Annotated in this window: 62 protein-coding genes (1 of these 62 cut by a window edge); 23 read left to right on the plus strand and 39 right to left on the minus strand. The window is 64.7% G+C overall.

Going from position 1 to position 54,256, the window contains the following annotated elements:
• The 6 genes from M2342_RS00005 to M2342_RS00030 all read left to right on the plus strand — a co-directional run.
• On the plus strand, window positions 1-1,111 hold a 1,111-nt coding region (locus tag M2342_RS00005), incomplete at its 5' end, for a carboxylesterase family protein (RefSeq protein ID WP_264577594.1).
• Between the two features lie 15 nt (window positions 1,112-1,126).
• Entirely contained in the window at window positions 1,127-1,615 is a 489-nt protein-coding gene (locus M2342_RS00010; RefSeq protein WP_264577595.1) for a DUF3237 domain-containing protein, read from the plus strand.
• Between the two features lie 38 nt (window positions 1,616-1,653).
• Window positions 1,654-3,189 carry a tannase/feruloyl esterase family alpha/beta hydrolase gene (locus M2342_RS00015; protein ID WP_264577596.1) on the plus strand — a complete coding sequence of 512 codons (1,536 nt, stop codon included), beginning with the start codon at window positions 1,654-1,656 and terminating at the stop codon, window positions 3,187-3,189.
• A 243-nt stretch (window positions 3,190-3,432) separates the two neighbouring features.
• Window positions 3,433-6,036 (plus strand): TonB-dependent receptor, encoded by a 2,604-nt coding sequence (locus tag M2342_RS00020; protein WP_264577597.1) that lies wholly within the window; start codon window positions 3,433-3,435, stop codon window positions 6,034-6,036.
• 88 nt (window positions 6,037-6,124) lie between these two features.
• Window positions 6,125-7,066, plus strand: a complete 942-nt coding sequence (locus M2342_RS00025) for a hypothetical protein (RefSeq protein WP_264577598.1) — start codon at window positions 6,125-6,127, stop codon at window positions 7,064-7,066.
• 138 nt (window positions 7,067-7,204) lie between these two features.
• Window positions 7,205-8,005, plus strand: coding sequence for an IclR family transcriptional regulator (locus M2342_RS00030; protein ID WP_181558382.1), 801 nt, complete (start codon window positions 7,205-7,207; stop codon window positions 8,003-8,005).
• Between the two features lie 178 nt (window positions 8,006-8,183).
• On the opposite strand, the gene rplQ is transcribed toward M2342_RS00030, so the two are convergent.
• From rplQ to rpsM, 5 genes are all read right to left on the minus strand, one after another.
• Window positions 8,184-8,609, minus strand: a complete 426-nt coding sequence (gene rplQ / locus M2342_RS00035; protein WP_264571794.1) for a 50S ribosomal protein L17 — start codon at window positions 8,607-8,609, stop codon at window positions 8,184-8,186.
• 224 nt (window positions 8,610-8,833) lie between these two features.
• On the minus strand, window positions 8,834-9,118 hold the full coding sequence (locus M2342_RS17035; protein WP_319801069.1) for an excalibur calcium-binding domain-containing protein: 285 nt from the start codon (window positions 9,116-9,118) through the stop codon (window positions 8,834-8,836).
• A 262-nt stretch (window positions 9,119-9,380) separates the two neighbouring features.
• Window positions 9,381-10,445, minus strand: coding sequence for a DNA-directed RNA polymerase subunit alpha (locus M2342_RS00045; protein WP_181558380.1), 1,065 nt, complete (start codon window positions 10,443-10,445; stop codon window positions 9,381-9,383).
• A 128-nt stretch (window positions 10,446-10,573) separates the two neighbouring features.
• Window positions 10,574-10,963: a 30S ribosomal protein S11 gene (gene rpsK, locus M2342_RS00050; RefSeq protein WP_014077853.1), complete on the minus strand. Its 390-nt coding sequence runs from the start codon at window positions 10,961-10,963 to the stop codon at window positions 10,574-10,576.
• 493 nt (window positions 10,964-11,456) lie between these two features.
• Window positions 11,457-11,825 carry a 30S ribosomal protein S13 gene (rpsM, locus tag M2342_RS00055; protein ID WP_181558379.1) on the minus strand — a complete coding sequence of 123 codons (369 nt, stop codon included), beginning with the start codon at window positions 11,823-11,825 and terminating at the stop codon, window positions 11,457-11,459.
• A gap of 270 nt (window positions 11,826-12,095) precedes the next feature.
• Here rpsM and M2342_RS00060 point away from each other — a divergent pair, with 270 nt between their 5' ends.
• Window positions 12,096-13,622, plus strand: a complete 1,527-nt coding sequence (locus M2342_RS00060) for a lipopolysaccharide biosynthesis protein (protein WP_264577599.1) — start codon at window positions 12,096-12,098, stop codon at window positions 13,620-13,622.
• Between the two features lie 9 nt (window positions 13,623-13,631).
• On the opposite strand, the gene M2342_RS00065 is transcribed toward M2342_RS00060, so the two are convergent.
• The 4 genes from M2342_RS00065 to rplO form a co-directional block, all read right to left on the minus strand.
• Window positions 13,632-14,825: a glycosyltransferase gene (locus tag M2342_RS00065; RefSeq protein ID WP_264577600.1), complete on the minus strand. Its 1,194-nt coding sequence runs from the start codon at window positions 14,823-14,825 to the stop codon at window positions 13,632-13,634.
• A gap of 58 nt (window positions 14,826-14,883) precedes the next feature.
• Window positions 14,884-15,531 carry an adenylate kinase gene (locus M2342_RS00070; protein ID WP_181558376.1) on the minus strand — a complete coding sequence of 216 codons (648 nt, stop codon included), beginning with the start codon at window positions 15,529-15,531 and terminating at the stop codon, window positions 14,884-14,886.
• A 58-nt stretch (window positions 15,532-15,589) separates the two neighbouring features.
• On the minus strand, window positions 15,590-16,957 hold the full coding sequence (gene secY / locus M2342_RS00075; protein ID WP_181558375.1) for a preprotein translocase subunit SecY: 1,368 nt from the start codon (window positions 16,955-16,957) through the stop codon (window positions 15,590-15,592).
• Between the two features lie 200 nt (window positions 16,958-17,157).
• On the minus strand, window positions 17,158-17,640 hold the full coding sequence (rplO, locus tag M2342_RS00080) for a 50S ribosomal protein L15 (RefSeq protein ID WP_264573848.1): 483 nt from the start codon (window positions 17,638-17,640) through the stop codon (window positions 17,158-17,160).
• A gap of 227 nt (window positions 17,641-17,867) precedes the next feature.
• Here rplO and M2342_RS00085 point away from each other — a divergent pair, with 227 nt between their 5' ends.
• Window positions 17,868-18,983, plus strand: coding sequence for an acyltransferase family protein (locus tag M2342_RS00085; RefSeq protein ID WP_264577601.1), 1,116 nt, complete (start codon window positions 17,868-17,870; stop codon window positions 18,981-18,983).
• A 102-nt stretch (window positions 18,984-19,085) separates the two neighbouring features.
• Here the strand turns inward: M2342_RS00085 and rpmD are convergent, their stop codons facing one another.
• The 24 genes from rpmD to rpsL all read right to left on the minus strand — a co-directional run bounded on the left by rpmD (window position 19,086) and on the right by rpsL (window position 32,989).
• Window positions 19,086-19,265, minus strand: a complete 180-nt coding sequence (rpmD, locus tag M2342_RS00090) for a 50S ribosomal protein L30 (RefSeq protein WP_181561266.1) — start codon at window positions 19,263-19,265, stop codon at window positions 19,086-19,088.
• Window positions 19,266-19,270: 5 nt separating this feature from the next.
• Window positions 19,271-20,014 (minus strand): 30S ribosomal protein S5, encoded by a 744-nt coding sequence (gene rpsE / locus M2342_RS00095; RefSeq protein ID WP_264572349.1) that lies wholly within the window; start codon window positions 20,012-20,014, stop codon window positions 19,271-19,273.
• A gap of 2 nt (window positions 20,015-20,016) precedes the next feature.
• On the minus strand, window positions 20,017-20,370 hold the full coding sequence (gene rplR, locus M2342_RS00100) for a 50S ribosomal protein L18 (RefSeq protein ID WP_181561265.1): 354 nt from the start codon (window positions 20,368-20,370) through the stop codon (window positions 20,017-20,019).
• A 3-nt stretch (window positions 20,371-20,373) separates the two neighbouring features.
• Window positions 20,374-20,907 carry a 50S ribosomal protein L6 gene (gene rplF, locus M2342_RS00105; protein ID WP_264577602.1) on the minus strand — a complete coding sequence of 178 codons (534 nt, stop codon included), beginning with the start codon at window positions 20,905-20,907 and terminating at the stop codon, window positions 20,374-20,376.
• Window positions 20,907-21,302: a 30S ribosomal protein S8 gene (gene rpsH, locus M2342_RS00110; RefSeq protein ID WP_181561263.1), complete on the minus strand. Its 396-nt coding sequence runs from the start codon at window positions 21,300-21,302 to the stop codon at window positions 20,907-20,909. Before rpsH ends, rplF begins: the two co-directional genes overlap by 1 nt.
• Window positions 21,303-21,312: 10 nt before the next feature.
• A complete protein-coding gene (rpsN, locus tag M2342_RS00115) occupies window positions 21,313-21,618 on the minus strand; it encodes a 30S ribosomal protein S14 (RefSeq protein ID WP_181561262.1) in 306 nt (101 codons plus the stop codon).
• 41 nt (window positions 21,619-21,659) lie between these two features.
• Entirely contained in the window at window positions 21,660-22,235 is a 576-nt protein-coding gene (gene rplE / locus M2342_RS00120) for a 50S ribosomal protein L5 (RefSeq protein WP_181561261.1), read from the minus strand.
• A complete protein-coding gene (rplX, locus tag M2342_RS00125) occupies window positions 22,235-22,543 on the minus strand; it encodes a 50S ribosomal protein L24 (protein WP_181561260.1) in 309 nt (102 codons plus the stop codon). Before rplX ends, rplE begins: the two co-directional genes overlap by 1 nt.
• The gene (gene rplN, locus M2342_RS00130) at window positions 22,543-22,911 is read right to left on the minus strand and encodes a 50S ribosomal protein L14 (protein WP_014077869.1); all 369 of its coding nucleotides are present in this window, start codon (window positions 22,909-22,911) and stop codon (window positions 22,543-22,545) included. Before rplN ends, rplX begins: the two co-directional genes overlap by 1 nt.
• 81 nt (window positions 22,912-22,992) lie before the next feature.
• Window positions 22,993-23,271, minus strand: coding sequence for a 30S ribosomal protein S17 (gene rpsQ / locus M2342_RS00135; protein ID WP_181561259.1), 279 nt, complete (start codon window positions 23,269-23,271; stop codon window positions 22,993-22,995).
• Window positions 23,272-23,286: 15 nt separating this feature from the next.
• Window positions 23,287-23,490, minus strand: coding sequence for a 50S ribosomal protein L29 (gene rpmC, locus M2342_RS00140; protein WP_181561258.1), 204 nt, complete (start codon window positions 23,488-23,490; stop codon window positions 23,287-23,289).
• Between the two features lie 5 nt (window positions 23,491-23,495).
• Window positions 23,496-23,927 carry a 50S ribosomal protein L16 gene (gene rplP, locus M2342_RS00145; protein WP_181561257.1) on the minus strand — a complete coding sequence of 144 codons (432 nt, stop codon included), beginning with the start codon at window positions 23,925-23,927 and terminating at the stop codon, window positions 23,496-23,498.
• 24 nt (window positions 23,928-23,951) lie between these two features.
• Window positions 23,952-24,647, minus strand: a complete 696-nt coding sequence (gene rpsC, locus M2342_RS00150; RefSeq protein WP_181561256.1) for a 30S ribosomal protein S3 — start codon at window positions 24,645-24,647, stop codon at window positions 23,952-23,954.
• Between the two features lie 3 nt (window positions 24,648-24,650).
• Window positions 24,651-25,034: a 50S ribosomal protein L22 gene (rplV, locus tag M2342_RS00155; protein ID WP_181561255.1), complete on the minus strand. Its 384-nt coding sequence runs from the start codon at window positions 25,032-25,034 to the stop codon at window positions 24,651-24,653.
• Window positions 25,034-25,312 (minus strand): 30S ribosomal protein S19, encoded by a 279-nt coding sequence (rpsS, locus tag M2342_RS00160; RefSeq protein ID WP_181561254.1) that lies wholly within the window; start codon window positions 25,310-25,312, stop codon window positions 25,034-25,036. Before rpsS ends, rplV begins: the two co-directional genes overlap by 1 nt.
• A gap of 3 nt (window positions 25,313-25,315) precedes the next feature.
• Window positions 25,316-26,152 carry a 50S ribosomal protein L2 gene (gene rplB / locus M2342_RS00165; protein WP_181561253.1) on the minus strand — a complete coding sequence of 279 codons (837 nt, stop codon included), beginning with the start codon at window positions 26,150-26,152 and terminating at the stop codon, window positions 25,316-25,318.
• Window positions 26,153-26,166: 14 nt separating this feature from the next.
• Entirely contained in the window at window positions 26,167-26,481 is a 315-nt protein-coding gene (locus tag M2342_RS00170; RefSeq protein ID WP_181561252.1) for a 50S ribosomal protein L23, read from the minus strand.
• On the minus strand, window positions 26,474-27,100 hold the full coding sequence (gene rplD / locus M2342_RS00175; RefSeq protein WP_264571787.1) for a 50S ribosomal protein L4: 627 nt from the start codon (window positions 27,098-27,100) through the stop codon (window positions 26,474-26,476). Before rplD ends, M2342_RS00170 begins: the two co-directional genes overlap by 8 nt.
• Window positions 27,101-27,103: 3 nt before the next feature.
• Window positions 27,104-27,862, minus strand: a complete 759-nt coding sequence (gene rplC / locus M2342_RS00180; protein ID WP_181561250.1) for a 50S ribosomal protein L3 — start codon at window positions 27,860-27,862, stop codon at window positions 27,104-27,106.
• A 236-nt stretch (window positions 27,863-28,098) separates the two neighbouring features.
• On the minus strand, window positions 28,099-28,410 hold the full coding sequence (rpsJ, locus tag M2342_RS00185; RefSeq protein ID WP_014077880.1) for a 30S ribosomal protein S10: 312 nt from the start codon (window positions 28,408-28,410) through the stop codon (window positions 28,099-28,101).
• Window positions 28,411-28,554: 144 nt separating this feature from the next.
• Window positions 28,555-29,745 carry an elongation factor Tu gene (gene tuf, locus M2342_RS00190; protein WP_181561249.1) on the minus strand — a complete coding sequence of 397 codons (1,191 nt, stop codon included), beginning with the start codon at window positions 29,743-29,745 and terminating at the stop codon, window positions 28,555-28,557.
• Between the two features lie 106 nt (window positions 29,746-29,851).
• Entirely contained in the window at window positions 29,852-31,945 is a 2,094-nt protein-coding gene (gene fusA / locus M2342_RS00195) for an elongation factor G (RefSeq protein WP_264571786.1), read from the minus strand.
• A gap of 183 nt (window positions 31,946-32,128) precedes the next feature.
• Window positions 32,129-32,599 (minus strand): 30S ribosomal protein S7, encoded by a 471-nt coding sequence (rpsG, locus tag M2342_RS00200; protein WP_181561247.1) that lies wholly within the window; start codon window positions 32,597-32,599, stop codon window positions 32,129-32,131.
• A gap of 18 nt (window positions 32,600-32,617) precedes the next feature.
• Window positions 32,618-32,989 (minus strand): 30S ribosomal protein S12, encoded by a 372-nt coding sequence (gene rpsL, locus M2342_RS00205; RefSeq protein WP_181561246.1) that lies wholly within the window; start codon window positions 32,987-32,989, stop codon window positions 32,618-32,620.
• Between the two features lie 386 nt (window positions 32,990-33,375).
• Between rpsL and M2342_RS00210 the strand changes: the two genes are divergently transcribed.
• The 10 genes from M2342_RS00210 to M2342_RS00255 all read left to right on the plus strand — a co-directional run bounded on the left by M2342_RS00210 (window position 33,376) and on the right by M2342_RS00255 (window position 42,658).
• On the plus strand, window positions 33,376-33,900 hold the full coding sequence (locus M2342_RS00210) for a DUF1993 family protein (RefSeq protein WP_264577603.1): 525 nt from the start codon (window positions 33,376-33,378) through the stop codon (window positions 33,898-33,900).
• Between the two features lie 89 nt (window positions 33,901-33,989).
• Entirely contained in the window at window positions 33,990-34,721 is a 732-nt protein-coding gene (locus M2342_RS00215) for a class I SAM-dependent methyltransferase (protein WP_181561244.1), read from the plus strand.
• Between the two features lie 48 nt (window positions 34,722-34,769).
• The gene (gene ubiB, locus M2342_RS00220) at window positions 34,770-36,308 is read left to right on the plus strand and encodes a 2-polyprenylphenol 6-hydroxylase (RefSeq protein ID WP_264577604.1); all 1,539 of its coding nucleotides are present in this window, start codon (window positions 34,770-34,772) and stop codon (window positions 36,306-36,308) included.
• Window positions 36,309-36,365: 57 nt separating this feature from the next.
• The gene (gene coaBC / locus M2342_RS00225; protein ID WP_264577605.1) at window positions 36,366-37,619 is read left to right on the plus strand and encodes a bifunctional phosphopantothenoylcysteine decarboxylase/phosphopantothenate--cysteine ligase CoaBC; all 1,254 of its coding nucleotides are present in this window, start codon (window positions 36,366-36,368) and stop codon (window positions 37,617-37,619) included.
• Entirely contained in the window at window positions 37,600-38,058 is a 459-nt protein-coding gene (gene dut / locus M2342_RS00230; RefSeq protein ID WP_181561241.1) for a dUTP diphosphatase, read from the plus strand. Before coaBC ends, dut begins: the two co-directional genes overlap by 20 nt.
• A gap of 15 nt (window positions 38,059-38,073) precedes the next feature.
• A complete protein-coding gene (locus M2342_RS00235) occupies window positions 38,074-38,832 on the plus strand; it encodes a HesA/MoeB/ThiF family protein (protein ID WP_264577606.1) in 759 nt (252 codons plus the stop codon).
• Window positions 38,829-39,203 carry a DsrE family protein gene (locus M2342_RS00240; RefSeq protein ID WP_264577607.1) on the plus strand — a complete coding sequence of 125 codons (375 nt, stop codon included), beginning with the start codon at window positions 38,829-38,831 and terminating at the stop codon, window positions 39,201-39,203. Before M2342_RS00235 ends, M2342_RS00240 begins: the two co-directional genes overlap by 4 nt.
• 2 nt (window positions 39,204-39,205) lie before the next feature.
• Window positions 39,206-40,456 carry an MgtC/SapB family protein gene (locus tag M2342_RS00245; RefSeq protein WP_264577608.1) on the plus strand — a complete coding sequence of 417 codons (1,251 nt, stop codon included), beginning with the start codon at window positions 39,206-39,208 and terminating at the stop codon, window positions 40,454-40,456.
• Window positions 40,457-40,569: 113 nt separating this feature from the next.
• Window positions 40,570-41,667: a branched-chain amino acid aminotransferase gene (locus M2342_RS00250; RefSeq protein WP_413715030.1), complete on the plus strand. Its 1,098-nt coding sequence runs from the start codon at window positions 40,570-40,572 to the stop codon at window positions 41,665-41,667.
• 94 nt (window positions 41,668-41,761) lie between these two features.
• A complete protein-coding gene (locus tag M2342_RS00255) occupies window positions 41,762-42,658 on the plus strand; it encodes a pirin family protein (RefSeq protein WP_264577610.1) in 897 nt (298 codons plus the stop codon).
• 31 nt (window positions 42,659-42,689) lie between these two features.
• On the opposite strand, the gene M2342_RS00260 is transcribed toward M2342_RS00255, so the two are convergent.
• Window positions 42,690-44,240: a winged helix-turn-helix transcriptional regulator gene (locus tag M2342_RS00260; protein ID WP_264577611.1), complete on the minus strand. Its 1,551-nt coding sequence runs from the start codon at window positions 44,238-44,240 to the stop codon at window positions 42,690-42,692.
• Window positions 44,241-44,457: 217 nt separating this feature from the next.
• On the opposite strand from M2342_RS00260, the gene M2342_RS00265 reads away from it, so the two are divergent.
• From M2342_RS00265 to M2342_RS00280, 4 genes are all read left to right on the plus strand, one after another.
• Window positions 44,458-45,021, plus strand: a complete 564-nt coding sequence (locus tag M2342_RS00265; protein ID WP_264577612.1) for a hypothetical protein — start codon at window positions 44,458-44,460, stop codon at window positions 45,019-45,021.
• A gap of 219 nt (window positions 45,022-45,240) precedes the next feature.
• Window positions 45,241-46,176 (plus strand): SDR family NAD(P)-dependent oxidoreductase, encoded by a 936-nt coding sequence (locus tag M2342_RS00270; protein ID WP_181561233.1) that lies wholly within the window; start codon window positions 45,241-45,243, stop codon window positions 46,174-46,176.
• 33 nt (window positions 46,177-46,209) lie between these two features.
• A complete protein-coding gene (locus M2342_RS00275) occupies window positions 46,210-47,196 on the plus strand; it encodes a zinc-dependent alcohol dehydrogenase family protein (protein ID WP_264577613.1) in 987 nt (328 codons plus the stop codon).
• A 32-nt stretch (window positions 47,197-47,228) separates the two neighbouring features.
• Window positions 47,229-48,224: an alpha/beta hydrolase gene (locus M2342_RS00280; protein WP_264577614.1), complete on the plus strand. Its 996-nt coding sequence runs from the start codon at window positions 47,229-47,231 to the stop codon at window positions 48,222-48,224.
• 75 nt (window positions 48,225-48,299) lie between these two features.
• Here M2342_RS00280 and M2342_RS00285 read toward each other — a convergent pair whose 3' ends face one another.
• The 5 genes from M2342_RS00285 to M2342_RS00305 form a co-directional block, all read right to left on the minus strand.
• Window positions 48,300-49,469: an amidohydrolase family protein gene (locus tag M2342_RS00285; RefSeq protein WP_264577615.1), complete on the minus strand. Its 1,170-nt coding sequence runs from the start codon at window positions 49,467-49,469 to the stop codon at window positions 48,300-48,302.
• Between the two features lie 168 nt (window positions 49,470-49,637).
• Window positions 49,638-50,537, minus strand: a complete 900-nt coding sequence (locus tag M2342_RS00290) for a TauD/TfdA dioxygenase family protein (RefSeq protein ID WP_264577616.1) — start codon at window positions 50,535-50,537, stop codon at window positions 49,638-49,640.
• A gap of 88 nt (window positions 50,538-50,625) precedes the next feature.
• Window positions 50,626-51,846 carry a glycerate kinase gene (locus M2342_RS00295; protein WP_264577617.1) on the minus strand — a complete coding sequence of 407 codons (1,221 nt, stop codon included), beginning with the start codon at window positions 51,844-51,846 and terminating at the stop codon, window positions 50,626-50,628.
• A gap of 6 nt (window positions 51,847-51,852) precedes the next feature.
• Window positions 51,853-52,821 (minus strand): NAD(P)-dependent oxidoreductase, encoded by a 969-nt coding sequence (locus M2342_RS00300; protein WP_181561227.1) that lies wholly within the window; start codon window positions 52,819-52,821, stop codon window positions 51,853-51,855.
• Window positions 52,822-52,910: 89 nt separating this feature from the next.
• Complete coding sequence (locus M2342_RS00305) at window positions 52,911-53,411, minus strand: MarR family winged helix-turn-helix transcriptional regulator (protein ID WP_181561226.1); 501 nt, start codon at window positions 53,409-53,411, stop codon at window positions 52,911-52,913.
• Window positions 53,412-53,641: 230 nt separating this feature from the next.
• Between M2342_RS00305 and M2342_RS00310 the strand changes: the two genes are divergently transcribed.
• On the plus strand, window positions 53,642-54,256 hold the 5' portion of the coding sequence (locus M2342_RS00310; protein WP_264577618.1) for a c-type cytochrome. Its footprint extends 33 nt past the window's final position; only the first 615 of its 648 coding nucleotides appear in the window; it begins with the start codon at window positions 53,642-53,644; its stop codon lies beyond the right edge, outside the window.

Consider the following 54,256-nt stretch of genomic DNA (forward strand, 5'->3'; position numbering starts at 1 on the left):
TCTCAATCTCTCGGAAGCGGGCGATGAGCGTTATGCGCTCTCCGGCAATGCCGGCGCACTCGACATTGCGCTGGCCCTCGCCTGGGTGCGCGAGAATATCGGCCAGTTCGGCGGCGATCCCGGCCGGGTGATGATCTTCGGCCATTCCGGCGGCGGCCGCAAAATCAATGCGATGATGACGATGCCGGCGGCTTCGGGCCTGTTCCACCGCGCCATCTCGCAGAGCGGCCCCGGCATCCGGCTCGACTCGCGCGAGGTCTCGCTCGACCGCGCCGACCGCCTCCTACACAAGCTCGGCATCCGCAAAGGCGGGCTCCGCCGGCTGGCGGACGTGCCGACCCGCACGCTCACCGCCACCGGCATCGAGGTGCGCAACGAGACCGGCCAGTTCCGTCCCTTCGTGGATGGGTTGAGCGTGGTCCAGCACCCGTTCCTGCCGCACGCGCCGCTGCTCAGCGCTGACGTGCCGATGATGCTCGGCACCACGATCGAGGAAACGACGATCTTCCTCGGCCATGTGCCCGCCTACGACACGATGAGCGATGCGCGAGTGCTGGAGGAATCGCTGCGGTTCTTCCCGCCCGGCGAGGCGCCCAAGGCCATCGAGACCTGGCGCGGCATGTTCCCCGATCATAGCAACACCCGGCTGTTCGCACGGCTGACCACCGACCGATCCTATCTGCTCGATGCGACGGTCCAGGCCGAGAGCAAAGCCGCGCTGGGACGGGCGCCGGCCTATCTCTACCTGGTCGACTGGCCGACTGACATTGGCAGTCTGCACGGGGTGTCGCCCCATGGCATTGAGCTGGCCTTCACCTTCGGCAATATCGAGGCACATTCCGGCGTCGGCACGGTGACGCCCGAAGCCGACGCCCTGCGCGCCGCCATGTCCGGCGCATGGACGTCCTTCGCCCGGACCGGCCGGCCGGACAATCCGCACATGCCGGTGTGGCTGCCCTACGAAACCTCGCTGCGGGCCACGATGCGCTTCGGCAAGACCGTTCGGCTCGAATCCGATCCGCTGGCCGCGCAGCGCAGCTACATGGCGCGCTTCGGCTCCGAGCAGCTTGGCGAACGCGAGCCGCGCCCGCCCGGGCCTTGGATTCGCTGATGAGGGGATCGGTTGATGAGTAGAGCGCTAACGCCCGAGCGCCAGGCGCCCGCCCTCGATTTCGCCTTCGAGATCGAGATCGAGCTGACCAAGCGCTATCGCTACGGCCCCACCTTCTGGGGCGCTGAGCGCGGCTTCGTCGGCGTGGAAAGCGGCATCGTGCGCGGCCCGCGCCTCAATGGCATCGTTGTCCCGCACAGCGGCGGTGACTGGCCGACCATCCGCACCGACCACACCGTCAAGTTCGAGGCGCGCTATCTGATCCAGGCGGATGACGGCACGATCATCGAGCTCCAGAACCGCGGCGTGCGGCACGGTAACAAGGATGTGCTGGCCCGGCTCCAGAATTACGAGGCCGTCGACCCGGCGGACTATTATGCCGGCGCCAGCCCGGTGTTCGATGCACCGGAAGGCCCGCATGACTGGCTCTGCCGCACGATGTTCGTCGGCAAGATCGATCGCCGCGCCGACCGCGCGGTGTTCTCCTACTGGGCGGTGCTGTGATCGCGCGGCGATCCCTCACAGCTTTCAAGACCCTCGCTTTGGCGGGCCTGCTCGGCGGCGCCTCTGCTGCGCTCGCCGCCCATGAGACGCCGGCCTTTGCCGATCGCTGCGCAGCGGCCCGCGCCCTCCTGCCCGCCGACGTGACGCTCACCTCACTCGAAACGGTGGCCCCCGCGCCGCACTGGCAGAGCCCCACCTCGCCGACATCGCCGAAAGGCGAAGCAGTGCGTGCCGACTTCTGCCGATTGGCCGGCAGGATCGATGGCGATATCGGCTTCGAACTCTGGCTTCCCCGCGACTGGAATCGGCGCTTCCTCGGCACCGGCGTCGGCGGCGAGGCGGGCTATTATAACTATGCCGACATGGCGCGCGGCGTGGAGCAGGGCTTTGCCGCTGCCTCCAGCGATACCGGGCACCGCCAGGGCGAGCGCTGGATCGACGATGCCCGCAAGTCGGAAACATACGCTCATCTCGCCTATCACCGGCTGACGCAGGTCTCCAAGGCGATCATCGATGGCTTTTACGGCGCGCCGGCCGCGCACGCCTATTTTCTCGGTTGCTCCGGCGGGGGACGGCAGGGCCTGCGCGAGCTACAGCTCTACCCCGGCGATTATGATGGCGCGCTCATCGGCGCGCCGGGTCTGGACGTGCCCCTGCTCGCCGCCCGGCTGCTGCATGTGCATCTGGCCCAGACGCAGAACGACGGCGTCGCGATCAGCGCGGCGGACTGGGATCTGGTCTCGCGGCGCGCCATTGCGCGCTGCGATGCGAATGACGGCGCGGCCGATGGCATCATCGACGATCCGCGCAGCTGCGCTTTCCGCGTCGAGGAGCTCGCCTGCAAGCCGGGCCAATCTAAAGACTGCCTTGCGCCCGCCACGGTCAAAACCATCGCGACCATCGTCGCCCCGCTCACCGACAGCACCGGCAAGACCCATGATTTCGGTCTGCTGCCCGGCGTCACGGCCCGCCCCGGCGGCCTGCCACCGCTGCCTGTCCAGATGTTCGGCAATGCGCGTCACAGTGCAGGCCGGGGCGACGCCGGCTGGGACCCGGCAAGCTTCGATCTCGCCGCCGATCTCGCGGCCGCCCGCAAAAGCTTTGCAACCATGGATGCCCGCAGCGCCGACATGCGGACCTTCGCGGCGCGCGGGGGCAAGCTGATCCTCTATCATGGCTGGGCCGATGCATCCGTGCAGCCACTCTCCACACTCGATCTCTTCGCGCGCATGGGCGCAGAGGCAGAGCAGGACCGCGACGCCTTCGCCCGGCTCTACATGGTCCCGGGCATGCAGCACTGCCGGGGCGGGGCCGGCACCGACCGCTTCGGCGGATCAGAAGACCGCAGCGCGACCGGCAAGCCCGAGAGCGATCTGCTCGCGGCGCTGGTGGCATGGGTGGAGCAGGGCACCGCGCCCGGCGCGATCCTCGCCCGGCATGCGGACGCGGACGGGACCGTGACGACGGTCCGCCCGCTCTGCGCATGGCCCGGACAAGCATCACACTCCAAGGGCGCCCAGACCGGTCCAGCCGCCGATCTGCGCTGCGACAGCCATGCGCGGGGAGGCACGTAACGACACTCGCGACACCCTATGGCTCGTCGCCTGAGCGACTCTACCGCAGGGTGCGCGCCAGACACTGAAGAAGGAGGGGAAGAAGGGGGAGCAAGGCCCGATCCGGTTCACGCAATCGCGCAAACACAAGCACGAAGCCAGACCGCAGCGACCGGGCCAGGCCAGTTTCAGACGACGTAAAATGACAAAATTCTGAGTCCAGACAGCCGATTTTTTCAAAATTCGAGTTGAGGGAGAGAGCCAATGATTTCCGAGTTTCTGAAAGGACGCGCGCGTGGCCATGTCCGCCTCGGTGGCATATCACGCATCACCCTGGCCGCCGCATTGTGCGTGCCCGCCAGCCTGTTCGCCACCGCGGCCGCCGCACAGACGGATGCGGCCCCGCAAGAGGGCGGCAAGACGGAAGACATCATCGTCACCGCCCAGTTCCGCTCGCAGAACGTGCAGTCGACGCCGATCGCCATCACCGCGCTGAGCGCGCAGCAGCTTGAGGCACGCGGCCAGACCAGCATCACCGAGATCGCCACCAAAGCGCCGAACGTGAACCTGCGCGAGAGCAATCCGCAGGGCCCGTCATTGCAGGCCCATATTCGCGGCATCGGCCAGGCCGACTTCAGCCTCGCCTTCGAGCCGGGCGTGGGCGTGTATGTGAACGACGTCTATTATTCGACCCTCACCGGATCGGTGCTCGATCTGCTCGATCTGGAGCGGGTCGAAGTGCTGCGCGGGCCGCAGGGCACACTGGCGGGCATGAACTCCATCGGTGGCGCCATCAAGCTCTACACCAAGAAGCCGGATGGCAATGACGGCGGCTTCGTGGAAGCGACTGTCGGCAGCCTCAATCGCGTGGATGTACGCGCTGCCGCCAACTTCACCATCGTGCCGGATCGTCTGTTCGCCCGCATCTCGGGCGTGTCGCGCAATCAGGACGGTTATGTGAAGGTCTATGACTTCGCATGTACCCATCCGCAACTGGACGCGGTCTACAACATTCCCTCCCAGACCGACGGGCGCGATTGCCAGCTCGGCACCGAAGGCGGGAAATCTTATGTCGCGGCGCGCGGCTCCCTGCGCTGGGTGCCGACCGAAGATCTGGAAATCAACATCAGTGGCGACATTACCCGCGACGATTCGGAGGCCGCACCGCAGACGCTGATCTTCGTCGGCACGGCCAACGCGACCAGCTACACGCCGGGCACGACGGGGCTGAACCTCAGCCGCAACTATCCCATGTATTCCACGGCCCCCACAAACGGCCTCAACCTGTGGAATCCCACGACCGGCACCTCGCCGTTCGTACCCTATTCGCCCTGGGGTGTGGCGGGGGACAGCTTCACCAAGAGCCCCTATGTCAATTACTCCACCTACTGCGATGCGCAGCCCGTGGATGGCTCCGCGCCCTATTGCTTCAAGTCGCAGAGTCGCGTGAATGGCTGGGGCGTCAGCGGCAACATCGATTACAGCTTCTCTGACAATCTCAAGCTGACCTCGATCACCGCCTATCGCAGCTTCACGGCCAACTGGGTGCAGGATTTCGATGCCACACCGCTCAGCAACGCGCTGATCGATTATGAAGCGACCAACTGGCAGTTCAGCCAGGAATTGCGCCTTGCCTCCAGCCTGTTCGACAACAAGGTCGATCTGGTCGTGGGCGGCTTCTACATCAACCGCTTCGGCACCTATCGCGGCACCATCAACCAGGGTCTGTTGATCTTCACCGAATATGACGAAATCCCCGCCACCAACTGGGCGGCCTTTGCCAATGCCTCCTGGCGGATCACCGACAAGCTCGAGCTGAATGGCGGCATCCGTTATTCCGAGGAAGAAAAGACGTTCCGCTTCTTCCGGGGCGGTCGTCCCGGCGTGCAGGCCGGTAACCCGGCGCCTTATTTCCCCTGCACGGTCAATGGCGTGAACTATGGCGTCGTCCACGTTGCGTTCTGCGGACTGAATGGCGCTGAGGGCGATTACAAGGGCAACAATGTCGATTGGCGCGCTGTGCTGCAATATCAGTGGACGCCGGACATCATGACCTACGCAAGCGTCGCCACCGGCTTCAAGGGTGGCGGCATCAATCCCCGTCCTTATACACCGGCGCAGGCGGTTCCGTTCGACCCCGAGAACCTCAAGGCGTATGAAATCGGCTTCAAGTCGCGGTTCTTCGATCGGCGCGCGCAGCTGAACGTCTCGGCATTCGTCAACAAATATTCGGACTTCATCGCGAGTGTCTTCTCCCGCGTGACGACCGCCCCGAATGCCGGCTGCCCGATTTCGCCCAACGACCTGACCTGCTCCTATTTCGTCAATGCAGGCAAGGCCACGCTCAAGGGTCTGGAAGCCGAACTGTCGCTCGAGCCGGTCGACAATCTGCTCATCGATGCATCGGCGGCGCTGTTGGACTTCAAGTACGATCAGCTGTCGGGCTGCTCGCCGGCCCTCACGCCGACGACCTGCACGGCACCGTCGGGCGGTCTGGGCGCCGGCCTGCGGTACGGCATGACGCTGCCCTATGCGCCCAAGCGGCAGATCAGCGTCGGCGCGCAATATAAGTTCGATCTCGGTTCCACCGGTTCGATCACGCCGCGCCTCGACTGGAGCTGGCGTTCGCGGCAGCAGACCCTGACGGTGCAGAACAACGTGCTGTCCTATCTGCCGTCCTACGGTCTGCTCAACGGCCGCATCGCCTGGAACTCGGCGGATGATGACTGGCAGCTTGCCCTGCAGGTGACCAACATCACCAACAAGCTGTACTGGACCGGCATCGGCCCCAACAACAACTCGGGCACCGTGGCGGCCAACCCCGGCATGCCGCGCGAGTGGTCGCTGTCGCTCAAGCGCACCTTCTAATGCACCGGCAGGCGGCGGCGGGATGGCCATCATCCCGCCGCCGCCTCGGCCATTTCTCAAATCCCCCGATGAAGCCGGAGAGGCAGCAATGTTGAACAGCAGCAAAGCCCTGATATCCCTCGCGCTCGGTGCGGCGCTGGCCACGGCGGCGCCCGCGACCACCTCCACCAGCGGCGGAGCCGGCCCCTATCGGGTGACGATGACCGATGAGATCGACGGCCTCGATCATCACACCGTCTATCAGCCGGCCAATCTGGCCGCGCTTGGGGACAAGAAGCTCCCCATCTTCATCTGGGCGAATGGCGGCTGCGCGGACAAGGGCAACGCCTATCGCTACATGCTCGACCACATTGCCGCGCATGGCTATCTCGTCGTGGCGCTGGGCAAGATCGGTCCCAAGGGCGAGGAGAATAATTTCGGGCGCTGGCCGCGCGAATTCGGCATGCCGGCAACGCCGCCGCCGCTCGATGGCCCCACCGGCACGCTGCCGCACGAGATGAAAGCCGCAATCGACTGGGCAGTGGCGCAGAACAGCAAGGAGGGCAGCCCGCTCAAGGGCCGGCTCGATACCAGCAAGATCGGCGTTTCCGGCCATAGCTGCGGCACGCTGCAGGCGCTGGCGATGTCCTCCACCGATCCGCGCGTCACGACCACGCTGATGCTCAATGGCGGTGTGTGGAACATCGGCACCGGCGGCCTGCCCGGCGCGCCCGAGATCACCAAGAAATCGCTCGAGACGATCCACGGCACCATTGCCTATATTCATGGCGAGAAGGATAGCGCCCTGCCCAACGGCACGGACGACTTCTCGCGCATCAACGGCATCCCGGCGATGCTCGCGGTGCGCAAGGATGTCGCCCATTCCGGCACCTTCCTGCTCAAAAATGGCGGGGCTTACGGCACCGTGGCGCTGGCCTGGCTGGATTGGCAGCTCAAGGGCGACCCGCAAGCCGCCCGCTGGTTCGTCGGCGCGGATTGCACGCTCTGCACCGATCCGCGCTGGACGGTCCAACGCAAGAACTTCCCTTAAGGCCGCGCCGCAAATTGGCATTGCGCGCGACCGGGGTCCGGTGATTGCGAATTTACCGCCCACTCCCTAAGAGCCTGCGAAGCTGGGCTGCGCGGAGCGGGCGGGAAGTGGCCGGCGCGGCGAGAAGGATGCGTGGTGATGGCAAAGGCCAGTGAAGCTCCCGAAATGACCGGCGCGATCGAGCGCGCGCTGCGGGCGCTCAAGTCGGTCGCCGAACATGGCGAGTTCACCCCGCGCGATCTCGCCGAAGATGTCGGTATCCCGACCAGCACCGCCTATCGCCTGCTGCAATCGCTGGGCGCGATGAACTTCGTCGAGAAGTCGAGCCATGGCAGCTATCGCGTCGGCCGCGAGCTGGTGCGCCTCTCCTCCATGGTCGCCGCGCAATTCGATTATGGCGCCATCGCAAGGCCGTTCCTCGCCGACCTGTCGGATGCGTTTCAGGAGACCTGTGCCTTCGCGCTCTATTTGCCGAACGAGCATAGCTGCTCGATCATCGAGACGATCAACGCACTCCACCCGCTCCAATATGTCGTGGAGACCTACAAGACCCGCGCGCTCGTCTGGGGCGCGCTCGGCCGCGCCATGCTGCCCTGGCTGGACGAGGCCGATGTGCGCATCGCTATCGAACGGCAGGGGCCACCGCTGGAGGCGGGCACGCCGCCAATGACCTACGAGCTGCTGCAGACCGAGAATGAGCGCGTGCGCAAGCAGGGCTGCTTCGTGGCGACCAGCCCCAGCGCGCTTGGCACCAATGGCACGGCGGCGCCGGTATTCAATGCGCGCGGCCAGATCTTCGGCAGCCTTGGCGTCGCCATTCCCGCCGTGCGTTACGATGCCGAGATGCAGCCCAGCCTCAGCGCGGCCGTGATCAAGGCCGCGCGCGGCATGAGCGCGGCGCTCGGCCATGGCGGAAGCCGACAGCGCAAAAGCCTCTGACAGATAGGGACATGGCGGAGACGCCTCGCCATGGGGCGGGGCTGGGCCCCGCGCGATCAGGGCATCACAGGGCTCGCCGTCACCCCGGCTCCATGCCAGCAGACAGCAAAAAGCCCCGCCGGCCGTGCCAGCGGGGCCTTTTAAATACTTTGTCCGGTCAGGCCGGGCTGTGGAGGCCTCAGGCGGCTTCCAGCTCGTCCTCATCGGCGGTCTGCACCGGGCCGCTGTCCTGGCCCTTGGCGCTCTCGTCGCGGTCGACCAGCTCGATGATCGCCATCTGCACGGCGTCCGACGCGCGGATGTCCGCCTTAATGATGCGGGTATAGCCGCCGGCGCGATCCTTGTAGCGCTCGGCCAGCACGTCGAACAGCTTGGTGAGCTGCGTGTCGTCGAGCAGGCGGGCATGCGCCAGACGACGGTTGGAGAGGCCACCGCGCTTCGCGAGCGTGATCAGCTTCTCGACATAGGGGCGCAGTTCCTTGGCCTTGGGCAGCGTGGTCTTGATCTGCTCGTGCTTGATGAGCGCGGCCGCCATGTTGCGGAACATCGCTGTGCGGTGAGCGGAAGTACGCTGCAGCTTGCGGCCGCCATATCTGTGACGCATGAGTCCAGTCCTTCGTTCGTTATGGGGCCGTGCAAGGCACCCCGTACCAGGCGATGCATAACGGGCACCGCCAAAACCCGGCCTCCTGCAAGAAGGACTTGAAGCGCCGCCCTAAAGCGGGTTGGGGGGGAAGAGTCAAGGGAAAGCGTGGACGAAGGCGTGGAGAGCCGAAGGTTTGACCGTCCTGGTGTGGGCGTTCCGGCTCATTACGGCGCGCGAGAGGATCAACGTCCGTGATAAGGCTCGCATGCCACTCCGTCACCGTCCCGATCCAACTCCGGGCGATACCCCGGCTGCCCTCTGCGGATTGGCGCGGCCCCCGCGGCCCCCGCATCGTCGCAGCGCCGGTAATAGACAGAAAAGCTCTGAGTTTCATGGGATCGCTTGGCAGTTGGGGGCATGACCGCCCGAGGTGCGTCGGCAAGCTGACCGGGTGCCGTCGCCAGCATTGTTCCTCCGAACGCGCCTGAAGCCAACAGGCCTGTTAAGATCAGAAACTGTTTGTCCATAAGTTGCCCCCGCCCTCACGCGCAATGGAAGCCCTGCGAGGACTAGTTAAGGTTGGAGCAATAAGTGGAACTGATTAACAAATGATCGCGTTGACCAGATCTGCTTGGCCCTACGCGACTTACATGAACCTTGGCTCAGAAGGTCGCAGCAGCACGATCATCTGCTGAATGCCCCAAATAGAAAAAGCCCCCACCTTGCGGCAGGGGCTTTTCTCATCATCCAAGCTGAACCGGGTCAAAGGTACACTTTGACCCGATGCTTTTAGCCCAGCAATTCCTGCTCCAGCTTCTTGGCGATCTCTTCGATGTTCTCCGGCGGCCAGCCCGGGATATCCATCCCGAGGCGCAGGCCCATGCTGGAGAGCACTTCCTTGATCTCGTTGAGGCTCTTGCGGCCGAAGTTCGGCGTGCGGAGCATCTCGGCCTCGGTCTTCTGGACGAGGTCGCCGATGTAGATGATGTTATCGTTCTTGAGACAGTTGGCGCTGCGCACGCTGAGCTCCAGCTCGTCCACCTTCTTGAGCAGATAGCGGTTGATCTGGTTGGCGTCGCCCTCGCCTTCGTCGGCGGCGGCACCGGCGCCTGCACCCGTGCTCGGGCCGGCGGTCGGCAGCGCATCCTCGAAGTGAACGAAGAGCTGCAGCTGATCCTGCAGGATGCGCGCGGCATAGGCCACGGCATCCTCGGGGCTGACGGTGCCGTCCGTCTCGACCGTCAGGTTGAGCCGGTCATAGTCCAGCTCCTGGCCGATACGGGCGTTCTCGACCTTGTACGCCACCTGGCGCACGGGCGAGTAGAGCGCATCCACCGGGATGAGGCCGATCGGCGCATCGGCCGGGCGGTTGTTCACGGCAGGCACATAGCCCTTTCCGGTGTCGACGGTCAGCTCCATGTTGAAGCTGGCACCTTCGTCCAGATGGCAGATCACCAGATCGCTGTTCATCACCGCCATGTCGCCGGTCACCACGATGTCACCGGCGGTGACGGTCGTCGGGCCGGTAGCGCTGAGCTGAAGACGGCGGGGGCCTTCACCCTCCATCTTGAGCGCGATCTGCTTCACGTTGAGCACGATGTCGGTCACGTCTTCGCGCACACCGGCGAGGCTCGAGAATTCGTGAAGCACGTTCTCGATCTTTATCGCGGTGACGGCGGCGCCCTGTAACGAGGAGAGCAACACGCGGCGAAGCGCGTTGCCCAGCGTCAGGCCAAAGCCGCGCTCAAGCGGCTCGGCGACGAAGGTCGCGCGGCGTTTCGGGTCGCCCCCGGCCTTGATCTCGAGGCCATTGGGCTTCTTCAATTCCTGCCAGTTCCGGATGTTGACAGTCATGTATTTCCCCTGGGAGTTGGGCGGAGGACGGTGGAGTGCAGCTGCGATCCGGCCCCGGCCTTAGAAGGAATGGTCGGGCAGGGATGGGGTTTCCGCAAAGAAACCCCCGCCCTGCTCGTCGGGCCGAATCAGACGCGGCGGCGCTTGCTCGGCCGCACGCCATTGTGCGGGATCGGCGTGACGTCACGGATGGACGTGATGGTAAAACCGACGGCCTGCAGCGCGCGCAGAGCCGATTCGCGGCCCGAACCGGGGCCTTTGACTTCCACCTCGAGGGTACGCACGCCATGCTCGGCAGCCTTGCGGCCGGCGTCTTCGGCGCAGACCTGTGCGGCATAAGGCGTCGACTTGCGGCTGCCCTTGAAGCCCATCATGCCGGCGCTGGACCAGCTGATCGCATTGCCCTGCGCATCTGTGATGGTGATCATGGTATTGTTGAAGCTGGCGTTCACATGCGCGACGCCTGCCGAGATATTCTTGCGCTCGCGCCTGCGAAGCCGCTGGGGTTCCCGTGCCATCTGACTAACTTTCCTACTCGAAACTGGTTGAACCGGTGCCTGCGCCTGTTTCGCAATTCCTGCGTCGCACACACCCTGCCATGCCTGTCCGCGCCGGGAGCATTGTCCCTTTGCCGGCCCCCCATGTCGATCACCCATCCCGCTTCGGGTGCCGAATGATCGGCAGACCCGTGGGAAGAGGCGATCCCATGCGGGACCAGGACCTGAGCGCTAGCACGCTGCCGGGGCGGAGAGCGAGGAACCGGATGGTCCGGTGGTCTCGCCGTGCCCCTGCACGCCCCTGCCCTTGCGGGCCTTGCCGGGTCTGGCGCGCCTCCATTGGGGCGGGCCTGCTACGGCGGGGGACGTCTGGTCCGGACTGTTCTGGCGGGTGCGGATGCGATCTTTCAGCACATGCGCCCGGCGGAACAGAAGAAGCCGGATCGCTCCGGCGCCGGGCGGCTCGCGATGGCATGGCCGCAGCCATGCCAGCATCGCGCCATCCGGCCTTGCGTTACTTCTTCTTGCCGGCGATCGGCTTGGCCTTGCCCTTGCGGGTGCGCGCATTGGTGTGCGTGCGCTGGCCACGGACCGGCAGGCCCTTGCGATGACGCAGGCCGCGATAGCAGGCCAGATCCATCAGGCGCTTGATGTTCATCGCGGTTTCGCGACGCAGATCGCCCTCGACCGTCAGGTCGGCGTCAATCGTTTCACGGATCTGCAGCACTTCCGCGTCGGTCAGGTCCTGAACCCGGCGGCTGTGATCGATGCCGAGCTTGTCGGCGATGCCCACGGCGGTCCGCGGACCGATGCCATGGATGTAGGTCAGCGCGATGATCACGCGCTTGTTGGTCGGGATGTTGACCCCCGCAATACGTGCCATATATCCTCCTGCTCCACAGGATGCTCTGGCGGGCATCCTATCTCGTAGCGTTGAACCCGGACGCGCAAAGCACGGCGAGCGCTCGCTCGCGCTGCCGTTGACCTTGTCGCATTGGGAACGGCGGTCGTTACTGCAACGCTCGTACCCTGTCAACGGCAGGCCGGAACGGACCGCCTCTTTAACAGTATCAAAACCCCTGCCGGGTTCTTATGAGCCTTCCAGCCCCCCCCCCCGCCCCTTTCGCCCGTTTCCGAATCAGAGCCCCTTTTCATGCCCCAAAGCGCTCCCACATCCTCGGTGACCACGCGACTCGTGAAGGGGGCGGGGTGGGTGATGACGGCACAGGTCATCATCAACTTAGTCTCCTTCGCCTCGTCGATCGTGCTGGCGCGCCTGCTGATGCCGGAAGACTTCGGCCTGGTCGCCATTGCACTGGGGGTCAGCGCGGTGGTCACGGCCTTGACCTCCATGCCGCTGTCCGAGGCGCTCATCCAGATCAACGATATCGAGGACGATCACTTCCACAGCGCGTTCACGCTGGGCTTCATCCGCGCGATGATGCTGACGCTGCTGCTGGCCGGGGCGGCCTGGCCGGTGGCGGCCCTGTATGAGGACAGCCGCCTCGCGCCGATCATGCTCCTGCTTGCAGTCCAGGCATTTATCGGCGGTTTCTACAGCGCCCGCTGGCCGATGATCCAGAAGCAGCTCTCTTTTGCGCCGGACGCGATCGCTGGCGTCGTGACACGCGTAGCGACGATGCTCGCCTCGGTTGTGATTGCCTATCTCTATCGAAGCTATTGGGCGATCGTGGCGCCGCTCGTGCTGATGCAGTTGCTGAGTGTAGTCATCACGCATCTTTACGCGCCCTATCTGCCGCGCCTCAGGCTCTCGAAGGTGCGCGAGATCTGGTCCTTCTCGATCTGGATGACCTTCAGTTCCGTGCTGACGACCGTCAACGCGCGCATAGACAGTCTTGTGCTGGGCGGTGTTCTGGGGCAGCGCGAGGTGGGCTTCTATAGCTACGCCGATGAGAAGGCGCGGATGCCCACGCGCGAACTCTCAACGCCGCTCATCCGACTGCTGTTTCCCGGCCTCACCGCGGTACGGCACGATCCCGCCAGGCTCGCCGCGGCCTATCAGCGCACGCTGACCGTCATTTTCGCCGTCTGCGTGCCGGCTGGCGCCGGCTTCGGCCTGGTTGCCGACATGTTCGTTCATGTGTTGCTCGGCCCGAAATGGATCGAGATTATCCCAATCATGCAGGTGCTGGCCTTTACCTTCGCATTCGAGAATCTGGTCACCGCCACCGCGCCGCTTGCGATGGCCATGGGCGCGACCCGCGCGCTGTTCGTGCGCGATCTCATGACCTTTGCATTCCGCGTGCCGCTTATCATCACCGGGCTTCTGCTGTTCGGCATAACGGGGCTGCTCGGCGCGCGCGTGCTGTCCACCCTTGCCTCTGTCCTGCTCAACATGCTGCTCGCCAAGCAGATCGTGCATGTCAGCATCCGCCGCCAGTTTCTCGGCTGCGCGCGCACCTTTGTCGCCGTGGGCGGCATGTGCGCGGGAGTGATCGCCTTCAAGATGGCCCTGCCCGCCCATGTCGCGCACAGCGTGTTCGGTTTGCTGGCGACGATTGCGGTCGGCGGGGTGGCTTATATCGCCTGCCATCTGGGCGTGTGGATCCTGCGCGGACGGCCTGCAGGACCGGAAACCGATCTGATCGTCATCTTCAACGGCGTCCTGCGCAAGCTAGGACGGTTCAAAAAGCCCCAGCCCGGACTATCCGAGCAATAAGATGAAGGCTTAGCCGGCCGAGGCGGTCCCTGCCGTCAATCGCTGCAGCAGCATTTCGAGCTTGGGGCCATTAAGATGGCTCTTGATCGCCGCGAAGGCGCGCTCGGCAATGGCCCGGCATTCGTCGGGCCGCTTGAGCAAGTCCGCGACGACATCCTCCAGATCCGACAGATCCCACCGCACCGGTACATAGGTTTCCCCGGCCCGGTAGATGTCGCAGAAGGTTTCCAGATGACTCATGTCGGGCTTCACCAGCACGGCGCCGGTCAGCACCGCCTCCAGATCGCGCCAGCAGATCTCGCCAAAACCGAACGGGCTGAAGCACAGCTGCGACTGGTCCATCTCGCTCATGAACGCAGCCCGATCGACCCGGCCCTGCCACGCCACCTGATGGCGCGCAGCGAGGGCTCGCACGGCCTGCTCGGCCTCGCGGCGCATGATCACATACCAATGGGTGCGCTCACCCGCGTCGACCCGCCCCTCGGCGTGTAACTGCGCAGGTGCAAGCGCGAAGCGCGCATGAACGTCGATGGGGCGGGGACCGCTGGGGATCGCCTGACGCTGTTCGAACGCCTTGAGCAGCACCGGCGCGGTCGCAAAAGCCGGCGCCAGCACGAGGCGATCGACGATGTCCGGTCGACAGCGCCAGTTTGGCTCGTCCACAATCAGCCCGGCCTTGTCGCTGTAATAAGCCGCGAGATTGGTATGCGCCGCTTGGGGGACACGATAATGATCGCGGTCCAGCATCAGCGATTTCTTGGCATAGAGATCGACATAATCCGCGACCCGGTCGGCAAAGCGGACATCGGTCGGCGCGAACCAGTCGAGATAGGTGATGGGCGCGTGCGGATTGGCGGACCTGACCCGCTCCAATACGCGCTCAAGCTCGCCATCCGGCAACACATAAAAGGATTGGATCAGGATGGCGGACGCGTCCTTGATCAGATGCTCCGCATTTTCCGCCGGATAGGGCACGGCGCGGAACGCATAGCCCTGTCGGTCAAAGCGATCCGCGTCATGATAGAAAGGGTAGATTTGCGGCCAGGCGATCTGGTCATCGGCATAGATGAACAGAATCCGCGTCTGGGCCTGGCGAGGGAAGCGGCGCGCGAGATGGGACCGGATGACAGGCTTGACCGGATCGTAGCGGCGCCTTCCGTCATCCAGAAGGCTTATCGCCCGCGCTTCGATCCCCATCACCATTATCGCTCCGTCCTATTTGCGCCCAGCGCACCAGCCTCGTTCGCGAACGAGGGGAGGATCAGCGATCGAGAATGGTCACAATCGCGTTCGACACCTCATCGATATCCGCCATGCCATCAACCCGGCTGACGATGTTGCGTTCCTCATAAATTGGGAGGATCGGCGCCGTTTTCGCGCGATACTCGGCCATGCGGGTGCGCACCGTTTCCTCATTGTCATCGGGCCGCCGCTTGAACTCGGTGCTCCCGCACCGATCGCAAACGCCCTCGACCTTTGGTGTCTTATACCGATCATGATAGCCTTCACCGCAGCTTGCGCAAGTGAAGCGGCCGGTGATCCGGTCGACCAGTGCATCCTCGTCGACCGCCAGTTCAATGACATGATCGAGTTGACGGTTGCGCGCGCCCAGCAGTACGTCCAGGCTCTCAGCCTGCGCCGCCGTGCGCGGATAGCCATCGAAGATCACGCCGACATCCGGTGCGAGTTGGTCCAGCGCTTCGCCGATGATGCCCGAGACGATCTCGTCCGAGACGAGCTCGCCGGCATCCATCACCGCCTTCGCTTTGAGACCTACCGGGGTGCCGGCCTTCACCGCCGCCCGCAGCATGTCGCCGGTCGAGAGCTGAACCATGCCACGCGCAGCGACCAGACGCTGCGCCTGAGTGCCCTTGCCGGCGCCGGGCGGTCCCAGCAGGATGATGTTCATGTCACTCCCCCAAAATTCACAAGAAGGATAAGCCTGCGGCCGGGTTACCCCGGCCGGCTCAGCGCATCCGGCCCTTCAGACGCGCCTTCTTGATGAGGTCGCGATACTGGTGGGCGATGAGATGGCTCTGGATCTGCGTGACGGTATCCACGGTCACGTTGACGACAATGAGCAGGCTCGTGCCACCGAGATAGAACGGAATCCCGGCACGGGCGATGGCGAACTCGGGGATCAGGCAGACCAGGGCCAGATAGATGGCACCGATCACCGTGATCCGCGTCAGCACGTAATCGAGATAGTTCTCGGTGTTCTTGCCGGGACGGATGCCCGGAATGAAACCGCCGTTGCGCTTGAGATTCTCCGCAGTCTCTTCCGGGTTGAAGACCACCGCGGTGTAGAAGAAGCAGAAGAAGATGATGCCTGCGCCGTAGAGCGCCATGTAGAGCGGCGTGCCGTGCGACAGATACTGGTTGATCGACAGCACGAAGTCGCCCCACGCGCCGGTCGATGCATTGGCACCCGCACCGGAGAACTGCGTGATGGTGAGCGGCAGCAGCAGCAGCGACGAGGCGAAGATCGGCGGGATCACACCGGCGGTGTTGATCTTCAGCGGCAGGTGGCTGCGGTCCGCCTGCATCACGCCCTGCTTGGTCTGGCGCTTGGGATACTGGATCAGCACGCGGCGCTGGGCACGCTCGACGAAGCAGATGCCCGCGATGAGGCCGAGGCCGACGATGATGATGCCAAGGATGACCAGACCCGAGATCGAGCCGGTACGGCCCGATTCGAAGAGGTTGGTGAGCGTCACCGGCAACTGTGCGACGATGCCGGCCATGATGATCAGCGAGATGCCGTTGCCGATGCCGCGGCTGGTGATCTGCTCACCCAGCCACAGCAGGAACATCGTGCCGCCGATCAGCGAGATGACCGCGCTGATGCGGAACAACATGCCGGGATCGACCACGGCCTGCAGCCCGGATTGCGCGCCATAGGCCTCAAGCCCGACGGCAATGAAATAGCCCTGGATCGCCGTGAGGCCGACCGTGCCATAGCGGGTATACTGATTGAGCTTCTTGCGCCCGGCTTCGCCTTCCTTCTTGATCGCGGCCAGCTTGGGCGAGAGCGACGAGCCGAGCTGCACGACGATGGAGGCAGTAATATAGGGCATGATGCCGAGCGCGATGAGGCTCATGCGCTGCAGGCTGCCGCCGGAGAAGGTATTGAAGATGTCGAGAATGCCGCCCTGCGTCTGTTGATAGAGCTGGGCCAGCACGGTCGGATCGACACCGGGGAGCGGGACGAACGAGAAAAAGCGGAAGACGATGAGCGCGCCCACCGTGAACCAGATCCGCTTCTTGAGCTCTGTAGCCTGGCCGAAGTTAGCGAGGCTCAGATTGGCTGCCATTTGGTCGGCGCGTGATGCCATGATCGCTTGCAATCCCGAAAAATGATGCTCGCCCAGGATTTGGGGACGAACAGCCTTATCCCTTAGACGTCTGACCGGCGCCTGTCGAATAGCGGTGCCTGACCATATGAAGGCATATGCAAGCGACCCCACCCGCCCATATCGGCGGGAGGGGTCGGCTATGCAAGCTCACAGTCAGGCCTGTCTCCCGATCAAGGAGATTATGCGGCCTCGGCCGGTGCAGCCTTGGCGAGAATCTCGACCTTGCCGCCAGCCTTCTCGACCGCCTCGATGGCAGCGCTGGAGGCGCCGGCCACCGCGAAGTTCGCCTTGGTGGTCAGCTCGCCCTTGGCGAGCAGACGCACGCCATGCTTGCCGCCGCGCGAAATGCCGGCCGCCCGCAGCGCCGCCTGGTCGATGGTCGCGGCCGCATCAAGCTTGCCGGCGTCGATCGCCTTCTGGACCATGCCGAGGTTCACGACCGCATAGTCCTTGCGGAAGATGTTGTTGAAGCCGCGCTTCGGCAGACGCATGTGGAGCGGCATCTGGCCGCCCTCGAAACCGTTAATGGCGACGCCCGAACGTGCCTTGGCACCCTTCTGGCCGCGACCGGCAGTCTTGCCCTTGCCCGAGCCGATACCACGGCCGACGCGCATCCGGCCCTTGCGGGAACCGGCATTATCCTTGAGTTCATTCAGCTTCATAAGTGCACTCGCTTTCGCTGTTGTCGCGCTGGTGGAAAGTGCGGCCCATAGCCGCCGCACTTTGCTTTGTCACCCCATAGAATCTGTCTCGGCCGATCTCCGTCCTTCGCGTCCTGCACACGGCTCGGCGCTATCGGCGTGACAAGCCTCATGGTTAAGCGGCACCCCGGCATTCACAAATTTTGCAAGTGCGAAGGCTCGGAAAGTCATTCGCTTTAGGGCTTTACATGGTTAACGTTGGTGATCAGTCGCGCCCGAGCGCGCCCGGCTCCATTGACGAGTTGCGCATTATCGCGACCGTTTTGCTCGTCGGCTTTCATGTCGTGGGGCAGACCGACAGCGGGCTGCGAATCGAGGACGGGCACCCCGCGCGGTTCATCGTCGATCTGGGCGCCAGCTTCCGGATGCCGGCCTTCGCCTTTGTCGCCGGCTTCATCTACTGCCTGCGTCCGCCCACCCGAGGCCATATGCGCGACTTTCTGCGCGGCAAGGCGCGGCGCATCGCGCTCCCTGGCCTGATCGCCGCCGTCCTGTTTGGAACGGTCGCCTACATGCAAGGCTCGCGGTTCGGCATCCCCCCCGCAGCCCTGTGGGGGCTGGCCATCTTCCCCTATGCGCACTTCTGGTTCCTGCAGGCAATTCTCGCGCTGTTCATCGTCATCGGCTTGATCGACATCGCGCTCGATCATCGCGGGCAGTGGCCAATGTTCGCCGGCGCCTTGCTACTTGCCTTATGGCCCCCGCCCATCCCGACGCTTTTCGCACTGCCGCAAGCGATCCTGTTGGCGCCCTTCTTCATCTTCGGCATGTGCGTCTATCGAAGCTGGGCATGGATCGCGCAGCATGGGCGGCTGATCGTCCCGCTGGCCGCCGTGGCTGCATTGCTCGCCTTCAGTGGCGCCTTCTATGATTATCTGATGCTCGGCGTCTCTCCGAACACGAGCATTGCCTCGTCGCTACTACTGGGCATGTCAGTCAGCCTGCTCATTCTGCTCCGCTGGCCCCACCACCCCTATGCGCGCAAGGTTGGGCAGTTCAGTTTTACCATCTACCTCTATCATGTGTTCGCGACCGCCGGTGCGCGGATGGCACTCCACACAGTCGGTATCGACGCGCTCGCGATTCACCTGCCGGTCGGCATTCTCGCGGGGCTGCTCGGCCCTGTCGCACTGCATCTCATTCTGCTCAAGACGCCCGTCGTCGGCCCGCTGGCCCTGGGCATCCGGACCAAGGCGCCCGCGCCCCGCAGCGCGCCGGCCCAGCATGTCAAAGCACGTGCACCTGCATCCGCTCTAGCTCTTCCGGCAACATCATCCCGCCCGGCCGTCCCGCGCGGCCATTGAGCCGCCTTCCCGAGTACGCGTTCGGCATTACCTACAAACGAAAACGGAGCGCGTAACCCTCAAGGCTACGCGCTCCGTTTTCAATGTCGGTCGTAAAAGGCTTCAGCCTTCGACGATCTGCACCATGTGCGGCAGCTTGCGGATCGCGCCGCGCACTTCCGGCGTGTCCTCGAGCTCGACGACACGGTTCATCTTGCCCAGGCCGAGGCCGATCAGGATCTTCTCCTGAGAGGCCGGACGGCGGATCGGGGAACCGATCTGCTTCAGCTTGATCTTCGCCATGTCAGTTACTCCGCAATCGCTTCGGCGTCAGCCGCAGCGACCTCGGCAGAGGCGCCACCGCGACGAAGCAGGTCAGCGACCTTCTTGCCGCGACGCTGAGCGACCGACTTGGGGCTGGTCTGCTCGGTGAGAGCCGCGAACGTCGCCCGGATCATGTTGTACGGGTTCGACGTGCCGACCGACTTGGTCACCACGTCGGCCACGCCAAGGCTCTCGAACACGGCGCGCATCGGACCGCCGGCGATGATGCCGGTGCCTGCCGGCGCGGTACGAACGGTCACCTTGCCGGCGCCGAAGTGCCCGCGACCATCATGGTGCAGCGTGCGGCCTTCCTTGAGCGGAACGCGAACCATTGCCTTCTTGGCAGCGGCGGTCGCCTTGCTGATCGCCTCGGGAACCTCACGAGCCTTGCCATGGCCGAAGCCCGCACGGCCCTTGCCGTCACCGACGACCACGAGCGCCGCGAAGCCGAAGCGCTTGCCGCCCTTCACGGTCTTCGAGACGCGGTTGATATGGACGAGCTTCTCGACGAATTCCTCGCCATTGTCGTCCTCACCGCCACGACCGCGACGGTCGTCACGACGGCCACGGCCGCCACGATCACGATCGCCACCGCTGCGGCCGCCACGGCCACGGCGCTGTTGCTGCTGCGGCTCGGCGGCCACACCCGTCACGTCCTGCGGCGTGGTCTCGGGCGCGAGAACAGCCTCGGGCTGATTGCCCTCACCGGTGGTGTTTTCGTCTGCCATCATCAGAACTCCAGTCCGCCTTCACGAGCGGCATCGGCCAGCGCTTTCACGCGACCATGAAAGAGGAAGCCACCACGATCGAACACGACCTTGGTAACGCCGGCCTTGGCAGCAGCCTCGGCCACGCGCTTGCCGACATCGGCTGCAGCCGATGAGGTGGCGCCGGTCTTGCCGCGCACATCCTTGTCCAGGGTCGACGCTGCGGCCAGGGTCTTGCCCTGCGTGTCGTCGATGACCTGCGCATAGATATGCCGGCCGGAACGGTGCACGGACAGACGGGGCTTGCCACCCGCCCGCGCCTTGATCGCGGTACGCACGCGCCGGGCGCGACGATCGAAGAGAGAGAGTTTCGCCATGGCTTACTTCTTCTTGCCTTCTTTGCGGAAGATAAACTCGCCGCGATACTTGATACCCTTGCCCTTATAGGGCTCCGGCTTGCGCCAGCGACGGATTTCCGCCGCGACCTGGCCGACCTGCTGCTTGTCGATCCCGCTGATTTCCACCGTGGTGTTATCGGGGGTCTTGATCTCGATGCCGGCCGGAACCGGGAAATCGACATCATGGCTGTAGCCGAGCTGCAGCTTCAGGTTCTTGCCCTGGGCCGTGGCACGATAGCCGACGCCGGTGATCTCGAGCACCTTGGTGTAACCCTCGGTCACGCCCGTGACGAGGTTCTGCACCAGCGTGCGCTGCATGCCCCAGAATGCCCGAGCCGCCTTGGTCGCGTTGGCCGGCTTGATCGAAATCGCACCGTCTTCCAGCTCATAGCTGATCTCGTCGCGCATCTGGAGCGCCAGCGTGCCCTTGGGGCCCTTCACGGAAAGCTGACCGTTCGCGATGGTGGCCGTCACCCCGCTGGGGATCGTGACCGGCTTTTTGCCGATGCGGCTCATCAGAACACCTCCGCCAGCACTTCGCCGCCGACATTCTGTGCGCGCGCTTCGGCATCCGAGAGCACGCCACGGGGCGTCGAGACGATGGTGATACCGAGGCCGTTGCGCACCACCGGAAGCTCCTTGGAGCCCGAATAGACGCGACGGCCAGGCTTGGAAACGCGCGCGACGTGCTTGATCGCCGGCTCGCCTTCAAAATATTTCAGCTCGATGCGCAGGCCATCATGGCCAGCCACCTGCTCTTCGGAATAGCCGCGGATGTAACCCTCGCGCTGAAGCACGTCGAGCACACGTGCACGCAGCTTGGACGCGGGCGAAACCACGCTGTCCTTGCGTGCCCGCTGGCCGTTGCGGATGCGGGTGAGCAGGTCACCCAGGGGATCGGTCAGTGCCATCTCTTAATCCTTACCAGCTCGACTTGGTGACGCCGGGGATCAGGCCCTTGTTGGCCAGATCGCGCAGCTGAACACGGCAAAGCCGGAACTTGCGATAGTAAGCGCGGGGACGACCGGTCAGCTCGCAACGGTTGCGCACCCGGGTCGGGTTGCCGTTGCGGGGGATCTCGGCCAGCTTGAGACGTGCGATCAGACGCTCGCTGTCATCAAGCGACGTGTCATTCGCCACTGCCTTGAGACGGGCATATTTGCCGGCGTACTTCTTCACCAGCTTCTTGCGCCGTTCGTTCTTGTTGATCGAACTCAGTTTCGCCATGGACTTAAGCTCTCTTCCTTAGAAATTGGATCCGGCCACGCTCACGCAGCCTCTTTTTCCGCCTCGGCGGGGAACGGGAAACCGAAAAGACGCAGCAGTTCGCGCGCTTCTTCGTCCGTGCGGGCCGTGGTGGTCACGATGATGTCCATGCCACGCACCTTGTCGACGCGGTCATAGCTGATCTCGGGGAAGATGATCTGCTCCTTGATGCCGAAGGCATAGTTGCCACGGCCGTCGAAGCTCTTCGGGTTGAGACCACGGAAGTCGCGGATGCGGGGCATCGCGATCGTCACCAGACGATCGAGAAACTCGTACATGCGCTCGCGACGCAGGGTCACCTTCGCACCGATGGGCATGCCTTCACGCAGCTTGAACTGCGCGATCGACTTCTTCGCCTTGGTGATGACCGGCTTCTGGCCGGCAATCAGTTCCATTTCCTCGGCGGCCTGGGTGACCTTCTTCTTGTCCTGGGTCGCCTCGCCCACGCCCATGTTGAGCGTGATCTTCTCGATCCGGGGGATTTCCATGTGGTTCTTGTAACCGAACTTCTCGCTCAGCGCCTTGACGATGGTCTCGTCATACAGCTTGCGCGAGCGCGGGATGTACTTGTCAGCCATCAGATGACCTCCCCGGTCTTGACCGCGACGCGGACCTTCTTGCCGTCACGGTCCTCGAAGCGGACGCGCGTGGCCTTGCCGTCGACAGCCAGTGCAACATTGGAAATGTGCAGCGGCGCCGGCTTGCGATCGATGCCGCCCTGCGGATTTGCCTGGTCGGGCTTGCGGTGGCGGGCGTGAACGTTGATGCCGTCGACCAGCACCTTGTCATCCTTGGGCATCACCTGGAGGACGGAACCGGTGCGGCCCTTGTCCTTGCCGGCGAGCACGACGACCGTGTCACCCTTCTTGATACGTGCAGCGCTCATCACAGCACCTCGGGAGCAAGCGAAATGATCTTCATGAAGTTCTTTGCGCGCAGCTCGCGGACCACGGGGCCAAAGATACGCGTGCCAATCGGCTCCGCATTCTTGTTGACCAGCACGGCCGCATTGCCGTCGAAGCGAATGACGCTGCCGTCGGGACGACGAACGTCCTTGGCGGTGCGCACGATCACAGCGCGGTGAACGTCACCCTTCTTCACGCGGCCACGGGGGGCGGCGTCCTTCACGGAGACGACGATGATGTCGCCAACGCTGGCAAAACGACGCTTCGAGCCGCCGAGCACCTTGATGCACTGGACGCGCTTGGCGCCGCTGTTGTCAGCGACATCAAGATTGGATTGCATCTGGATCATCGATCCGGTTCCTTCTCAATTGGCCTGCCGGGACACAGCCTGTGTCTGGCCCGGTGGTTCCGTTAAATCCTTGAGACCTGCTCAGGCTGCTGCGTCTGCAGCGACCTGCTCGGGAGACTTGTGGGTGTCGACCCGCGCGATGACCTTCCAGGTCTTCAGCTTCGAGATCGGCGCCGTCTCCTCGATACGGACAGTCTCACCCTCGTGATACTCGTTGGCATCATCGTGGGCGTGATACTTCTTCGAGCGACGGATGATCTTGCCGTAGAGCGGGTGCTTCACCTTGCGCTCCACCTTGACGACGACCGTCTTGTCACCCTTGTCGGAAACCACCGTTCCCGTCAGCACGCGCTTGGGCATGGGCCTGTTTCCTTCTTACTTCGCGGACGAGCGCGAACGCTCGGCCTGGAGGGTTTTGATCCGCGCGATGTCACGACGCACTTCGCGCACGCGGCTCGGCTTCTCAAGCTGGTTGGTCGCAGCCTGAAAGCGCAGGTTGAACTGCTCGCGCTTCAGCTCGCCCAGATCGGTCGAAAGCTGATCGTCGCTCTTCGCCTTGAGGTCAGAAATCTTGGTCATGACCATCATGCTCCCAGATGCGAGGTGTCGCCGAGACGCGCCACCACCTTCGTCTTGATCGGCAGCTTCATCGCTGCGCGGCTGAATGCTTCCGCAGCCAGCGGACCGGGCACGCCGTCCAGCTCGAACAGGATGCGGCCGGGCTTTACGCGCGCCGCCCAATATTCGATCGAACCCTTGCCCTTACCCTGACGGACTTCGGCAGGCTTCTTGGACACCGGCACGTCCGGGAAGACGCGAATCCAGAGACGGCCCTGACGACGGATGTGACGCGTGATCGCGCGGCGAGCCGCTTCGATCTGGCGCGCAGTGACCCGCTCCGGTTCCAGAGCCTTGAGGCCGTAGGATCCGAAATTGAGGTCCGTTCCACCCTTGGCATCGCCCTTGATGCGACCCTTGAAGGTCTTGCGGAACTTGGTTTTCTTCGGCTGTAGCATGATGCTTTACCTTGCTCTCAATTCTCAGCGAGCCGGACGCACACCGGAGGTCTGAGCCTCCAGCATGAGACGGTCGGTCGCCATCGGATCGTGGCCGAGGATCTCGCCCTTGAAGATCCAGACCTTGATGCCGCAAACGCCATAGGCCGTGTGGGCCTCGGCTTCTGCATAATCGACGTTCGCACGCAGCGTGTGCAGCGGAACGCGACCTTCGCGATACCACTCGACACGGGCGATCTCCGCGCCGCCCAGACGGCCGCCGCAGGTGATCTTGATGCCCTCGGCGCCGAGACGCAGCGCGCTCTGCACGGCGCGCTTCATGGCGCGACGGAAAGCGATGCGACGCTCGAGCTGATCGGCAACGCCCTGGGCGACGAGCTTGGAGTCGATTTCCGGCTTGCGGATCTCGACGATGTTCAGGCTCACGTCGCTGGACGTCATCGCGCTCAGCTTCTTGCGCAGCTTCTCGATGTCCGCGCCCTTCTTGCCGATGATGACACCGGGACGGGCTGCATAGATCGACACGCGGCACAGCTTGGCCGGACGCTCGATGACCACCTTGGAGATCGCGGCCTGGGGCAGCGTCTTCATGACATACTTGCGGATCTTGAGATCCTCAAGCAGCAGGCGACCATAGTCCTGACCTTCCGCGAACCAGCGGCTGTCCCAGGTGCGGTTGATCTGCAGGCGCAGACCGATGGGATTGCTCTTGTGACCCATGGATCAGGCCTCCTCTTCCGCAGCTTCACGCACGACGATGCGCACGCGGCTGAAGGGCTTCAGGATGCGGGTGGACTTGCCGCGACCACGCGCATGGAAGCGCTTCATGGTGAACGACTTGCCGACACTCGCCTCGGCGACGACGAGCGCGTCGACGTCGAGATTGTGGTTGTTCTCCGCATTGGCGACCGCGCTGGCGAGCACCTTGCGAACATCGACCGCCATCGCGCGCTTGGAGAAGGCGAGCACGTTCATCGCGTCCTCGACCTTGCGGCCACGGATGAGCGCGGCGACCAGGTTCAGCTTCTGGGCCGAACCGCGGATCTGCGTGCCGACGGCCAGCGCCTCATTGTCCGAGACGCGGCGGGGAGCTTTTGCCTTGCCCATCAGCGCTTGCCCTTCTTGTCAGCGGCGTGGCCGGGGAAGTAGCGCGTCGGCGCGAATTCACCCAGCTTGTGACCGACCATGTCTTCGTTCACCGAAACGGGAACGTGCTTGCGACCATTGTAGACGTTGAACGTCAGGCCAACGAACTGCGGCAGGATGGTGGAGCGGCGCGACCAGGTCTTGATCGGACCGCCACGGCCGTTGTTCTCCTGCGCGGTTTCTGCCTTCTTGAGCAGATGCAGGTCCACGAAGGGACCCTTCCAGACGGAGCGAGCCATCGCTTACCTCTTCTTCTTGGCGTGACGCGACCGGATGATCATCTTGTCGGTCGACTTGTTGTGACGGGTACGAGCACCCTTGGTCGGCTTGCCCCACGGGGTAACCGGATGACGGCCGCCCGAGGTCCGGCCTTCACCACCGCCGTGCGGGTGGTCGACCGGGTTCTTGGCGACGCCGCGGGTGAGCGGGCGACGGCCGAGCCAGCGGCTGCGGCCGGCCTTGGCGAGGTTCTGGTTCTGGTTGTCGGGGTTCGACACCGCACCGATGGTCGCCATGCAGTCCGAGCGGATGTAGCGCTGCTCACCCGAGCCGAGACGGACGATGACCATGCCGCGATCGCGACCGACGAGCTGGGCATAGGTGCCCGCGCTGCGTGCGATCTGAGCGCCCTTGCCCGGCTTCATCTCGATGTTGTGGATGATCGTGCCGACCGGCATCTGACCCAGTTCCATCGCGTTGCCCGGCTTCACGTCGGTCTTCTTGCCTGCGATCACCTTGTCGCCGACAGCCAGACGCTGCGGGGCGATGATGTAGGCCTGCTCGCCGTCGGCATAGCTGACCAGCGCAATGAACGCCGTGCGGTTCGGGTCATATTCCAGACGCTCCACCGTGCCTTCGACGTCCCACTTGCGACGCTTGAAGTCGATGATGCGATAGCGCTGCTTGTGACCGCCGGCGATACCGCGCGAGGTCACATGGCCCTTGTTGTTGCGGCCACCGGTCTTGCGCTTGCCTTCGGTCAGCGCCTTGACGGGCTTGCCCTTGTGGAGGCCGGACCGGTCGACGAGGATCAGGCCGCGCTGGGCCGGGCTCGTCGGGTTATAATGCTTGAGTGCCATTGTTCAGTCCGCCCTCAAATGCCCGTGGTGATGTCGATTGACTGGCCTTCGGCCAGGGTCACGACAGCCTTCTTCACGTCCGAGCGCGTGTAGGGCTTGCCCTTCCAGCGCTTGGTCTTGCCCTTCTGGACGATCGTGTTGACCGACTTGACGCTGACATTGAACAGCGCCTCGACAGCGGCCTTGATCTCGGGCTTCGAAGCGTCACGCGCGACCTTGAACACAACCGCGTTGTGCTCGGAGACCAGCGTCGCCTTTTCGGTGATGTGCGGGGCGACAATCACGTCGTAATGACGCGTGGCCACCGCTGCTGCCTGCTTCTTAGCCATTGAAGCGCGCCTCCAGCTGCTCGACCGCGGCACGGGTCAGCACCAGGCTGTCCGCACGCAGGATATCGTAGACATTGGCACCGATGGCGGGGAGCACATTGACACCGACGAGATTGGACGAGGCCTTGGCGAAGGAGAGGTTGGTCGCCTCGCCGTCGATGAACAGCACCTTGCCGAGGTTGAGCTTGGCGAGCTGACCCGCCAGTTCCTTGGTCTTGCCGTCCTTGACGTCCAGATTGTCCAGAACCGTGAGCGAGCCGCCCTTGGCCTTGGCCGAAAGCGCCATCTTCAGGCCCAGTGCACGCACCTTCTTGTTGAGCGAGTGCCCGAAGGTACGGGCGCGCTGACCGTGCGCCTTACCACCACCGATGAAGATCGGGGCGCGGCGATCGCCGTGACGAGCCGTACCGCCGCCCTTCTGGCGACCGAACTTCTTGCCCGTGCGGGCAACGTCAGAGCGCTCGCGCGTCGCCGATGCCGGGGCACGGCGCTTTTCAAGCTGCCAGGTGACGACACGGTGCAGAATGTCCGCGCGCGGCTCGAGGCCGAACACATCGTCATTCAGCTCGACATCGCCGGAGGCCTTGCCGCCGTCCAGAGTGAGAACCTTGATCTTCATGACTTAGCCCTCCTGGCCTTCAGTGGCCTCGGGCGCCGCGACGTCCTGCGCAGGCGTATCGGCCGGAGCCTCGGCGTTATTGTTCGCAGCCGACTTGATGCTGGCCGGGTACGGCACATCAGCCGGACGATCGACCTTTACGGCGTCCTTGACGAGAAGCCAGGCACCCTTCGAGCCGGGCACGCTGCCCTTCACGAACAGCAGGCCGCGCTCCACGTCCGTGCGGACGATCTCAAGGTTCTGCTGGGTGCGCTGACGGTCGCCCATGTGGCCGGCCATCTTCTTGTTCTTGAACACGCGGCCCGGATCCTGACGGTTACCCGTCGAACCATGGGCACGGTGGCTGATCGACACGCCGTGCGTGGCGCGCATACCGCCGAAGCCCCAGCGCTTCATGGCGCCGGCAAAGCCCTTGCCCTGCGTCTGGCCCGTCACGTCGACGAGCTGACCAGCGATGAAGTGATCGGCAGCGATTTCCGCGCCGACATCGAGCAGGGCGTCTTCGGCCACGCGGAACTCGACGACCTGCGCCTTGGGTTCCACCTGAGCCTTGGCGAAGTGCTCGCGCTGCGGCTTGGCGACATTCTTCGCCTTCGCAACGCCGGCACCCAGCTGCACGGCTACATAGCCGTCCTTATCCATTTCGCGACGGGCAATGACCTGGTTGCCTTCGAGCGCCAGAACGGTGACGGGCACATGGCGGCCATCATCCTGGAACAGGCGGGTCATACCCACTTTCTTCGCGATCACGCCGGTACGCATGATCCAATCCTCCAATAGAGGCCCCTGCATGATGCGGGGGCTTATCCAACGAAAAAACCGCCAGGACCCTAAGATCCAGGCAGCCAACCCGATTTTGCGATGCGTTCCCCCGTCCGGGCTGGATGCTTCCGGACCCTCGACAAGCGAGGAGGAAACGACGGAGGACGCTGCCCGGCCGAAGCCGGCGGTATCCAAATGTCCTGCAAGGCGACCCGGAGGCCGCCCCGCTACGGCCATCAGGCCAGTTTGATCTCGACGTTCACGCCGGCAGCCAGATCGAGCTTCATCAGCGCGTCGACGGTCTGCGGGGTCGGCTGCACGATATCAAGCATGCGCTTGTAGGTGCGGACCTCGAACTGTTCACGGCTCTTCTTATCGATGTGCGGCCCACGGTTGACCGTGAACTTCTCGATCCGGGTCGGCAGCGGAATGGGACCGCGAATGAGAGCACCCGTACGACGAGCGGTATCGGCGATGTCGCCGGTCGCCTGATCCAGCACGCGATGATCGAATGCCTTGAGACGAATACGGATATTCTGCGTTTCCATGTCCACTAACCGATGTGAAAGAGCCAAAACAAAACCGCTTCACCCTGATGGCCCCGGTGCCGTTCTGGCACTCACGAGCCCGCGCGAAGCGGCGAAAAAAGCAGGCCGCTCGAATCACCTGATCCGAGCGGCTCGCTGCCTATATTACTTCGAGATCGTCGCGACAACCCCAGAACCGACCGTGCGGCCACCTTCGCGAATAGCGAAGCGGAGACCCGGGTCCATCGCGATCGGCGCGATGAGCTTGACGGCCAGCTTCACGTTGTCGCCAGGCATGACCATCTCGGTGCCCTCGGGGAGGACGACTTCGCCGGTCACGTCCGTCGTGCGGAAGTAGAACTGCGGACGATAGTTGGCGAAGAACGGCGTGTGACGGCCACCTTCGTCCTTCGACAGCACGTACACCTCGGCTTCGAACTCGGTGTGCGGCGTGACCGAACCCGGCTTGGCCAGAACCTGACCACGCTCGACTTCTTCACGACCAACGCCACGGATCAGCGCGCCGATGTTGTCGCCGGCTTCACCCTGGTCGAGCAGCTTGCGGAACATTTCCACGCCGGTGACGGTCGTCTTCTTGGTGGGCTTGAGGCCGATGATCTCGACTTCCTCGCCAACCTTCACAACGCCGGTCTCGACGCGGCCGGTCACCACGGTGCCGCGACCCGAGATCGAGAACACGTCTTCGATCGGCATCAGGAACGGACGGTCAACCGGACGGGCCGGCTGCGGGATGTAGGCGTCGACGGCATCCATGAGCGCCTTGATCGAATCCTTGCCGATCGCGTCGTCACGGCCTTCGAGAGCGGCCAGAGCCGAACCCTTGACGATGGGGATGTCGTCGCCCGGGAAGTCGTAGCTGGAGAGCAGCTCGCGCACTTCCAGCTCGACGAGCTCGAGGAGCTCCTCGTCGTCGACCTGGTCGACCTTGTTCATGTACACGACGAGCGCCGGCACGCCGACCTGACGGGCGAGCAGGATGTGCTCGCGGGTCTGCGGCATCGGGCCGTCAGCAGCGTTCACCACGAGGATCGCGCCGTCCATCTGGGCGGCACCGGTGATCATGTTCTTCACATAGTCAGCGTGGCCCGGGCAGTCGACGTGCGCATAGTGACGGGCGCCAGTCTCATACTCGACGTGTGCGGTCGAGATCGTGATGCCGCGCTCGCGCTCCTCGGGAGCCTTGTCGATGTTGGCATAGTCCGTGAACGTGGCGCCACCGGTTTCGGCCAGCACCTTGGTGATGGCGGCGGTCAGCGTGGTCTTACCATGGTCGACGTGACCGATGGTGCCGATATTGCAGTGCGGCTTGTTCCGCTCGAATTTAGCCTTAGCCATTTCCTACCTCTTTTCGCTCAATAGCTTGGGTTCAACCGCTCGGGGAAGCCTCGCGAAGGCGCCCCCATAACAGCAAATTTACATAAATCCAGATGAAAGTGCCGGCTTAGGCCAGCTTCGCCTTCACCTCGTCCGCGACGTTCTGCGGCACCTCGTCATAGTGCGAGAACTGCATGGAGTAGTTTGCGCGGCCCTGGGTGAACGAGCGGAGCGAGTTCACATAGCCGAACATGTTGGCCAGCGGGACCATCGCCTCGACAACCTGCGCATTACCGCGGCTGTCGGTGCCCTGGATCTGGCCACGACGCGAGTTCATGTCGCCGATGACGTCACCCAGATATTCCTCAGGCGTCACCACCTCGACCTTCATCACCGGCTCGAGCAGCGTGATGCCGGCCTTCTGCGCGACTTCACGCATCGCACCGCGACCGGTGATTTCGAATGCCAGCGCCGACGAGTCGACGTCGTGATAGGCGCCGTCATACAGGTTGATCTCGAAGTCGATGATCGGGAAGCCGATGAGCGAACCCGTGGCCGCCGTCTCGCGCATACCCTTCTCGATCGCCGGGATATATTCCTTGGGAATATTGCCGCCCTTGATCTCGTCCTTGAAGATGATGCCCGCACCGCGCTCGCCCGGCGTGACCTTCACCTTGATGCGGCCGAACTGGCCGGTGCCGCCCGACTGCTTCTTGTGGGTGTAGTCGACGTCGACGGCCTTCTTGAGATACTCGCGATAGGCCACCTGCGGCGCACCGACGTTCGCCTCGACCTTGAACTCGCGCTTCATGCGGTCGACGAGGATTTCGAGGTGAAGCTCGCCCATGCCCTTGATGATGGTCTGGCCCGATTCGTGATCGGTCGAAACGCGGAAGGACGGATCCTCGGCGGCCAGGCGGTTGAGCGCGACGCCCATCTTTTCCTGGTCGGCCTTGGTCTTGGGTTCCACGGACAGCTCGATGACCGGCTCGGGGAATTCCATGCGTTCCAGGATGATTGGCTGACGCTCGGCGCACAGCGTGTCACCGGTCGTCGTTTCCTTCATGCCGGCCAGCGCGACGATATCGCCGGCATAAGCCGTATCGATGTCCTCACGGCTGTTCGCATGCATCAGGAGCATACGGCCGATCTTTTCCTTCTTGTCCTTCACGGAGTTCAGATAGGTGCCCTTGCTCAGCGTGCCGGAATAGACGCGCAGGAAGGTGAGCGAGCCGACGAACGGATCGTTCATGATCTTGAACGCGAGACCCGAGAACGGCGCCTCGTCGCTGGTGGCGCGGCTGTCCGGCTCTTCCGTGTCGGGGTTGATGCCCTGCACGTCCTCGATGTCCAGCGGGCTGGGCAGATAGTCGACGACCGCGTCCAGCAGCGCCTGCACGCCCTTGTTCTTGAAGGCCGAGCCGCACAGCACCGGCACGAAGCTCTGGTTCAGCGTGCCCTTGCGGATCAGCTTCTTGAGCGTCGCGACGTCGGGCTCGTTACCCTCGAGATAGGCTTCCATCGCGGCATCGTCCTGCTCGACGGCCAGCTCAACCAGCTTCTCGCGATATTCGGCAGCCTTGTCGGCGAGGTCGGCCGGAATTTCTTCATAGAAGAATTCGGCACCCAGATTCTCATCCTTCCAGATGATCGCGCGGTTGTTCACGAGGTCGACGAGACCCTTGAAGTCCGATTCCGCACCGATGGGCAGATACAGGACGGCCGGGGTCGCGCCCAGGCGATCGATGATCGTCTGCACGCAATAATAGAAATTGGCACCCGTGCGGTCGAGCTTGTTGATGAAGCACATCCGGGGCACGCCGTACTTGTCGGCCTGACGCCACACCGTCTCCGACTGCGGCTCCACGCCGGCGACGCCGTCGAACGCGGCAACCGCGCCGTCGAGCACGCGCAGCGAGCGCTCCACCTCAATGGTGAAGTCCACGTGGCCGGGGGTGTCGATGATGTTCAGGCGATGCTCGGGGCCCTTGCCCTCATCGGCCTTCCACAGGCAGGTCGTCGCAGCCGACGTGATCGTGATGCCGCGCTCCTGCTCCTGCTCCATCCAGTCCATCGTGGCGGCGCCGTCGTGCACTTCGCCGATCTTGTAGGACTTGCCGGTGTAATAGAGGATGCGCTCGGTCGTCGTCGTCTTGCCGGCGTCGATGTGCGCCATAATGCCGAAATTGCGGTAACGCTCGAGCGGGTGGCTGCGGGCCATGATCTTTACTCCATTGCCCGCGTGCGGCGGGGCTGCGGTCTGAAAGGTTCCTCTCCGTTCGGGTTGGCTCGGCGGGGACCCGTTTCTCCCCTCACGGAAGAACAGCCCTTCGACAGGCCCGAGCGAACGGTGGTGCAGGAAGCCGGGACAGTCCCGTGACTGCCCCGGCTTCCAATATAGTGCTTACCAGCGGTAATGCGAGAAGGCGCGGTTGGCTTCGGCCATCCGGTGCGTGTCTTCACGCTTCTTCACAGCATTGCCACGGTTGTTCGCGGCGTCCAGAAGCTCGCCGGAGAGGCGGGCCGCCATCGTGGTCTCGCTGCGGCTGCGCGCCGCATTGATGAGCCAGCGAATGGCCAGCGCCTGGGCGCGCTCGGGACGGACTTCCACCGGCACCTGATAGGTCGCACCACCAACGCGGCGGCTGCGGACCTCGATGCCCGGCTTCACATTGTTGAGGGCGTCATGAAAGACCGAGATCGGATCCTTCTTGGCGCGGGTTTCAACGGTGGCCAGTGCGCCATAAACAATCTGCTCAGCGACGGCCTTCTTGCCGTCATACATGACGCTGTTCATGAACTTGGACAGAACCTGATCGCCATACTGGGGATCGGGCAGGATGACGCGCTTTTCGGGGCGACGACGACGTGACATATCTCTGTTCTCCCCTGCTTACTTCGGACGCTTCGCGCCGTACTTGGAACGGCTCTGCTTGCGGTCCTTGACGCCCTGGGTATCCAGAACGCCGCGAAGAACGTGATAGCGCACACCGGGAAGGTCGCGCACACGGCCGCCACGGATCAGCACGACGCTGTGTTCCTGGAGGTTGTGGCCTTCGCCCGGGATGTAGCTGATGACCTCACGGCTGTTGGTGAGGCGCACCTTGCAGACCTTGCGGAGAGCCGAGTTCGGCTTCTTCGGGGTCACGGTGTAGACACGGGTGCAGACGCCGCGCTTCTGCGGGTTCTGCTCCATCGCAGGGACCTTGCTCTTGGCCTTCTGCGGCTCGCGGCCCTTGCGGACCAGCTGGTTGATCGTTGGCATGAAGCCCTTCACCTTTTTTCAGTTACTCTGCCATCTGCATGTCCTGGGTCGGCCGATGGCCAGCCGGGGCTGACCTCCAAACGACAAGAGACCCGGCGGTCGGTAAAGACCCCCTGGCCCCGCAAGAGCATAGGCAATGTTCAAGCTCTGTATGACCCAGCGGACGAGCGACCGAATCCTAGTGAAAGCACAGGTTGCGGGCCGCGAGGCAGGCGGGCCTATACAGAGAGGCCGGCAACCGGTCAAGCACGGCTCACCCCAAGGGGCACGCGTGGCGGCGAGGCGTTTTGAAATGCCGCCTTGCCTCTTTCGGCCTGCGCGCGCACATCCCAATCACCCGGCCCAATCACCCCGGCCCAATACCCTGGCAGCAAAGGCGAGAGCTGATGACCCTGACCATGCACGCGATCACCGTTCCCCTCCTCGTCAACAGCTTGACCAACATGGAGAGGTGGCTCGCGCGCCCGGATGTGCGGGCTGCCGAGGCCGATCTGCTGGCCGCCCGGCTGATCGAGGACATGCGCCCGCTCACGGCGCAATATCAGATGGCGTCGGACAGCGCCAAGAACGGCATCGCCCGCCTCGCCGGCATTGAGCCGCCGGCCATGCCGGATACCGAGGCGAGCCTCGATGCCCTGCAGGAGCGGTGCGCAAAGACCATCGCCTTCGTCCAGAGCGTCACGCCCGCACAACTGGACGGCAGCGAGGACCGCGAGATCGTGCTGCGCTTCCCGAACGGTCAGGGATACCGGTTCCACGGGCGGGATTATGTCACCGGCTTCATGCTGCCCAATTTCCTGTTCCATGCGACCATGGCCTATGCGCTGCTGCGGGCACGTGGGATCGCGATCGGCAAGCCGGATTTCCTGGCCCATCTCGGCGCGCCGGTCGCGCTCGCCGACCCGGCATGAGCTGACGGCGGCCCATCCCGCGCGGCATCGGCCGCTCCGGCATGGTTCGCCCTTTGCGCGACCGGCAGAGTCGGCTAGAGCCCGGCCCCATGAGCGAGACAGTGTCCTTTGGCTATCGTGAGGTAGCCCCCGAGGAAAAGACGAAGCTGGTCGGCGACGTCTTCTCCAATGTCGCCCGCAACTACGACATCATGAACGATGCGATGTCCGGCGGTATGCATCGGCTGTGGAAGGACCAGTTCGTCCGCCGCGTGAAGCCGCGCAAGGACGAGGCGATTCTCGACATGGCCGGCGGCACCGGCGACATCGCCTTCCGCATGGCCAAGCATGGCGCGCGTGTGACGGTGAGCGACATCAACGAGGATATGCTCGCCGTGGGCATGACGCGGGCGCAGAAGCGCGGCATCGAGGGCCTGGTCTGGCAGCCGCAAAATGCCGAGCAGCTGGTCTTCGGGGATCGCAGCTTCGATGCCTACACCATCGCGTTCGGCATCCGTAATGTGACCGATATCCCGGCGGCGCTGCGCGAGGCGCATCGCGTGCTCAAATATGGCGGCCGCTTCTTCTGCCTGGAATTTTCCAGCACCACCTGGCCCGGTTTCGGCGATGTGTATGACGCCTATTCGCACAAGCTGGTGCCCAAGCTGGGAAAGATGATCGCAGGGGATGCGGAGAGCTATCGCTATCTCATCGAGTCGATCCGCCGCTTCCCGGACATGCCCAAGTTCAAGGGCATGATCGAAGAGGCGGGCTTCGTGCAAGCGAAGGCCGAGCCGATCATGGGCGGCCTCGTCGCCATTCATTCTGGATGGAAGATATGATTCGCGAGCGCAGCAGCGCCATGGTGCGTTTCGCAAGGCGATAAGGTCATGACAGCCCACATCACCCATCTCTGGCGCCTGCTCTCATGGGGGCGGACCCTCGCCCGGCATGGCGCGCTGCGCGGTATCGAGCGGGATGGCAATACGCCCGCGCCGGTCCGCCGCCTCGCACGGCTGGCACGGCTCGGCGCGCGCGTGCCCAAGGAGCCGCGCTATGCGGAGGCGTTTCAAGCCATTGGCCCGGCTGCGATCAAGCTCGGCCAGTCGCTGGCGACGCGCCCCGATCTGGTCGGTGAGGATGCTGCCCGCGATCTGCTGTCGCTGCAGGACGCGCTCCCGCCCATGCCCTTCTCCGCGATTCGCGCCGAGATCGAAGCCAGCTTCGGGCGACCGCTCGACTCGATCTACGCCAGCGTCGATGAGCACGCCGTGGGCGCGGCGTCCATCGCGCAGGTGCATCGTGCCGTGACGACGGACGGCCGCGCGGTCGCCATCAAGGTGCTGCGCCCGGGCATTCGCGAGCGATTCAACCGCGACATCGACACTTATGAATGGGCAGCGGCGCATCTGGAGCAACTGGGCGGCGAGGCCTCGCGCCTCCGACCGCGTCTGGTCGTCGCCAATCTCAAGCGCTGGACAGCGCGCGAGCTGGATCTGCGGCGCGAGGCAGCCTCTGCCTCCGAACTGGCCGAGGCCATGTCCGCCGTGCCGCGCTATCGCATCCCGCAAATCGACTGGGATCGCACCAACGGCCGGGTGATGACCCTCGAATGGATCGACGGCATCAAGATCAGCGACCGAGCGGCGCTGGTCGCAGCCGGGCACGATCTGAGCGATCTCGCCGCGCGACTGGTCAACACCTTCCTGCGCCAGGCCATCGCCGACGGATTCTTCCATGCCGACATGCACCAGGGCAATCTGTTCGTGCAGGCCGATGGCACCATCGTCGCCATCGACTTCGGCATCATGGGGCGGATCGACCGGCGCGCGAGGCTGTGGCTGGCCGAGATCCTCTATGGCCTCATCACCGGCAACTATCGCCGCGTGGCGGAAATCCATTTCGAAGCGCAATATGTGCCGGCCCACCACAATGTCGCCGAGTTCGCCACCGCCCTGCGTGCCGTCGGCGAACCGATGCGCGGCAAGCCGGTCAGCGAGTTGTCTGTCGGCCAGATGCTGGACGGCCTGTTCGCCATCACCCGCGATTTCGACATGCAGACGCAGCCCCATCTGCTGCTGCTGCAAAAGACGATGGTGATGGTCGAGGGCGTGGCGACCATGCTCGATCCGACGATCAACATGTGGGACGTCTCCGGCCCCTATGTGAAGAGTTGGCTGCGCGACGAACTCGGCCCCGAAGCCAAGATCGCCGATTCGATCCACGAGACGATGGACACGATCCGCCGCCTGCCCGGCCTCATCCGGCGACTGGAGGAAGCCTATCCCGAGCCGGGTGGCGCCCCGCCCCCGCCGCCCCTGCCGGCGGTGAAGCTGGTGCAGGTGAAGGTCGGCTGGTTCTGGCGATATGCGGGCGTGGCGATTCTGGCGGCAGCAGCCGGCGCGGGTGCCATGGCGCTCCTTGCCTGACGTCTCGCCCCTGCCGAGCCGCTAGCCGGACCGGCGCCCAGCCGCTATGGAACCATCATGACCCAGCGGATCCTCCTCATCGTCTCCGGCGGGATCGCCGCCTACAAGGCGCTGGAACTGGTGCGCCTGCTCAAGGGCAAGGGCCTCGCCGTGCGCGCCGTGCTGACCGACGCCGCCACCAAATTCGTGACGCCGCTCTCCTTCGGCGTGCTCACCGAGGATCATGTCTATGGTGACATGTTCGACCTCAAGGAGGAGCGCGAGATCGGCCATATCCAGCTCAGCCGCGAGGCCGACCTGATCGTCGTCGCACCGGCGACCGCCAACATCCTTGCCAAGATGGCATCGGGCATCGCCGACGATCTTGCCACGACCGTGCTGCTCGCCACCGACAAGCCGGTGCTCGCCGTACCCGCAATGAATGTGCGGATGTGGCACCACAAGGCCACCCAGCGGAACCTCGACACGCTGCGGGCCGATGGCATCCATGTGATGGAGCCTGACGTCGGTGCCATGGCCTGCAACGAGTGGGGCAAGGGCCGCCTGCCCGACCCGGCCGCCATCGTGCAGCAAATCGAGCGGCTGCTGGCAGAGGCGCCGTCACCGGCCGCGCTGCTGACCGACACCAGCAGAACGATCCATGCGCCCGATCTCAGCCACGCCAATCTGCTTGGCCGCCATGTGCTGGTGACCGCCGGGCCGACACACGAACCGATCGACCCCGTGCGCTACATCGCCAACCGGTCGTCCGGGCAGCAGGGCTTTGCGATTGCCGCCGCCGCAGCGCAAGCCGGTGCGCGCGTCACGCTCGTCGCCGGGCCGGTCAGCCTGCCCACGCCGCGTGCCGTCACCCGGGTGGACGTGCAGACCGCGCGGGAGATGCAGGCCGCCGTGGAGGGAGCCTTGCCAGCCGATACTGCCATATTGGTCGCAGCAGTGGCCGATTGGCGCGCCGCCGACGAGGCCGGCCAGAAGATCAAGAAGGATGGCTCGGGCGCGCCTGCCCCGCTCGCGCTGGCCGAGAATCCGGATATCCTCGCGTCACTGGCGCGCCACGCCCAGCGCCCCGCCCTGCTCGTCGGCTTCGCGGCCGAAACGGAAACCGTCGTCGACCACGCCATCGCCAAGCGCCAGCGCAAGGGAGCGGACTGGATCGTCGCCAATGACGTGTCCGGCGATGTCATGGGCGGATCGCGCAACAGCGTCCATCTGGTCACGGCGCAGGGCGTCGAAGACTGGCCGGACATGCCCAAAGCCCTTGTCGCCACGCGGCTGATTGAAAGGATTTCCGATGAACTGGCCGCTCGTTGACATTGCGGTGAAGCGCCTGCCCCATGGCGAAGACCTGCCATTGCCCAGCTATGCCACCGCCGGCGCAGCCGGCATGGACGTGGTCTCCGCCGAGGATGTAACGCTGCCGAGCATGGCCCGCCATGCGGTGGCCACAGGTCTCGCGCTTGCCATTCCCGAGGGGTTCGAGGTGCAGGTGCGCCCCCGGTCGGGGCTGGCGCTCAAGCATGGCATCACGCTGCCCAACACCCCCGGCACGATCGACAGCGATTATCGCGGCGAATTAAAGGTGATCCTGGTCAACCTTGGCGAGGATGATTTCGAGATCAAGCGCGGCGACAGGATCGCCCAGTTGATCGTGGCGCCGGTGCAGATCGCGCGCATGGTCGAGGTCGCGACGCTCGATGATACGGCGCGCGGTGCGGGCGGTTTCGGCTCCACCGGCGTCCGCACGGTCTGACGCACAGCCGCACTGATGGACTTCACCGACGATCAGCTTGAGCGATATGCCCGCCACATCGTGCTGCGCGAGATCGGCGGCGCAGGGCAGGCAAGGCTGGCCGGCGCGCATGTTGCGATCATCGGCGCGGGGGGCATCGGGTGCCCGGCCATCGCCTATCTGGCTGCGGCCGGCATCGGCACCCTGCGGATCATCGATCATGATACGGTGAGCCTCTCCAACCTGCAGCGGCAAATCCTGTTCGCCAGCGACGACATCGGTCGTCCGAAGGCGGAAGCCGCGCGGGATGCAGTGCGCCAGCTCAACCCGGATTGTCATGCCATTCCGATCAACACCGCGCTGGATGCCGACAATGCCGCGACGCTGCTGCGCGATGCCGACATCATCCTGGATGGCTGCGACAATTTCGAAACGCGCCTCGCCGTCTCGGACGCCGCGACCCGGCTGCGCATTCCGCTGGTGAGCGCCGCTGTCGGCCAGTTCGAGGGGCAGATCGGTGTCTGGCGGGGATGGGAGGACGGCCAGCCCTGCTATCGTTGCCTGGTCGGCGACACCCGCACCGACCCCGCCCGCACCTGCGCCGAGGAAGGCATTGTTGGGGCGCTGACCGGCATCATCGGATCGATGGCAGCGCTGGAGGCCATCCGCGCCCTCGTGCCCTTCGGTGAAGCGACGACCGGCAAGCTCATTGTCTTCGATCTGCTCGCCCGTCGTCTGCGGACCATGGCCATTCCGCCGGACCCGGCCTGCAAGGCCGCGCTGGCCTGCGGATGAGCGCGCGGCCGCCTCTCGCTCTCGTCGTGGTCAGCGCCGATCCTTCCCGATTGCGCGCGGCCCTGTCGCTCGCGCGGGCAGAGGTCGCTCTGGGAAGTGCGGCCCGCATCTTCCTGCAAGGCGAGGCGGCTGCCCTGTTGCGCACCCCGATCGGCGCCCCGCAGGACGCCGCCTGGGCTGCAGCCGGGGAGCCGACGCTCGCGCAATTGCTGGACGATGCGCTGGATGAAGGCGTGGCGATCAGCCTCTGCCAGAGCGGCCTCGCCATGGCGGGCATGGCGGCGGACGGCCTCGATTCCCGTATCGAGATCACTGGCCCCATTGCCTTTCTCGCGGCGGCTGGGCCGGACATCCGCCTGCTGACGCTCTGACCATGAGCCTCGCTCTGTCTCCATCGCTGCTCGGGCTTCTCGCTGCTCTCGCCGCCGGCCTTCTGATCGGCCTCGAACGAGGCTGGACTCAGCGCGACAAGCAGGCCGGGCAACGGGTGGCGGGGTTCCGCACCTTCGGCCTGATTGGCTTTGCCGGGGGCCTGTCTGCGCTCCTGCCGGAGATGATCGTCGCGATCATGGCGCTTGGCGTGGTCGGCGCGCTGCTCATTGGTTTCGGTCAGGCGATTCGCGACGACCAGCTTTCCGCCACCACGATTGTCGCGGCGCTCCTGACCTTCGCCATTGGCTATACAGCGCTGGCGCTCTCACCCGCCATCGCTCTGGCGGCGGCGGGTGCGGCATTCGTGCTGCTGAGCGCCCGTCACTCGATGCACGCCCTGCTGCGCGGGCTGACGGAAGCCGAGATCGAGGGTGTCGCCCGCTTCGCGCTGGTCGCGCTCGTCGTCCTGCCGCTGCTGCCCGATGCCACTTATGGTCCCTATAATGCCTGGAATCCCCGCCAGATCTGGATGGTGGTGGTGCTGGTCGCCGGTCTCTCCTTCGCCGGCTATGTCGTCGCGCGCCGGTTCGGCAGCAGCCGGGGCGTATTGATGATGGCACTGACCGGCTCCATCGTCTCGTCCACGGCGGTGACGGCCTGGTACGCCCGCCGCCTGAGCACCGAGCCGGAATTACGCGGCGTGCTGACCGCCGGCATCGCCATCGCCACCATCGTCATGTTCGTGCGCGTGCAGGTGTTGACTGCCATCCTCGTGCCCCGCGCCCTGCCCACGCTCACGCTGGTGCTGGCGCCGGCGCTGGTCGTCTCGGCGATCATGGCCCTGATCGCCTGGCGCCGCGACGATTCGCCGGATGGGGCACCGGTGAAGCTCGGCAATCCCTTTGATTTTGGCCCGGCGCTGATGCTGGCGGGCTTCGTTGCCGTCTTCTCGCTGGTGGCGCGATGGGCGCTGGATGTCTGGGGCGACGAAGGCATCGCCGTCGTCATAGGCCTCACCGGCTTCATGGATGTGGACGCGGCGGTGCTCACCCTTGCCGGCCTGCCCGCACAAACGCTCGACAACGCCACGGCGGGCTTCATCCTCGCCGCCCCGGTCTTCGCCAATACCGCCGTCAAAGGCGTGATGGCGCTCATGCTGGCCGGGGGACGCAATGGCATCGTCGCATGCGCCCCGCTCTTTGCGTCCCTGCTCGCCTCGCTGGCGGGCGCTGCCCTGTTCTGGCTGGGCTGAGCGCGGCGCACCTGCAACGGCGCGGCAACCGATGCCGCCAGCGGACGCGCGGGGGCATGACAGCCTGCGTTTATCCTGATACCGCCTGCGCCACCTGAACCCATCCAGCTTCAATGGACAGATTTCGCATGTTGGACTTCACGACCCAGCCGCTCGCCTCCCCCACCTCGCCCGAGGACAGGGTTGCCGCCATTGCCACGCTCGGTTTCGGCACGCTCTTCACCGATCATATGGTGACGATCCGCTATACCGAGGGACAGGGTTGGCACGATGCCGTACTGGGTCCGCGCCAGCCCATCCCGCTCGATCCGGCAGCCGCCGTGCTCCATTATGCGCAGGAGATTTTCGAGGGGCTCAAGGCCTATCGCCTGCCGGACGGGTCTGTCGCGAGCTTCCGCCCGGAGGCCAACGCCGCCCGTTTCAACCAGAGCGCCACGCGCCTCGCCATGCCGCATCTGCCGGAGGATCTGTTCGTCGAGAGCATCCGCAAGCTGGTCGCGGCGGACATCGACTGGGTGCCGGATGCCGACAAGGGCAGCCTGTACCTGCGCCCCTTCATGTTCGCCAGCGAGGCCTTCCTCGGCGTCCGCCCGGCGCGCGAATATGTCTATTGCGTGATCGCGTCCCCGGTCGGCGGCTATTTCAAGAGCGGCAAGTCGGCCGTGACGCTGTGGGTCAGCCATGATTATGTCCGCGCGGTCCCCGGGGGCACCGGTGCTGCCAAGTGCGGCGGCAATTATGCGGCGAGCCTGCAGCCGCAATCCGTCGGCATCGAGCATGGCTGCGACCAGGTGCTGTTCCTCGACGCGGTCGAGCGCAAATGGATCGAGGAACTGGGCGGCATGAACATCATGTTCGTGTTCAATGACGGCACGATCATCACCCCGCCGCTCAACGGCTCGATCCTGCCCGGCGTCACCCGCGATTCGTTGCGGCTCGTCGCCGAGGATGCCGGCTACACGGTGAAGGAAGAGCCCTACAGTTTCGAGCAGTGGATGACCGATGCCAAGAGCGGCAAGCTGAAGGAAGCGTTTGCCTGCGGAACCGCTGCCGTCATCACGCCCATCGGCGAGGTGCGCTCGACCCAGGGCGATTTCATCATCGGCAATGGCGATGGCGGCGAGGTGGCCCGCGCGCTGCGCGAGGCGCTGGTCGGCGTGCAGCTCGGCCAGAAGCCGGATCAGCATGGCTGGATGACCCGCCTGGCCTAAGCGGGTTGGCCTGGACGGGCCGGCAAACGGCTGGCAACGGAGCGGGTCATTCTGCATAAGGATATGAACCAGTCTATCTGAAGGAACAGACCCGATGACCTTGCGCCCGACCGGCATCGACAGTGTCGACATGATCATCCTGCCGCCCGTGCGCGATCTGGGCGATGGCTTTCAGGTCCGGCGCGCACTGCCATCGGCCCATCGCCGGATGGTCGGCCCCTTCGTGTTCTTCGACCAGTTCGGCCCGACGACCTTCTCGGCCGGCGAGGGCCTGGACGTCCGCCCCCATCCGCACATCGGCCTCGCCACGGTAACCTATGTGCTGGAGGGCGAGATCCTCCACCGCGATTCGCTGGGCAAGGTCCAGCCGATCCGCCCCGGCGCCGTCAACTGGATGACGGCGGGCCGCGGCATCGTCCATTCCGAGCGCAGCGCCGATGATACCCGCGCGGCGGGCGGGCCTTTGTTCGGCCTCCAGACCTGGGTCGCGCTGCCGCAGGCGAAGGAAGAGGTCGATCCGGCCTTCTTCCATCACGCCGCCGATACGATTCCTGAGACGGAGGCGGAGGGCGTGCGCATCCGCGTCGTCGCGGGGAGCAGCGACGGGCTGACCTCGCCGGTGCAGGCCTTCTCGGACATGCTGTACGCCGACGTCACGCTCCAGGACGGCGCGCGCTACCGGCTGGGCACCGACCATATCGAACGCGCAGTCTATGTCATCTCGGGCGGGCTGGCCGTGGAAGGCCAGAGCGGCGGTTTCAACGCCGGCGAACTGGTGATCTTCAAGCCGGATAGCGAGATCGTTCTGCGCGCGAATGGCCCGACCCGCATCATGCTGGTCGGCGGCGAGCCATTGGATGGGCCACGGCACATCTACTGGAACTTCGTTTCCAGCTCCCGCGATCGCATCGAACAGGCCAAGGACGACTGGCGGCAGGGCCGATTCGACACCGTGCCCGGCGAGCGCGAGTTCATTCCGCTGCCCGACTAGGCCTGAACGATTTCAGGCCGGGCGGAGGCCTTCAATCCCGATCCATTTCCTGGATCGCCCGCTCCCGATCGAGCTGGACTTCGGCATTGTGCGTCAGCGCATCGAATGTTGTCATGAAGCTGTCGAGCTGGTCGGCAGGGATGCCCTGAAACAGGAACTCGCTGCGCCGAACCGCTGTCTCCTCGATGATCTGGCTCACTGCGCGTCCCTTCTCGGTCGGACCGAAGAACCCGTGTCGGCGCCCCGGGCGCCCGGTGCGCTCGATCAGGCCGATCTCGATGAGATGATTGACCGTGCGGCCCGCCTGGCTCTGGTCGCGCGCCAATGCCAGCACCAGCTGAGGCCAGCTGATCGGGGGATTGCGGCAGATTTCCGCCATGACCCAGGTCTCGAAATTCGAAAGGCTGGTCTGGCGCTTATGGGCAAGGGCACCGCCGCGCAGCATGTAGGAGCACAGGGTGACGAAGGGCGGCAATACGCGTGAGCGGTCCGCCGCCACACCGTTTTCGTCCGGCAGGCCCTCATCGACAAGATCCTGAAATGCCACGGTTTCGGGCCGCTGATTGCTTGCCGCCTGCTTTCGCTCCTGCTCGAACAGGGCGATGGCGCGGGTCAGCAGCATGTCCAGCACTCCGGAGAGCGTCTGAAGTTCCTCATCGCTGATGCCGAAGGTCAGCTCCCGGTTGCGCAGCTCGGCATGGCGCTGCAGCCGATCCGCCAGCTGCTTGCCGCTCGGGCTAAGCCGGATGGGGCTGCGGATGCCGCTGCGCAGCAGCAGGGCGACCTCGCCCATGCGCTTGATCGCACGGCTGATCTGCGCCTTGTCGACACCGCAGGCCAGGGAAATCTGCGCGAGGGTCATGCCGCCCTGGACATGAAGGAGCAGCAGGATCCGCCGGTCCAGCTCGTTGATATGCGCCGTGCGGGCGAAGGAGATATTCGCGCTCTCGCGGGCATTGCGCAGAAAGACCCAGAGCTTGGACTGGAAACGGGCCTGACGCTCATCCCGCGGCCCGGGCGCCGGCGACGGGGCGTCGACGTCGATGCCGTCGAGCAGGACATCCAGCTGGCGATCGAAGGAACTGTCAGTTCCGGAGGGCTCCGCGCGGGCCTGCTCGACCAGCGTCCACCCGATCACGAAATGCTCGAGCGCCTGCGCAATCACGCGGGCTTCATCGAGTGCGAGGCCGACCTCGCACAAGGGTGCGACCGCGTCCGGCGTCCCCACCGCGAGAGGAAAGCGCGAGGCGACATGCGCGAACAGCCTGGCGCCATCGCGACTGGAGAGCATAGCGACCCGGCTGGTCTGCGCGCGCAAGGCAAGGCGACCGCGCCAGCCCGGGCCTGCCGCGCCGCCCTCGGCAGCACGCACCATGTCCTGCGCCAGCGCCGTCAGAAGTTGATCGTCGCTCGCGAAATGCTCTTCGATCTCGGCCGGATCGGCCTCAAGGTCGGCAGCGACGGCCTGCAGGGTGCAGCCGTCCAGGCCCGACCGGCCCAACAGGGCCAGCCCGGCGCTGATAATCGAAGCCCTGCTGATGCGCGCCCGGACCGAACCGAGCGCCGCGCGCCCCTTATTCATGATGACCGATCCCCAAAGACCCACCTTTCGCGTGATTCGGCCAGATTCATCGCATTTTCGGGCAGCGGTCAATGTTTATGCAAAATAATCAGACATAATAGTAATCCCCGAGCCATCCCTTAAAATCGTTAGACCCGCAATAGATGGCGTAGTAAGATTTTCGCCACGCGAACGACCGCGTCACGAGAAGACAAGATATGTGGGAGCGAGAGGACCGGTGATCAGCAAATCCGTGGCGGCAGTCAGCGCCTTCATCATCGTCGCAGCCGGACTGAGCGGCGTGGCCCAAGCGCAGGGCAGCCTGAACGACCAGTTGGCGACCTGCGCGAGAATTGGGTCCACGGAAGCCCGCCTCGCCTGCTACGATTCGGTGGCGCAGTATAATCAGCCGCAAGGCGGCACCTCTGCGCCCGCGCCTGTGCCGGGCGCGGCCGGCACAGGCAATGCGAGCCGCACACCTACGCCCGCACCGGCTGCCCCGCCCGCTCCGGCCGCAACGAGCGGCTTCGGCGCCGAGCAGGTGGAGCGCGCCACGCGCCAGCCGCGCGCATCGCAGGAGGACAAGGAAACGAGCGCTACCGTGGCAAGCGTGCGCGAGATCGGGCCGGGGCTGTGGCAGGTCACGCTTGGGGATGGCGCGGTCTGGCGGATGACCGAGCGGATGACCGCCTTCCAGCCGCCCGCCCCCCAGGACCCGGTCACCATCCGCAAGGGCGCGCTCGGCAGCTATCTGATGCAAGTCGGGCGGCAGGCAGCTGTGCGCGTGAACCGCGTGCGCTGATCGCGCGCGGCATCCGGCGGAAAGACCTAATCAACAAACCGCCGGCTTGCTGCGAGCAGGATCGGCCCCGCGCCTACCGCCGGCTTATTGCACATCCGCCCGTTGCTCGCCGCAGCCACGCGAAGCACGCGCCGCCGCTTTTTTGTGGACTTAGTCATTCTGATCTCGATAGGGCCGTGCCATCCCGCATGAGCAGGCGGATTGAGGAGAGGTGATCTGATGTTGAACGTGAGCGGCAAGACGGCCTTCATCACCGGCGGCGCGAGCGGCATGGGCTGGGGCATGGCAAAGGCTTTCGGTGAAGCGGGGATGCGGGTCATCATCGCCGACATCCGCCAGGACGCGCTCGATCAGGCGATGGAAGGCTTTGCCAAGACCAATCTGGCCGTTCACGCTATCAAGCTGGATGTCGCAGACCGCGACGGCTGGGCACGCGCCGCCGATGAAGCCGAGGCGCAGTTCGGCAATATTCATGTGCTGGCGCTCAATGCCGGGGTGGGCGTGACCGGCTCGATGCTGACGGCGACCTACAAGGACTGGGACTTCAACATGTCTGTCAATGTGGGCGGCGTCGTCAACGGGCTCGTCACCATGCTGCCGCGGATGCTCAAGCATGGCGAGGAAGGGCAGATCGTCGTCACATCCTCGACCGGCGGCTTTTCTGCCGTGGGCAATGCCGGGCTCTATTGCGCCGCCAAGTTCTGCGTGGCCGGCATGTTCGAAAGCCTCGCCACCGATCTGCGCGGCACCGCGCTTGGCGCCTCGGTCTTCTTCCCCGGCCCGGTGCAGACCCAGCTCGGCAGCACGACCAACGCCACCCGCCCCGAGCATCTGCGCAACGATGCGCCGCCCCCGGCCCCCGAGGCCGTCGGCGCCAAGAAGGATGCGCGGCCGGCACCCGGGTTCGACCCAAGCCTCTTCATGTCCAGCGAGGAAGTGGGTGAGCGCGTGCTGCGCGGCATTCGCCGCCGCGACCTGTTCATCATGACCCACCCGGAGTTCCAGCGCGGGATCGAAGCACGCAGCAAGGCGCTGGTCCGTGCCATTCCGGTGGAAGCGCCGAACGAGGCCCGCGCCAATCTCGTCGCCCAGTTCGGAACGCTCATGTACAATCCGATCTACGACGAGCAGCAGCCGCTCGACGAACCGCTTTGAGACGGCGGATCTGACCGCAACAGGAGAGAACAGATGGCAAAGGTCGTCCGCGTACATGAACTGGGGCCGCCTGACGTGCTCCGTTTCGATGAGATCGCGGTCGGCGCGCCCGGCCCTGGTGAGGTGCGAATCAGGGTTGAAGCCATTGGTCTCAACCGCTCCGAAGCGATGTTTCGGGCAGGGCGCTATCCCACCAAGCCGACATTGCCGACGCTGATCGGCTATGAGGCCTGCGGCGTCATAGAAGATCTGGGCGATGGAGTGTCCGGCTTCGCCGTCGGTGATCGGGTCTGTGCCCTGCCCATGTATCCGCTCGGCCAATATGGCGTCTGGGCCGAGCAGGCAATCGTGCCGGCCCGCTGCTTGCTGCACGCACCACCCGGGCTCAGCGCCGCGCAGGCTGCAGCAGTGTGGATGCAGTATATGACAGCCTATGCGATCATCGAGGTCGGCAAGGCCGGCATCGGCGATTATGTGATCATCCCCGCAGCCTCCAGCAGCGTCGGTCTCGCCGCGATCCAGCTCGCCAACTGGGCCGGCGCCGTCTCGATTGCGGCCACGCGCACCAGCGACAAGGCCGAGGCGCTCAAGGCGCACGGGGCCGCCCATGTCATCGCGACCGGGGAGACGGATCTGGTTGAGGCCGTGATGCAGATTACCGACGGCAAGGGTGCGCGGCTTGTGTTCGACCCGGTGCAGGGGCCGTATGTGCAGACGCTCACCAGCGCGATGGCCGAGCGCGGCATCCTGTTCATCTATGGCGGCCTGTCCGAACAGCCGACCCCCTATCCGCACTGGAACATGGCCTTCAAAGGCCTGTCAATGCGCGGCTGGGTCGCCTCGGAGATCTGGAACCACCCCGAGCGGTACAAGCGCGCGCAGGAGCACATCCTGCTGGGATTGAAGCTGGGCAAGCTCAAACCGGTGATCGCGCGCACCTTCCCGTTCAGCGAGATCGTGGAAGCCAATCGCTATCTGGAATCGAACCAGCAAATCGGGAAGATCGTCGTCACTGTCTGAACCGGATGGCGGCGTCGCTGCGGGAGAGAAATATGGCGGATGAAGAGCACGGCCAGACCAGCGTGAAACTCCCGGCGCGGGACATCCCGCCACCCCGGACGATCAGCCCGCAAGCCCGGCAAGCGCTGATCGAGGGCGCCGCCACGCCGGCGACGGACTGGCCGAGCGCAACCGATCTGGCAGGCTGGCGGGAACGGCTGGCGGCCAGCAACGCCATGTGGGAGCCGATGGCGCAGGCCATGCTCGCCGCGCTACCGGTGACCATCGACACCGTGCAGATCGCCGGCGTGACCTGCCATAACTGCGTGCCGCACGCCGGAACAGCTGATGATGGTCCGGTCTATGTCTTCATTCATGGCGGCGCGTTTGTTTTCGGCGGTGGCGCATTCGCCAAGGCGACCGGTGCCCGGCAGGCAGCGGCGCTGGGCTGCCGGGTCGTCTCGGTGGATTATCGTATGCCGCCCGACCACCCTTACCCGGCTGCGCCGGAGGATTGCCTTGCGGTATATCGGGCGTTGCTGGCCGGGACCGATCCGCGCCGCATCGTGATTGGCGGCAGTTCCGCCGGCGGCAATCTCGCCGCGGCTGTGACGCTGATGATTCGCGATCAGGGCCTGCCGCTCCCCGCCGGTCTCGTGCTGCTGACGCCGGAAGTCGATCTGACCGAATCGGGCGACAGCTTCCTCACCAATGAAGAGCTGGATGTGGTGCTCAAGCGCGGGCTGCCGGAGTGCAACGCGCTCTACGCCAACGGCCATGACCTCACGCAGGCCTATCTTTCCCCGCTCTTCGGCGATTTCACCAGGGGCTTTCCGCCGACACTGGTGCAGACTGGAACGCGCGATCTCTTCCTGTCCAATTCCGTGCTCTTCCACCGCAAGTTGCGAGAGGCGGGCGTCGATGCCGAATTGCACGTGTGGGAAGCGATGCCGCACGCCGGGTTCGGCTGGGGCGAGGTACCGGAGAACAGGGAAATCGAGCGCGAGGTTGCGCGGTTCATCGCGCGCGTGGTGCCGCGGCAGAGCTAGCGCAGCCGCGGGTGGCCATGAAAAAAGGGAGAGCGCGCGCCCTCCCTTTTCCTATCTCACAGCGAAGTGCGCGCCTTACTCAGCGGCAATTGCGTCCACGCGGGCAGGAATGTCCAGCCCATAGAGCTTGGCAGCATTCTCATAGGCAATCTTGCGCACCAGCGCCGGATCGGCACCCTCGGTGAACTCGGCCAGCACCTTGCGGCTGTTGGGCCAGATGCTGTCCGGGTGCGGATAGTCCGTCGCCCACAGCAGCTTGTCCTCTCCGTAGAACTTGTGCAGCGCGATCGCCGTCGGGCTCTGCTGGAACGTGCCATAAACCTGCCGCTTGAACAGCTCGGACGGCTTCATCTTGTGCGGGATGCCACCGCGCGCGTTCCAGAATTCTTCGGCTTCCCACAGGCGCCAGTGGCGATAATCCAGTTCCTCGATCACCCAGGGCAGCCAGCCGATGCCGCTCTCTGCGATGACGATCTTGAGGCCGGGGTGCCGCTCGAGAATGCCCCAGGCAAACAGGTCCACAAACGGGTCCATAAACTGCTCGATGAACATCTTCACATGCAGGAAGGTGGCGCCCGGGCTGCCCTTATACTTGTCGAACGCGCGGCTGACGCTCGGGAACACGGTCACGTGGAAGGAGAGAATGATGTTATTCTCCTCCAGCATTTTCCAAAGCGGCTCCCAGCGCTCGTCCTCAAGGCGCGGCTGGGCCATGGCGATCTGCAGATTGGCCTGCTTGAAACCGCCCAGATCGACGATCTTCTGCAGCATCGCGACGGCCGCCTCCGGCTCGGGCGGCAGCATCGGCACGCCGATCAGCCGGTCCGGCGCAGCAGCGCAGAATTCCTTGAGCCACTCATTATAGGCGCCGTAGCAGGCGTCGCGCAGTTCCTTGTCGTCGAAATCGAGCGAGGTGACCGGGCCGAAGATGACATGCGCGTACACGCCATCCCGATCCATGTCGGCCAGTCGCAGTTCGGCGACCGCAGGGCGGCGCTCGGTCTGATCGACAATGCCACCGCGATCCAGGGCAGTGAAGATCGGCTTGGGACCGGTCATCGTGCTCGGCGCACCGGACCAGCCGCCTAGGCTCTTGCCGTCGCTCATCCAGGTGGCGCGGCCATCGACCATATCGACCTTGGGGCCGCGATCCTTCAGATGGTCGGGCAGCCGGCTCGTCCAGAGATCGGTGGGAAGTTGATTGAGATCGAGGTGATCGTCACAACTGATCAGCGGATAATCCATGGGCCTGCTCCTCTCGCCTGAAGACCGAATGAAACGAGGACGGCTTTGTGCCGACAGCCTTCGGTCCTCAGCAATGTAATTAGCTACCTAACTATCTTGCAGCTTTTCATGGAGCAATGCAAGCATTTCCGTCGCCTTTGCCCTTCGGTTCAACCCGGCTGGCGCTCCTCAATTGGAAATGGCGCGTAACGGCGCGGTGATCGCGCTGCGCTCCTCGCCATATTCATTGACGTTGGCGCGGCGCAAATCGCGCTTGTAACGCACATAATCGAACGCAGTCCCGCGGTGCAGCGCATAGCGATTGTCCCAGATCAGCAGGTCGCCCTGGCGCCATTTGTGCGCGTAGATAAACTTCTCCTGACTGGCAAAGGCGATCAATTCGTCGATCAGGGCCGTGCCCTCGGCGTCGCTCAGCCCCTCGACGCGGAACGCATGGCTGCCCACGAACAGGCTCTTGCGACCCGAGGGACTGATTCGCACCATAGGCTGCATCGCGCCCGGCATGATCTCGCGGATTCGGGCCGCTTCTTCGGGGCTGGCGCCGCCCTTGATGCGGCTGGCCGCAAAGCTGTGCTCGGCGACGAGAGGCTCGATGCGATCCTTCATCGCCTGCGGAAGTTCATCATAGACATGGCGCAGATCTACGAACTCGGTGTCGCCGCGCTCCGGGGGGACGATCACACCGCGCAGCATCGACCATTTGCTCGGCATGTCGTTGAAGCTGCTGTCCGCGTGGAAAATCTCATTGCCCTTGGCAAATTTGGCCCGCAGCGATTCGCGGTCCACGATCTCGCCGTTCACGTCGAGATTGGAGGCATCGTAGAGGCCATAAGCCATCCTGCGCGGCTCATCCGCGCGATACATGCCGGGCAGTTCGAGCGGGCCGAAGGCACGGGCAAAGCGCAGATGCTCCTCATCCGCGATATGCCCCTGGCCCCGGATGCACAGCACGACATGCTCGTCCATCAGGCGTTCGACGAGATCGATCAGCGCTTGGTCTGGGACTTGCGACAGGTCGGGGCCGGACAATTCGGCGCCAAAAATCGGATGCAGCCTCCTGACGTCCATAGCACCTCTCCCGTCTCACATGTTTGTGCAGCTTCTATTAATTCCGATTCAAATGATTTGCAAATTCAATGCTTGCGATGCCGAGCCGTCAAGGATCGACCAAGATGATCCGCAAGTCGTTGACGTTGGTGAGCGTTGGCCCGGGCGTGAACAGCGCGCCCACCTGACCGAGAGCGCCCCCGGCATCGTTGGCGGCCTGCACCGCCTCAACGTCGATGCCCGCCTCGTCTAGCGCAAAGCCGGTCTCCCCATCGACATAGGCGCCCGCGACATCCCGGTTGCCGTCCACCCCGTCCGTATCGGCGGCCAGCGCGGCGACGCCGGGATGGTCGGCGATCTGCCCGGCCAGCTCCAGCGCATATTCCTGATTGGGGCCACCGACCCCATGGCCGGTGACCGTCACCGTCAATTCGCCGCCCGAGAGCAGCGCGCAGCGTTGGGCGCGATTGTGCGCCAGGATCGCGGCCCGGGCATGACGGCGCGCGACTTCGCGCGCATCGCCATGGGCCTCCCGATCGAGAACGACCGGTTCATAACCCTGCGCCTGCAAAAATGCGGCGGCGGCATCCAGCGCGTCATCAGGGCGGACGACCACGTCAAACCGGCTTTGCGCCAGGCGGGGATCATCCGGTTTGATCGATTCGCTCCAGCCACCCGGATCGGCAATGCCATAGCGCGCCAGCACCGCTTGCGCCTGTGCTACCGTGCTTTCATCGCCCACGGTCGGGCCGGAGCCGATGTCCTGCGGCACATCGCCGACCACATCCGAAACGGCAAGGGTGACGACCTGCGCCGGCCAGGCAGCTGCCGCGAGACGCCCGCCCTTGATGCGCGACAGGTGGCGCCGCACCATGTTGATCTCGCCGATAGACGCGCCGGAGCGCACCAGCGCGCGGGTTACGGCCTGCTTGGCCGCGAGATCGAGCGCCGGGGATGGCGCTGCGAGCAGGGCCGAGGCCCCACCCGAAAGGAGCACCAGCAGCAGATCGCCTTCCCCCGCGCTTTCAGCCAGGGCGAGACAGCGCTCCGCCGCCGCAAGACCTGCAGCATCCGGCACGGGATGGCTGGCTTCAACCAGCTCGATGCGGGTGAGCGGGCCGCCATAGCCAGTGCGGGTCACGGCGAGGCCGGTGGCATCCGGCCAGTGCTGCTCCACTGCCTGCGCCATCGGCACGGCGCCCTTGCCTGCGGCGATGACGAGCACGCGCCCTTTGGGCCGGGGCGGCAGGGCCGCAATGAACGTCTCAGGCCGCTTGCACGCTGCGACAGCGACGGCAAAGGCCTCCTCCAGCAGAGCGCGCCGGTTCATGGCCATTTAGCGCGCCGCCAGGAAGGTTGCGACATTCTCGCCGGTGCGCCGCGCCACTTCCGTCACCGCCTGTGCGCTCAGCCACGCCGAGTGCGGCGTGACGATCACATTGTCGCGTTGAGCAAGGCGCAGAATGGGGCTGCCCGGTGGCGGCGGCTCGACCGGCGCCACATCGATTCCAGCGCCGCCGATATGGCCTGACGCCAGCGCGTCCTCCAGCGCATCGAGATCGATCAGGGCGCCGCGCGCGGTGTTGATGATGACGGCACCGGCCTTCATGCCGGCCAGCGTCTGCGCGTTGAGCATGTGCCGCGTGTCGTCCGTCAGCGGGCAATGCAGGCTGATGATGTCGCTGGTCGCCAGCACCTCTTCGAAGGCCATACGTCCCTCACCGGCCGGCTGCCCCTGGCGCCCGGCGAACACAACATCCATGCCCATCGCCTGCGCGCGGCTGGCGACGGCCTGCGCAATCGCGCCGCTGCCGAACAGGCCGAGCCGCTGCCCGGCAAGATCCCGCACGGGTGCAGCGAAGACGCAAAAGGCCTGGCCGTTCTCCCATTGGCCATCGACAACCGAATTGCGGAACGGCACCAGCCCGCGAGCGAGCGCGAGAATCAGCATCATCACATGCTCGGCGACTGATGTGCCGGCGTAACCCACCACATTGCGCACTTCGATGCCCCGGGCCTTGGCCGCGACGCTGTCGACCACGTCCGTCCCGGTCGCCGTCACGGCAATGAGCTTGAGGTCCGGCAGCGCGGCAAGCATGGCAGCGTCCAGCCGCACCTTGTTGATGATCGCCACCTGCGCGCCGGCGAGGCGGGCAGCCACATCCTGCGGCTCGGTGAAATCATGCTCGATCCACTCATGCGCGATATCGGGTCGGGGAATCTCGAACCCGCCCATCGTTATCTTGTCGAGATGCACAATGCGCGGCGCGCCGTGCGCTGCCTGCTCGTTCGTGCCCGTTGCCATGCGGATCGCTCTCCCTAGATCGTTCGCAATGCAACTATCTAGCGCGGCAGGCCAAGTCCAGCGCCTGATGCAGCGGCCCCGAAAGGCAATCAGCCCATTGGAGATTCGTACAGCAATCTCATAAGCTTGTCGGTGACGACATTGACCTGATCGATCTCCTTGTCGCTCAGCCCTTCCAGTACGGACGCACGGAAGGCGTGGGCAACCGCCATGATTTCATCCAGCGCTTCCTGCCCCGCCGGCGTGAGCTGGATCAGCTTGGTGCGCCGGTCGCTGGGGTCCTGCAACCGCACCACCAGCCCATCGGCTTCCAGTGTATCGAGCATCCGCGTCAGGGTCGGCCCTTCAATGCCGATCCGCTTGGCGATGGCAATCTGAGCACTCGGTTCCGGCGACCGGGCGATCGTCGAGAGCGCTTCCATGCGGGCCGAACCATAGCCCAGCGGACGCAGGCGCTCGTCCAGCATCGCGCGATAGCGGCGCGCGACGAGGATCATGCGATAGGTGAACCCATATTCGCGATCCAGCCGGCTCCCGCCCGTGATCGTCGGCAGGACGATGGCTGCCGGTTCCTCAGAATTCTCAGCCAATAGTAACCCCCACGTGGCCGGCGCGCCTGATTGCAAGTCGTTCCAAAGGCCCGATCATTTGCCCCCTGTCAACCCGAGAGCTGACGCCCGGCCGGATTGCCGCCCAGCCGGCCGGCGTATCGCAATGCACAATTGAGTGTTGACGCTGCCCGTCCGCCACGCCAGATGCTTGGGCACAAGCCCGCGAGGGTTGGAGAGGACGACAGAAAAGATTGTTGGGAGTTGCTGCAATGTCCACCCTTCGCGCGCTGTCGACTCGCGCTCATGCTGCCCTGATCCTCCCTTGCCTCGCCGTTCTTTCGGCCTGTGGCGGCAGTGCCGAACCGGCCCAGAACAATGTTTCCGAAGCTGACAATATGCAGGAAAACGCCGTGAACGCGGCGGAAAACCCTGTCATGAATGAAGCCAGCAATCAGGCGGCGGCCACACCCGCGCCGGTTGCCCAGGCGACAGAGGCTGCAGCCGCAAAGCCTGCCGCCGAAACCGCAGCACCCAAGGAAACCGCAGCGGCCACTCCGGCCCCCGCGAAGGTCGCAACATCTGCGCCCGCCAGTGCCCCTGCCGCCGCGCCGGGGGGCGACGCCGCCAATGGCGCCAAGCTGTTCGCACAATGCCGCGTGTGCCACTCTGTCGAGCCTGACAAAAATGGTCTTGGCCCGTCGCTCCACGGCGTGGTCGGTCGCAAGGCCGGCACGCTGGCCGGGTTCAATTACTCGCCGGCCGTCAAGGGCAGCGGCATTACCTGGTCGGCATCTGCGCTGAACACCTATCTGCGCTCGCCGATGAAGGCGATGCCGGGCACGAAGATGGCGTTCGCGGGCATTGCCGACGATGCCAAGCGCGCC

The organism is Sphingobium sp. B8D3A, from assembly GCF_025961995.1.
Classification (GTDB): Bacteria; Pseudomonadota; Alphaproteobacteria; order Sphingomonadales; family Sphingomonadaceae; genus Sphingobium.

What these genes read in the sequence shown, in the direction of transcription:
- M2342_RS00010 (WP_264577595.1), top strand. Translation starts at nt 1,127, where the DNA reads ATGAGTAGAGCGCTAACGCCCGAGCGCCAGGCGCCCGCCCTCGATTTC.
- M2342_RS00020 (WP_264577597.1), top strand. Translation starts at nt 3,433, where the DNA reads ATGATTTCCGAGTTTCTGAAAGGACGCGCGCGTGGCCATGTCCGCCTC.
- M2342_RS00025 (WP_264577598.1), top strand. Translation starts at nt 6,125, where the DNA reads ATGTTGAACAGCAGCAAAGCCCTGATATCCCTCGCGCTCGGTGCGGCG.
- M2342_RS00030 (WP_181558382.1), top strand. Translation starts at nt 7,205, where the DNA reads ATGGCAAAGGCCAGTGAAGCTCCCGAAATGACCGGCGCGATCGAGCGC.
- rplQ (WP_264571794.1), bottom strand. Translation starts at nt 8,609, where the DNA reads ATGCGTCACAGATATGGCGGCCGCAAGCTGCAGCGTACTTCCGCTCAC.
- M2342_RS17035 (WP_319801069.1), bottom strand. Translation starts at nt 9,118, where the DNA reads ATGGACAAACAGTTTCTGATCTTAACAGGCCTGTTGGCTTCAGGCGCG.
- M2342_RS00045 (WP_181558380.1), bottom strand. Translation starts at nt 10,445, where the DNA reads ATGACTGTCAACATCCGGAACTGGCAGGAATTGAAGAAGCCCAATGGC.
- rpsK (WP_014077853.1), bottom strand. Translation starts at nt 10,963, where the DNA reads ATGGCACGGGAACCCCAGCGGCTTCGCAGGCGCGAGCGCAAGAATATC.
- rpsM (WP_181558379.1), bottom strand. Translation starts at nt 11,825, where the DNA reads ATGGCACGTATTGCGGGGGTCAACATCCCGACCAACAAGCGCGTGATC.
- M2342_RS00060 (WP_264577599.1), top strand. Translation starts at nt 12,096, where the DNA reads ATGCCCCAAAGCGCTCCCACATCCTCGGTGACCACGCGACTCGTGAAG.
- M2342_RS00065 (WP_264577600.1), bottom strand. Translation starts at nt 14,825, where the DNA reads ATGGTGATGGGGATCGAAGCGCGGGCGATAAGCCTTCTGGATGACGGA.
- M2342_RS00070 (WP_181558376.1), bottom strand. Translation starts at nt 15,531, where the DNA reads ATGAACATCATCCTGCTGGGACCGCCCGGCGCCGGCAAGGGCACTCAG.
- secY (WP_181558375.1), bottom strand. Translation starts at nt 16,957, where the DNA reads ATGGCATCACGCGCCGACCAAATGGCAGCCAATCTGAGCCTCGCTAAC.
- rplO (WP_264573848.1), bottom strand. Translation starts at nt 17,640, where the DNA reads ATGAAGCTGAATGAACTCAAGGATAATGCCGGTTCCCGCAAGGGCCGG.
- M2342_RS00085 (WP_264577601.1), top strand. Translation starts at nt 17,868, where the DNA reads ATGGTTAACGTTGGTGATCAGTCGCGCCCGAGCGCGCCCGGCTCCATT.
- rpmD (WP_181561266.1), bottom strand. Translation starts at nt 19,265, where the DNA reads ATGGCGAAGATCAAGCTGAAGCAGATCGGTTCCCCGATCCGCCGTCCG.
- rpsE (WP_264572349.1), bottom strand. Translation starts at nt 20,014, where the DNA reads ATGGCAGACGAAAACACCACCGGTGAGGGCAATCAGCCCGAGGCTGTT.
- rplR (WP_181561265.1), bottom strand. Translation starts at nt 20,370, where the DNA reads ATGGCGAAACTCTCTCTCTTCGATCGTCGCGCCCGGCGCGTGCGTACC.
- rplF (WP_264577602.1), bottom strand. Translation starts at nt 20,907, where the DNA reads ATGAGCCGCATCGGCAAAAAGCCGGTCACGATCCCCAGCGGGGTGACG.
- rpsH (WP_181561263.1), bottom strand. Translation starts at nt 21,302, where the DNA reads ATGGCACTGACCGATCCCCTGGGTGACCTGCTCACCCGCATCCGCAAC.
- rpsN (WP_181561262.1), bottom strand. Translation starts at nt 21,618, where the DNA reads ATGGCGAAACTGAGTTCGATCAACAAGAACGAACGGCGCAAGAAGCTG.
- rplE (WP_181561261.1), bottom strand. Translation starts at nt 22,235, where the DNA reads ATGGCTGACAAGTACATCCCGCGCTCGCGCAAGCTGTATGACGAGACC.
- rplX (WP_181561260.1), bottom strand. Translation starts at nt 22,543, where the DNA reads ATGAGCGCTGCACGTATCAAGAAGGGTGACACGGTCGTCGTGCTCGCC.
- rplN (WP_014077869.1), bottom strand. Translation starts at nt 22,911, where the DNA reads ATGATCCAGATGCAATCCAATCTTGATGTCGCTGACAACAGCGGCGCC.
- rpsQ (WP_181561259.1), bottom strand. Translation starts at nt 23,271, where the DNA reads ATGCCCAAGCGCGTGCTGACGGGAACGGTGGTTTCCGACAAGGGTGAC.
- rpmC (WP_181561258.1), bottom strand. Translation starts at nt 23,490, where the DNA reads ATGACCAAGATTTCTGACCTCAAGGCGAAGAGCGACGATCAGCTTTCG.
- rplP (WP_181561257.1), bottom strand. Translation starts at nt 23,927, where the DNA reads ATGCTACAGCCGAAGAAAACCAAGTTCCGCAAGACCTTCAAGGGTCGC.
- rpsC (WP_181561256.1), bottom strand. Translation starts at nt 24,647, where the DNA reads ATGGGTCACAAGAGCAATCCCATCGGTCTGCGCCTGCAGATCAACCGC.
- rplV (WP_181561255.1), bottom strand. Translation starts at nt 25,034, where the DNA reads ATGGGCAAGGCAAAAGCTCCCCGCCGCGTCTCGGACAATGAGGCGCTG.
- rpsS (WP_181561254.1), bottom strand. Translation starts at nt 25,312, where the DNA reads ATGGCTCGCTCCGTCTGGAAGGGTCCCTTCGTGGACCTGCATCTGCTC.
- rplB (WP_181561253.1), bottom strand. Translation starts at nt 26,152, where the DNA reads ATGGCACTCAAGCATTATAACCCGACGAGCCCGGCCCAGCGCGGCCTG.
- M2342_RS00170 (WP_181561252.1), bottom strand. Translation starts at nt 26,481, where the DNA reads ATGGCTAAGAAGCAGGCAGCAGCGGTGGCCACGCGTCATTACGACGTG.
- rplD (WP_264571787.1), bottom strand. Translation starts at nt 27,100, where the DNA reads ATGAAGATCAAGGTTCTCACTCTGGACGGCGGCAAGGCCTCCGGCGAT.
- rplC (WP_181561250.1), bottom strand. Translation starts at nt 27,862, where the DNA reads ATGCGTACCGGCGTGATCGCGAAGAAAGTGGGTATGACCCGCCTGTTC.
- rpsJ (WP_014077880.1), bottom strand. Translation starts at nt 28,410, where the DNA reads ATGGAAACGCAGAATATCCGTATTCGTCTCAAGGCATTCGATCATCGC.
- tuf (WP_181561249.1), bottom strand. Translation starts at nt 29,745, where the DNA reads ATGGCTAAGGCTAAATTCGAGCGGAACAAGCCGCACTGCAATATCGGC.
- fusA (WP_264571786.1), bottom strand. Translation starts at nt 31,945, where the DNA reads ATGGCCCGCAGCCACCCGCTCGAGCGTTACCGCAATTTCGGCATTATG.
- rpsG (WP_181561247.1), bottom strand. Translation starts at nt 32,599, where the DNA reads ATGTCACGTCGTCGTCGCCCCGAAAAGCGCGTCATCCTGCCCGATCCC.
- rpsL (WP_181561246.1), bottom strand. Translation starts at nt 32,989, where the DNA reads ATGCCAACGATCAACCAGCTGGTCCGCAAGGGCCGCGAGCCGCAGAAG.
- M2342_RS00210 (WP_264577603.1), top strand. Translation starts at nt 33,376, where the DNA reads ATGACCCTGACCATGCACGCGATCACCGTTCCCCTCCTCGTCAACAGC.
- M2342_RS00215 (WP_181561244.1), top strand. Translation starts at nt 33,990, where the DNA reads ATGAGCGAGACAGTGTCCTTTGGCTATCGTGAGGTAGCCCCCGAGGAA.
- ubiB (WP_264577604.1), top strand. Translation starts at nt 34,770, where the DNA reads ATGACAGCCCACATCACCCATCTCTGGCGCCTGCTCTCATGGGGGCGG.
- coaBC (WP_264577605.1), top strand. Translation starts at nt 36,366, where the DNA reads ATGACCCAGCGGATCCTCCTCATCGTCTCCGGCGGGATCGCCGCCTAC.
- dut (WP_181561241.1), top strand. Translation starts at nt 37,600, where the DNA reads ATGAACTGGCCGCTCGTTGACATTGCGGTGAAGCGCCTGCCCCATGGC.
- M2342_RS00235 (WP_264577606.1), top strand. Translation starts at nt 38,074, where the DNA reads ATGGACTTCACCGACGATCAGCTTGAGCGATATGCCCGCCACATCGTG.
- M2342_RS00240 (WP_264577607.1), top strand. Translation starts at nt 38,829, where the DNA reads ATGAGCGCGCGGCCGCCTCTCGCTCTCGTCGTGGTCAGCGCCGATCCT.
- M2342_RS00245 (WP_264577608.1), top strand. Translation starts at nt 39,206, where the DNA reads ATGAGCCTCGCTCTGTCTCCATCGCTGCTCGGGCTTCTCGCTGCTCTC.
- M2342_RS00250 (WP_413715030.1), top strand. Translation starts at nt 40,570, where the DNA reads ATGGACAGATTTCGCATGTTGGACTTCACGACCCAGCCGCTCGCCTCC.
- M2342_RS00255 (WP_264577610.1), top strand. Translation starts at nt 41,762, where the DNA reads ATGACCTTGCGCCCGACCGGCATCGACAGTGTCGACATGATCATCCTG.
- M2342_RS00260 (WP_264577611.1), bottom strand. Translation starts at nt 44,240, where the DNA reads ATGAATAAGGGGCGCGCGGCGCTCGGTTCGGTCCGGGCGCGCATCAGC.
- M2342_RS00270 (WP_181561233.1), top strand. Translation starts at nt 45,241, where the DNA reads ATGTTGAACGTGAGCGGCAAGACGGCCTTCATCACCGGCGGCGCGAGC.
- M2342_RS00275 (WP_264577613.1), top strand. Translation starts at nt 46,210, where the DNA reads ATGGCAAAGGTCGTCCGCGTACATGAACTGGGGCCGCCTGACGTGCTC.
- M2342_RS00280 (WP_264577614.1), top strand. Translation starts at nt 47,229, where the DNA reads ATGGCGGATGAAGAGCACGGCCAGACCAGCGTGAAACTCCCGGCGCGG.
- M2342_RS00285 (WP_264577615.1), bottom strand. Translation starts at nt 49,469, where the DNA reads ATGGATTATCCGCTGATCAGTTGTGACGATCACCTCGATCTCAATCAA.
- M2342_RS00290 (WP_264577616.1), bottom strand. Translation starts at nt 50,537, where the DNA reads ATGGACGTCAGGAGGCTGCATCCGATTTTTGGCGCCGAATTGTCCGGC.
- M2342_RS00295 (WP_264577617.1), bottom strand. Translation starts at nt 51,846, where the DNA reads ATGAACCGGCGCGCTCTGCTGGAGGAGGCCTTTGCCGTCGCTGTCGCA.
- M2342_RS00300 (WP_181561227.1), bottom strand. Translation starts at nt 52,821, where the DNA reads ATGGCAACGGGCACGAACGAGCAGGCAGCGCACGGCGCGCCGCGCATT.